This is a genomic window from Chromobacterium vaccinii (assembly GCF_001855275.1).
GTDB lineage: Bacteria > Pseudomonadota > Gammaproteobacteria > Burkholderiales > Chromobacteriaceae > Chromobacterium > Chromobacterium vaccinii.
In genome coordinates, this window is the sequence record NZ_CP017707.1 from 1,740,438 (window position 1) to 1,795,105 (window position 54,668).

A 54,668-nucleotide genomic window follows, 5' to 3' on the forward strand; every position below is an offset into this window, starting at 1 on the left:
CTCAACACCACGATCAGCTCCTTCTCCCATGCCGTGACCGTTCTGGGTTACCAAAAACTCTACCGCTGGCTGACCCTGCTGCTGGTGACCGCATCCGACGACAACAACGCCCCGCCAGCCCTGCAAAAGACCGCCATCACCCGCGGCCGCTTCATGGAGCTGCTGGGCGCGGAGCTGGGCGAGCGCCACGACGTCAACGACAATCTATTCATCGTCGGCCTGTTCAGCCTGCTGGACGTGCTGTTCGACATGCCGATGGACAAGATCATCGAACACCTGCAGCTTCCGCCTCAAGTCATGGACGCCCTGCTTCACGAGCGCGGCGCGATCAGCCTCTACCTGAAGCTGGCCCGCGCCTGCGAGGACGGGGAAATGGACGGGGTGCCGCAATTGTGCGACCAATTGGGCCTGTCCAGCGAACAACTGAACCAGGCGCACATCTCCGCGCTCGCCTGGGTCGAGGAACTGGGCTTATAATTCCCAGCCTTGCAAGGTCGCATCAAGCCCAATGAAACTGTTAGCCCTAGACACCTCCACCACCTATCTTTCCTTGGCGCTGAGCCTGGAAACGGAAACGCTGGTCTTCCATGAATGCGTCGCGCAAAAGCACGCCGAGCGCACGCTGCCGGAGGTGTCGCGCCTGCTCGCAGAAGCCGGCATCGCGTTGTCGTCGCTGGACGGCATCGTATTCGGACAGGGTCCGGGCTCGTTCACCGGCCTGCGCATCGCCTGCGGCGTCGCCCAGGGCCTGGCCTACTCCGCCGACCTGCCCGTCACCGCCATCCCCACGCTGGACAACCTGGCCTGGCAGGCCGGCGATGGACTGGTTCAGGTCTGTTTCGACGCCCGCATGCAGCAAGTCTACAGCGCGCTATACCGCGTCGGACCTGACTGGGAAAGGCTTAGCCCGATCGCGGTCGTCTCACCTGAAGAGGTGTCGCTGCCAGAAGCCGCCACCATGCTTGCCGGCGACGGCTTCGACAGCTACCCCCAGCTGCTGGCCGACGCCCGGGAACGCCTGCCGCTGTCGCTCCACCCCCGCCCTCATGCCGCCGCCTATATCCGGCTAGCGGAAAGCGGCCGCTATCCCGCGCGCCATCCGCGCGAGGCGGAGCTGCTCTACGTGCGCAACAAGGTGGCGCTGACCTCGATTGAACAACAGCAGGCGCGCAGCCGATGAGCTCGGTCCGCCTCTTCCACCCCACCGATCCGCAGCAACTGGCCAGCCTGGAACAACAGGCGACGCAACATCCCTGGCGAGTCGGGCAGTACCGTGACAGCCTGGCCGCCGGCTATCCCTGCTACGGCCTGTTCGGCGACGACGGCTCGCTGATGGGCTTCGCGCTGATCATGCGCGTGCTGGACGAGGCGGAAATTCTCAATATCGTCATCGCCAAAGAACATCAAAGCCAAGGTTTCGGGCTGCAGCTGATGCAATCCATGCTGCATAACCTACGCGACGATTGCTGCCACAGACTGTTTCTGGAAGTGCGGGAAAGCAATGCGCCGGCCCGCAAGCTCTACCAGCGCTGCGGCTTCCGCCAGTGCGGGCTGCGCAAGAACTACTACCCCGTCAGCGGCGGCCGCGAGCACGCGATCCTGATGGAGGCGTCGCTATGAGCCGCGCCAGCCTGCGGCAACAGGAAATGGGCCTGGGCCCGGCCTGGCAACCCCGCGCCGGTTGGTTCGAGCAGCACCCGGCGCAACTGCTGCGCCAGTCGCCGCAAACAGACGCAGCATTCACTGAGCTGCCCGCCTTGGCCATCTCACCCCCCCCGTCCGAATCCCTTTTCGTCCATGACGCAAAACTGACCGCGCCGCCGGAAGCGCAACAGATCGCAGCGCAGGCTCCCGAGCCGGCGCCCATCACCCCGGAACCCGTCGAGCCAACGCCAACGGCAGAGCCGCTGCGCGCCGAGGTTGGCGCCGAGCTCGCCCCGGTAGACTGGCCTCTGCTGCAACGCAAGGTGGCCGATTGCCACGACTGCCGCCTGTGCGAAACCCGCACCCAGACGGTATTCGGCCGCGGCAATCCCCAGGCGCGCTGGATGCTGATAGGCGAAGCGCCGGGTGAAAACGAAGATCGGCAAGGCCAGCCCTTTGTCGGCCGCGCCGGCCAGCTGCTGGACAATATGCTGTCCGCCGCCGGGCTGGAGCGGGATCAGGACGTCTATATCGCCAACGTGCTCAAGTGCCGCCCGCCGGGCAATCGCAATCCGGCCCCGGACGAAATCGCCGCCTGCAACGGCTACCTGCTGCAACAGATTCGCCATATCCAGCCGACCCTGATCATCGCGCTGGGCCGCTTCGCCGCCCAGACGCTGCTGGAAACCGAAGACTCCATCGGCCGGCTGCGCGGCAAGGTGCATCGCTACCAGGGCGTGCCGCTGGTGGTCAGCTACCACCCCGCCTACCTGCTCCGCAACCAGCCGGACAAGGCCAAGGCCTGGCAGGACCTGCTGCTGGCGAGGAAAATCTTCCGTCAGGCCGAATCCTGACAAAACCCGCTGCCCAATGAAAAAAGCCAGTCGCATGACTGGCTTTTTTTTCGCGCACTGCCGGCAAAACCGCCGGCCGGACAAACAAAAACCCTTCTCCGTGCACCAGAGAAGGGCTCTTTACCAACCAGAAAACCAGCTTATTTCAGCTTGGTTTCCTTGTACAGAACGTGCTTGCGGGCAACGGGATCAAACTTCTTGATCTCCATCTTTTCCGGCATGGTGCGCTTGTTCTTGGTGGTGGTGTAGAAGTGGCCGGTACCAGCAGTGGATTCCAGCTTGATCTTATCGCGCATGATGTATACCTCAGTGCTTTATCTGGTTGACCGCTTAGATCTCGCCGCGAGCGCGCAGATCAGCCAGCACTACATCAATGCCCACCTTGTCGATGGTACGCAGTGCAGCGTTGGATACGCGCAGGCGCACCCAGCGGTTTTCGCTTTCCACCCAGAACTTGCGATATTGCAGGTTCGGCAGGAAACGACGTTTAGTCTTGTTATTGGCGTGGGAAACATTGTTCCCGGTCATCGGACGCTTGCCGGTGACTTTGCAAACACGCGCCATGGTTAAACTCCCAAAACCGGTAAAAGCTGGCTTTATAACATATAAAAAGCCAGTAATTCAAGCGGAACGAGCACCCGACGCATTGACGGGCGCTCTCTCAATTAATGAAACAGTCGGCGGGCATTGTAACGGATTCGCCACAGCCACGCGAGCTTTATCGCCGGGTGTCTATAGTGAGTGTTGCATTCTGCGCCGGCCAAGGGTGGCAACAAGATGCAGCAAGTGATTCAACTTCGTTCGATTTCAGGGTAAAATCCCGGATTCCCACAGAGCCGTAATCTCATGACCAAGTACATCTTCGTAACCGGTGGCGTGGTGTCCTCCCTGGGCAAGGGCATTGCCGCTGCGTCCATCGCCGCGATCCTCGAATCCCGCGGGCTGAAAGTCACCATGCTGAAGCTCGACCCCTACATCAATGTCGACCCGGGCACCATGAGCCCCTTCCAGCACGGCGAAGTGTTCGTCACCGAAGACGGCGCGGAAACCGACCTCGACCTCGGCCACTACGAACGCTTCATCCACGCCAAGATGAAGAAGAGCAACAACTTCACCACCGGCCAGGTGTACGAATCGGTCATTACCAAGGAACGCCGCGGCGACTACCTGGGCGGCACAGTCCAGGTGATCCCGCACATCACCGACGAAATCAAGCTGAAGATGGGCGAAGGCGCGGCTGACGCCGACGTCGCCATCGTCGAGATCGGCGGCACCGTGGGCGATATCGAATCGCTGCCCTTCCTGGAAGCCATCCGCCAGATGCGCTCCAACCACGGCCGCAAGAACACGCTGTACGTGCACCTGTCCTACGTGCCCTACATCGCCACCGCCGGCGAGATCAAGACCAAACCGACCCAGCACTCGGTGAAGGAGCTGCGCGAGATCGGCATTCAGCCGGACATCCTGCTGTGCCGGATGGACCGCGAGCTGCCGGAAGACGAAAAGCGCAAGATCGCGCTGTTCTGCAACGTCGAAGAGAACGCGGTGATCGGCTGCTACGATTCCGACTCCATCTACAAGGTGCCGGGCATGCTGCACGCCCAGGGCATCGACGACATCATCGCCGAACAGCTGCAACTGGACCTGCCCAAGGCCGACCTGTCCGCCTGGAACGACATCATCGACGCGATCGAGAAGCCGGACCACGCGATCAAGATCGCGATGGTGGGCAAGTACGTCGATCTGACCGAGTCGTACAAGTCGCTGACCGAAGCGCTGAAGCACGCCGGCATCCACACTCGCACCAAGGTCGACATCATCTACGTCGACTCGGAAGAGATCGAGCGCGACGGCGCCGAATCGCTGCGCGACATGGACGCCATCCTGGTGCCGGGAGGCTTCGGCAAGCGCGGCGTGGAAGGCAAGATCAAGGCGGTGAAATTCGCCCGCGAGAACGACATCCCCTACCTCGGCATCTGCCTGGGCATGCAGATCGCGCTGATTGAATACGCGCGCGACGTGGCCGGCATGGCCGGCGCCAACTCCACCGAGTTCGACCTCGACACCAACTTCCCGGTGGTGGCGCTGATCGACGAGTGGGTGAACCACGACGGCAAGATCGAAAAACGCGACGAGAACTCCAATATGGGCGGCACCATGCGCCTGGGCGGCCAGCAATGCGATCTGGTTCCCGGCTCGCTGGCCGCGCGCGTGTACGGCGACGCCGAGATCACCGAGCGCCACCGCCATCGCTACGAAGTCAACAACTACTACATCCAGCGCCTGGAACAGGCTGGCCTGACCATCAGCGGCCGCTCCGCCGGCCATGAAAAGCTGGTCGAGACCATCGAGCTGGCGGGTCACCGCTGGTTCTTCGCCTGTCAGTTCCACCCGGAATTCACCTCCACTCCGCGTGACGGCCACCCGCTGTTCATCGCCTACGTGAAGGCCGCGCTGGCGCACCAGGCCGACAAGCAAGCCAGCTGATCGGCGATTGCTGACCACGCTCAATGCGCAGGACGAGCGTGCGCGGCACAATCCCAAGCTGAGCGCTCGCTGTAATACACAGCTGGTAATGTCCGCCCGATCCGTCGGGCGGGCCGCCCTCTGCAAGTTCAACTGAAAGCTATGAAGGGAAAGACAATGAGTTCGATCGTTGACGTGGTAGCTCGCGAAATCCTGGACTCCCGCGGCAATCCGACCGTGGAAGCGGACGTGCTGCTGGAATCCGGCGTCATGGGCCGCGCGGCGGTGCCGTCCGGCGCCTCCACCGGCACCCGGGAAGCCCTGGAACTGCGCGATGGCGACAAAAGCCGCTACCTGGGCAAGGGCGTGCTGAAGGCCGTTGACAACATCAACACCGAGATTTGCGAAGCCATCATCGGCCTGGACGCCTCCGACCAGACCTTCATCGACAAAACCCTGATCGAACTCGACGGCACCGAGACCAAGTCCCGCCTCGGCGCAAACGCCATGCTGGCCGTCTCGATGGCCGTGGCCCGCGCCGCCGCCGAAGACGCCGGCCTGCCGCTGTACCGCTACCTGGGCGGCGCCGGCCCGATGGCGCTGCCGGTGCCGATGATGAATGTCATCAACGGCGGCGAACACGCCAACAACACCCTGGATATCCAGGAATTCATGATCATTCCGGTCGGCGCGCAAACCTTCCGCGAAGCGCTGCGCATGGGCGCCGAGATCTTCCATCACCTGAAGAAGATCTGCGACCGCCACGGCTACGCCACCACCGTGGGCGACGAAGGCGGCTTCGCGCCCAACCTGGAAAGCCACGAAGACGCGATCAAGCTGATCCTGGAAGCCGTCGACGCGGCAGGCTACGTGGCCGGCCAGGACGTGATGATCGCGCTGGACTGCGCCGCTTCGGAATTCTTCCGCGACGGCAAGTACCACCTGACCGCCGAAAAACTGTCGCTGAGCTCGGAAGAGTTCGCCGACTACCTGGAAAACCTGGCCGACAAGTACCCGATCATCTCGATCGAAGACGGCATGGCGGAACAGGACTGGGCAGGCTGGAAGCTGCTGACCGAACGCTTGGGCCAGACAGTGCAGATCGTCGGCGACGACGTATTCGTCACCAATCCCAAAATCCTGGCAGACGGCATCGCCAAGGGCGTAGCCAACTCGCTGCTGGTGAAGGTCAACCAGATCGGCACATTGTCGGAAACCCTGAAAGCAGTTGATCTGGCCAAGCGTTCCCGCTATACCTGCGTTATGAGCCACCGCTCCGGCGAAACCGAGGACAGCACCATTGCCGACCTCGCGGTCGCCACCAACTGCATGCAGATCAAGACCGGCTCGCTGTCGCGCTCGGACCGCATGGCCAAGTACAACCAACTGCTGCGCATCGAGGAAGAACTGGGCGACGCCGCCCACTACCCCGGCCGTGCCGCTTTCTACCATTTGAAGTAATTGCATGCGCTGGCTGACCGTGACCCTGGTAACCGTGATCCTCGCCCTGCAATGGCCGCTCTGGTTCGGCAAGGGCAGTTGGCTCAGGGTCTGGCAGCTGGACAAGCAGCTGCAGGAACAGCGGGCGACCACCCAAAAGCTGGTCGCCCGCAACGCCGCCCTGGATGCAGAAGTGCGCGATCTGAAACAAGGCAGTGACGCGATCGAAGAAAGAGCTAGGAACGAACTTGGCATGATTCGCAACGGCGAGGTGTTTTTCCAGTTGCTGGATCCCAGCAAGTCCTCCTCTGCGGCGAACCGTCGATAACGCACACCCACCCACTGACGACCGATGATGGCAGGCCGCCTTAAAAGCACCAAGGTTTGGGCAATGACGACACAGAATCCCATCGAAGTGGCAAGAGAAACCCTGAAGCAGCTGTCCATGCGCAAGCTGCTTCCGACACCTGAAAACTTCGAGCGGGTCTACCATGAGTTGACGCAAACCCCTATCGGGCGCGACAACAAACTGGCGGTGCTGCTGTTGCGGGCCCTGGAAACGCTGCCCCAGGACAATGTCCAGGCCAAGGTCACCATGACCCGCTTGCGCCAGGTGCTGGATGAAAACCGCTGGGAGCAAGCCCCCCAGCTGATCATCGACTTCCTGCGCGGCATTTTCTCGGCCCAGCAACTGACGCAAAGCTGGGGCCAACTGATCCAGACCCTGGTAAAGAGCTGGGATCTGCGCCAGCCCGACCTCCCGCAGCATCACAAACAAAGCACGCTGGAGCGGGTGCTGATCAATTACGGCAACCAGCCCGAAGAGCTCAACCAGAAGCTGGTCGCCCTGCTGCAAAACTGGAACGCGGCGCCGTCCAGCCGCACCCTCCCCCCTCCCGATCCTCTGCCCGCGCTGGACGCCGACGACCAGCAGTCCGCCGAGACGGCAAGCAGCTGGCAGGCATGGCAGCGCACGCTGTCCTTCGCGCTCAAGCATGGCCTGGAGCCGCGGCTGGCCGATTACCCCGACCTGGTGGACGGCCTGGAAGCGCTGCTGCAGGAACTGGACGGCATCGCCGACGATGCCAGCTTGAACGTGTTCATGCCCAAGCTCAGGGCGTTCATGATCAAGCTGGAGCTCCAATCCCAGCAGGAGGGGCGCCTGGCCACCGGCCTCGCCAATCTGCTCAAGCTGATGCTGGACAATGTCGCCGAGCTGAACCGCTCCGACGAGTACCTGCTCGGCCAAGTCAGCTCGCTGCAGGAAATCCTGTCTCACGAGCCGCTGTCGATGCAGCAGATCTACCAGCTGGAAACCAGCTTGAAAGAGGTGATCCGCAAGCAGGGCATGCTGAAGACCTCGCTGGACGAAGCCGCCAGCTCGCTGCGCGCGCTTCTGGACCGCTTCGTCAGCCGGCTGGCGATGATGACCGACAGCACCGACGAATTCCACGGCAAGATCCAGGCGCACAGCGAAAAGTTGAAGCAGATGCCTGGCGTCGACGAGTTGAGCGGCATCATAGGCTCGCTGATGGAAGACACCTCCATCATGCAGCTGGACCTGACCCGCTCCCGCGACGAGCTGGTTTCCGCCAAAGAACAGGTGGAAGCGGCCGAGCAACGCATCAGCGAGCTGGAAACCGCGCTGGAAGCCGCCAGCGCCAAAGTGAAGGAAGACCAGCTGACCGGTGCCTACAACCGCCGAGGCCTGGCCGAATACTTCCAGCGCGAGATCGGCCGCGCCGAACGCACTGCCGCGCCGCTGTCGGTCGCGCTGATCGACGTCGACAACTTCAAGCAGTTGAACGACCGCTACGGCCACCTGGCCGGCGACGACGCGCTGAAATACCTGGTGGACACGATCAAGCTCACCTTGCGCCCGGCCGACATCGTCGCCCGCTTCGGCGGCGAGGAGTTCGTGATCCTGATGCCGGACACACCGGAAACCGAAGCGGTGCAAGCCGTGCAACGGCTGCAGCGCGAGCTGACCAAAACCTTCTTTCTGGCCAACAACGACAAGCTCTTGATCACCTTCAGCGCCGGCGTCGCGCGCTGGCATCTGGGCGAGCAGGAAGCCGACGTGCTGGAGCGCGCCGACCACGCGATGTACCAGGCCAAGATCAACGGCAAGAACCGCGTCTGCTCAGCCGAAGACATGCCAGGCTGAGCCGCGCTTCCTCAATAAAAAAGGATGGCCTCCAGGCCATCCTTTTTTTGCTCCCATCCGCCAGGCTCAACCGCCCTTCTTCATCGTCTTGCCCGCCTCGGCGCGCCGCCTGCGCACTTCCTTGGGATCGGCCTGCAACGGTCGGTAGACCTCCACCCGGTCATGATCGCGCAGAAGCGCGTCCGACTTGACCGCCTTGCCGAACACGCCCAGCTTCAAAGCCGCCTCGTCCAGCTCCGGGCACGACGCCAGAATGCCGGATGCGCGCACCGCGTCCAGCGCGGCAGCTCCGGCCGGCAGGCTCACCTCGACCAGCCACTGCCGATCCAGCCTGGCATAGGCCACCTCCACGCTCAACCCCTCAGTCATCGCCGTATTTCCTGTCCGCTTCCTTGATGAAAGCATCCACCAGCGAGCCGGAAATGTGGCCAAACACCGGCCCGATCAACTTTTCCAGAATGCGGCTGGAGAATTGGTAACGCAGGCTGAATTCTATCTTGCAGCCGAAATCGCCCAGCGGCTTGAAATGCCACAAGCCCTCCAGCAACTCGAACGGCCCCTCCACCAATTCCATCCGGATCGATTCGTTCTCCACGTTGTGGTTGCGAGTGGTGAAATGTTGGCGCACCTTCACATAATCGATGTGCAGGCTGGCCACCACCTGGCCGCCGTCGCGCGACAGCACCTCGGTCTTGCCGCACCAGGGCAGGAAGCGGCTGTAGTGTTCGATATCGTCCACCAGCGCGTACATCTGCGCCGGCGTATGCGCCACCAGGACGCTCTTTTCGACAAGCTGCATCGGCAAAAACCCGGCGCGGCCGGGGTCTCGAAACTGACAATCAAGCCGCAATTCTAGCAAAAAGCGCCTGCCGCCGCCCGTCCGGGCTTCACGGCGCGCCCGCGGCCAAGTCCTTTCACATCAAGCCACTGAAAAGACACGATTTTGGTTGCGGCCCGGCTTCTGATACAATGCCGGATTCAAAGGAACCCGCCACACATGAGCATCATCCAGAACCGCAAGGCTTTCCACGACTACTTCATCGAGGAAAAACTCGAGGCCGGGCTTGTGCTGGAAGGGTGGGAAGTCAAGGCCATCCGCGCCGGCCGCGTCCAGTTGAAGGAAAGCTACGTCGACTGGAAAAACGGCGCCTTCTGGCTGATCGGCTGCCACATCACTCCGCTGCAATCCGCCTCCACCCACGTCAACCCGGACCCGGTGCGTCCGCGCAAGCTGCTGATGTCGCAAGAACAGATCAACCGCTTCATCGGCAAGGTGGAACGCGCCGGCTACACCATGATGGCGCTGGATCTGCACTACGCCAAAGGCAATGTGAAGGCCGAAGTCGGCCTCGCCAAGGGCAAGAAGCTGCACGACAAGCGCGACACCGAAAAAGACCGCGAATGGCAGCGCGAAAAACAGCGCGTGATGAAGAACCAGCGAGGCGCGGCATGATGAAGCGCGGCGCCGCCCTGCCCATCGCCCTGATCTGCGTCGGCAGCGTATGGCTGCTGAAAAGCACCGCCCTGCTGCCCAACACCTCCACCCTGCTCGCCCTGCTGCTGTTCGCGGCGGGCGTGTTGCTGTTCGCGCTTGACGGCTTCAACAAGTCCACGCTGGTCACCAGCCCGATGCTGGCCTACGCCGGCGCCAGCGTCTACGCGATAGACCAGCTTGGCCTGCGCGCCACCCACTTCGTGGCGCTGGGCATGGTGCTGATGGGCGTGTTGCTGCTGGCCGCCCGCAGCGACCGCGTGCCGGAGCGCTCGGAACCGCCGCGCCGGCTGCCTCCCAGCGAAGACTGAAACCACGGAATTATTTTTAGCATTGACGATAATGGCCTTAACGGCCTGCATTACTTTTCAAGGATAGGCATGGACAAGATCCTCATTCTCGACTTCGGCTCCCAGGTCACCCAGTTGATCGCCCGCCGCGTACGCGAAGCTCACGTTTACTGTGAGCTTCATTCTTTCGACATGCCCATCGAAGAGATCAAGGCCTTCGCGCCCAAGGCCATCATCCTGTCCGGCGGCCCGAACTCGGTGTACGAGTCCGACTACCAGGCCGATCCCAAATTGTTCGAGCTGGGCGTGCCGGTGCTGGGCATCTGTTACGGCATGCAGTTCATGGCCCAGACCCTGGGCGGCAAGGTGGAAAGCGGCGACAAGCGCGAGTTCGGCTACGCCCAGATCAAGGCGCGCCACCACTCCAAGCTGCTGGAAGGCCTGCAGGACCAGATCGACGACGCCGGCAACGGCTTCCTCGACGTGTGGATGAGCCACGGCGACAAGGTGACCGCGCTGCCGGCCGGCTTCCAGGTGATCGCCGAAACCCCGTCCTGCCCGTACGCGGCGATGGCGGATGAGACCCGCGGCTTCTACGGCGTGCAGTTCCACCCGGAAGTCACCCACACCAAGCGCGGCACCGAGATGATCCACCGCTTCGTGCTGCATGTGGCCGGCTGCAAACCCAGCTGGACCATGCCCAACTACATCGATGAAGCGGTGAAGAAGATTCGCGAGCAAGTCGGCGACGAAGAAGTGATCCTCGGCCTGTCCGGCGGCGTGGACTCCTCCGTGGCCGCCGCGCTGATCCACCGCGCCATCGGCGACCAGCTGACCTGCGTCTTCGTCGACCACGGCCTGCTGCGCCTGAACGAAGGCAAGATGGTGATGGAAATGTTCGCCCAGAACCTGGGCGTCAAAGTGGTGCACGTGCAGGCCGAAGCCGACTTCATGGCCAAGCTGGCCGGCGAGTCCGACCCGGAGAAGAAGCGCAAGATCATCGGCGCCGAATTCATCGAAGTCTTCGACCGCGAATCCGGCAAGCTGACCAACGCCAAGTGGCTGGCCCAGGGCACCATCTACCCGGACGTGATCGAATCGGCCGGCGCCAAGACCAAAAAGGCGCACACCATCAAGAGCCACCACAATGTGGGCGGCCTGCCGGAAGACATGAACCTCAAGCTGCTGGAGCCGCTGCGCGAGCTGTTCAAGGACGAAGTTCGCCAGCTGGGCGTGGCGCTCGGCCTGCCGCACGACATGGTCTACCGCCACCCGTTCCCGGGTCCGGGCCTGGGCGTGCGCATCCTTGGCGAAGTGAAGAAGGAATACGCCGACCTGCTGCGCCAGGCCGACGCCATATTCATCGAAGAGCTGCGCAACACCGTGGACGAGAAGACCGGCAAGAACTGGTACGAGCTGACCAGCCAGGCCTTCGCCGTGTTCCTGCCGGTGAAGTCCGTCGGCGTGATGGGCGACGGCCGCACTTACGATTACGTCGTCGCGCTGCGCGCCGTGGTGACCAGCGACTTCATGACCGCCCACTGGGCCGAGCTGCCGTACAGCCTGCTGGGCCGCGCGTCCAACCGCATCATCAACGAAGTGCGCGGCATCAACCGCGTGGTCTACGATGTGAGCGGCAAGCCGCCGGCGACCATTGAGTGGGAATGATCTGACGTCTGGCTCCTACAGGCGCCAAAAAACACACAAGCCCGCATGATTGCGGGCTTTTTTGCTTTTCCGTTTGGCAACATCTGAATCGTCCCCACTTCTCCAGACACGCTTGAGTCGGGGGTGGACTGCGACTTGCTCATGACGGCTCCTTGCAGGGCCTGGCGCAAGGCTCTTGAGGTATCTAGGAAAGGACAAACGATTCAGTTATTCTGCATCACCAATGGCATTGCGTGCCTGTGGGGTTGCCGAGCGATTACGGCCAAGCCGGCTACTGAAACATCAAACCAAGGAAACGAGTCATGTGGAAATCGACGGCCGCCGCCCTTGCCCTGCTGATCCTCGCTGGCGCGGCCACTGCCGGCACGCAGCGTTCCTGCGAACGCCTGCTCCGGAAATTGGACTCGCAACTCGCCGACGCCAGTTGCATCGAAAGCCCCGATCTTACAACCCGCAACCCCAACACCACGCCGGCCGATGACTCGCTGCCTGGCCTGCCCCATTTGGCGTTCATGCCGCAGGCCGACCGCGCCATACTCGTGGCGGATGCCGCCAGCAGGCCGCCAATCAAGAAGGTAGTCCCCGGCCTGCAGATTCAGGCCCGCTTCGCCAAGGATCCGCTGGGGCAGGCGCGCTTCCTGCTGCGCCTGCCCCAGAACTGGAACGGCCGCCTCGTCGTTGCCGGCGCTTCCGGCGCCCGCAGCGAATTCAACGGCGACTTCGTCTGGAGCGATTACGTGCTGCAGAAAGGCTATGCCTATGCGTCGCAAAACAAGGGCGTGCTCAGCGCGCGCGAGAGCACGGCGGCAGATCCGCTGGCCTGCCGAACCGGGTCTCCGGACAAGCCAAGCTATGTCCATTACTACGATGACGATCCTGGCCAGGCTTTCACCCGCTGGCGCGACTTCATGGTGATGGCCTCTGACCTGGCGCGCCGCGGCGTAGAGGCCCAGTATGGCCGCAAGCCGCGCTATACCTATGCAGTCGGCACCTCGAACGGCGGCTATCAGGTGCGCCGCGCGATCGAAACCGCGCCGGAATACTTCGACGGCGGTGTGGATTGGGCAGGCACTTTCGCCGATTCCCGCGGGCCGAACCTGCTGACTGGCTTGCCCCCGGCGATCCTCAACTACCCCGACTATCTCGCCTCCGGCCGCTCGCCGACGAGCACCGCCGCGTTGAACATCATGGCGGCCGGCTATCCGCCCGATCTCCTCGCCGACACAGAAAACGGCCCGGTCTCGCTATGGGGCATGCACGCTGACTCATTCTGGGAGCCCACGCAGTGCCAATGGCAAAAGCGCTTGGATCCTAGCTACAACACCTATGGCGCCGGGCCCGGCCGGTACAACTACTTGGCGCGACTGTCCGCCTCTACAGTTGGCTCCAATGTGGCGGCCATCGCCACCAACGGCAAGATCAAGCGCCCGCTGATCACGGTCGCCGGCACGATGGATGCGCTGCTGCCCATCGACCACCATGCGCGAGCCTATGCGCGGCAGGTTGCCGCGGAAAGCGGCGAGCACGCCCAAGCCTATCGCCTCTACGAGATCCAAAACGGCAATCACGTCGAGCGCTACGCCAACATATTCCCACAGCTTGAACTGATCGAGCCGCACGCGCAGCGCGCTTTCGACCTGCTTGTCCGCTTTGTCGAACAGAAAGCGCCGCTACCGCCCGACCAATGCGTCGCTCGCGGCGGCACGATCAGCGCTGCGCCAGCGCAGCTGGGGCACTGCCCAAATTTGCTGGCGCCTTGAGGAACTCCTCATCAGAACTTACGGTGGATGTCGCGGCTGGCCAGGGACAATAGGCGCGATCGCTAGTGTATTTAAAGGAATATGGAAATGTTGAAAGCCATCGCCGGGAAGATGCGAGCCGCTTCTTTCTGGACGTTCATTGGCGCAGGAATGGCCTTGGGCCACCTGATGATGAGCGCCAACGCTCGGGCCGACGACAACACCATCAGATGGCAAATGCCGGGCAATCCACCCGTCACCATAACCGACGGCCCCGACAAGGGCCAAGGGTACGCTGACGTGTTTCTGCGATATTTCATTGAGCGCACGCCCGAGTACAACAGCGTGATCGAACGCGCCAGCCTGGCGCGCGTCTCCGGCCTGATGAAACAGGGCCAGCACGTTTGCCAGCCTAGCCTGCTCAAGACGAGCGAGCGCGAAGCCTATATGGAATTCAGCAACCCGGTCGAATTCGTGCTGCCGTATTACATCGTCGTGCGATCCGATCGGGCGGCCCGCCTGACAGCCTACCGCAATGCTGACGGCGCCATGGACATCGCCCGGCTGATGCATGACCTGTCGCTGACCACCGTCCGCCAAGAGATGCGGGGATACCCGCCCATCATTCTTTCGGCTTTCACGACGGCGGCTGGACAAAAGAACATCCTCCGGACAAGTGCCGACGACGTGGCGCCTTTCAGCCAGTTGGCCAGCGGGTGGGTGGACTACATCATCGCCTATCCGGACGAGGTCTATTGGTTCGCCAGGCATTTGAAGCTGCCTAACTCAATCAATTTTATTTACCTTCCCATCGCCGGCCACCCCCAATACACGCTCGGGTATGCGGCTTGCACCAAGGGGCCGTGGGGACGAAAGATCGTCAAGCGGGTCAATGAGATCGTTGCCAAGGCTGGCAGGCGTCCACCGTGGATCGAAGCGGAAGCCCGCTTGCTTGATCCGGAAGCCGCCAAACGCTACGAGGAAGTCTACGCCCGCTATTCGCCGTTCCGCAGGCAGGCCAAGTAAGCATGGATGCGAATCGCCAGGCAAGGGATAGCGCCCGATTGCGCGATTTCCTGTTGATTTTCCTTGCGCCGCGTGGACTTGCGCGACGCATGCTGGTCTGGATCATCGGCATCAGCACGACCGCGGCGCTGATCGCGACCTCGGTACAGTTGTTCTTCGATTACCGACACGATGTGTCCGAACTCGAGCAGGGCATGCGCTACATCGAACAGAGCCAGTTGCCAGGCCTTGCCGATGCGGCCTGGAACTTCAACCTCGCCGGCATGCAGGTGCAGCTCGATGGCATCGGTCATTCCCCTTGGGTCGCTGGCGCCACGATCCACTACGGCCCCAGCCAGTCGGCCACGCTGACAACCGGGCAGGTTGATGCTGACGCGGAGAGGCGCTTCGAGTACGTCTTGCAGCGCAACGGGGTGGTCGTTGGCAAGATCTTCATTGCGCCCAATCTGCACACCCTCTATAGCCGCACCCTTGATCGCATTGGCATCGTGCTGGCGACGCAGAGCGGCAAGTCGCTGGTGACTTCGATCAGCATCCTCTTGCTGATTTCATGGATGATCACGCGACATTTGACGCAGATGGCGGAGTTCGCCAAGTCCTTCGAGCCCGGGAAGCGCTTCACGCCCTTTGTGCTGCGCCGGGGCCCGCGGGGGCCGTACGATGAACTGAGCGTGCTGGTCGATAGGCTCAACGATGCCTATGGCCGGCTCCAAGCGGCGCACGAATTCCAGGTTCGCCACAACGAGATCCTGAGCCAGGAGGTCGCGCAGCGAACGGCCGAGCTGCTCGAAGCTCATCGGCAGTTAGCCCAGCTGGCCATAACCGACAAGCTGACCGGCGCGGTCAACCGACGAGGCCTGGACGAGGCTTTCAAGAGCGCCATCGCGCTGGCCGATCCTGACAGCCGCCCGCTTGCGGTGATCCTGACCGACATCGACAAATTCAAGTCCGTCAACGACAGCCGCGGACATCTGGTTGGAGACATCCTGCTTCGGGAATTCACCGGCATCTTGAGACGCGCGGCGCGGGCGACCGACACCGTGGGTCGCTGGGGTGGCGAAGAGTTCCTGATTCTTTGTCCTCAGACCACTCTGGAACAGGCGTTGCGCCTGGCCGAGCACTTGCGCGCCAGCGTGCAAGCGCATGCCTTTGCCGAGATTGGCAGCAAGACCAGCAGCTTCGGCGTTGCGGTTCTGCGCAAGGGAGAAACAGCGGACGATCTGGTGAAGCGGGCAGATGAAGCCCTGTATCAGGCCAAGGAAGGGGGACGCAACAAAGTCTGCCCGGAAGCGCCGGATATCGTGAGCTGAGCTTGAAGGAAATTCGGATTCGCATGCAAGCAAGAGCGTCGCGCTCCTCGCTCCCAAGCAGCCCTCACTTGAGATGCGTCTCAATAGACATGCACGGCGCCGAAGCCTCAACCTCATGCATGCGATCTTCATGGCGCCGCCTGAATTCAAATAAATAATCCAAATTAAAATCAAATCGTTGCACGCAAAGCTGACCATCAAGCGGAGCAAGCCTCTTCGGCCCACCATCTCGACGCCCCACTCATGCGGGGCGTTTTTCATTGCCCCCGTCAGGCCAAGCCTGCCTCACCCTTGCTGCGCCCCAGCAAAACCAGCGCCATCAACGCCGACGACAGCGTCAAGGCGATCAACAGATACAGCAATCGCTGAAAAGCCCAGTCATAGGCGTGAATCAACCGCCCGATGTCCGCCATCGGCAATAGCGCATGGGCCTGGGACAAATTGCCCGACGCCAGCCGCTGTACTGCGGCGGCCGGCGCGTTCAGGCCGGCATCGGCCAGCGCTCTGCCGGTGAGGCCTGCCATCAAGGCACCTACTACGGCCAGCGCCATGCCCTCGCCCGCCACCCGGGTGGTGCTGAAGATGCCGCTGGCCATGCCGGCGCGTTCCTTCGGCACCACGCTGACCGACAAGCCATCCATCAGCCCCCAAGGCAATCCGCTGCCGCCGCCGATCAATAGCAGCGCCAGCGCCATGGCGGGCGAGCCCGCCTGAGCCTGGCTGAGGCCGGCCAGCCCCAGCGCAGCCATCAGCAAGCCCGCCGCGGAAATGAAGCCGGCGGAACGCCAGCGCGTCAGCCATACCGCCAGCGACGGCATCGCCAGCATCGGCGCCGACAGCGCCAGCATCCACAGTCCCGCCTCGGCCTCTCCCCGCCCATCGACGCCGATGAAGCGCAAGGGCAGCAGCACCAGCAAGGCGACATAGCAATAGCTGGTGGCCAGCGGCAGGCATTGCACGCCGACAAAGGCCGGGTAGCGGAACAAGGACAAATCCAGCATCGGCCGCGCCGCCCGCCGCTCCAGCCAGATGAAGGCCAGCAGCAAGGCCAGCGATCCCGCCAGCAGCGCCAGCACCGGCAGGCTGCGCCATCCCTGCTGCGGCCCCTGCAGCAGCGCGGTCGTGAACAAGGCCAGCATCGAGGTGAAACTGAGCGCGCCCGGCCAATCCAGCCCCACTGCGTCCGGATCGCGCGATTCGCGCATGCGCGGCAGCGCCAGCAGCAACGCAACCACGCCGATCGCCGCGCCGCAGGCGAAGATGGCGCGCCAGCCCAGCCATTGGATCAGGCCGCCGGACAACAGCGGGCCAAAGGCTAACCCCAGGCCGAAAGTCGTGCCCAACAGACTGAAGGCGCGCGTCCTCGCCTCTCCTTCATATTCCTGCGCCAACGCGGCCGAACCGCCGGCCATCGCGGCGGCGGCGGCCAGCCCCTGCGCGGCCCGCAATCCATTCAGCCACCACAAATCCGGCGCCAGGCTGATGGCCAGCGACGACGCCGCGAACAAGCCGATGCCGATGCCGAACAGGCGTTTGCGGCCATACTGATCGGCCAGCGCGCCGGCGGCCATCAGGCAGCTGCCGAAACTCAGCATGAAGGCGCTGGTCACCCAACCCAGCGCCTGCGGGCTGCCGCCCAGTTCCCGCCCAATGGCCGGCGTCGCCACCGCGCCGCCGACAAAGCTCCACGGCAGCGCCAGCGCGGCCAGGCAGACCGCCGCCAGCACCGACCATTTCTCGCCATGCCGTTCCATTTGCATCCTTTGCATTCGCCTCTCCTTTCATCCAGCGCGTGGCCATCGCCAAGCGCGGTTTTTGATGCGGCAAATGATAGGCAGGGCAATTGCAGGGAAAAACAGGCACAATGTCATCTAATTAATGAAATTTTGTCAGCAAAGGAGACGCGGCATGAACGGCATGGACAGCTTGAGCGGCCTGCTCGCCTTTGTCCGCGCGGCGGAGCTGGGCAGCTTCGTCGCCGCCGGCGAGCGCTTGGGAATATCGGCCTCGGCCGTCAGCAAGAGCGTCAGCCGGCTGGAGGACAAGCTCGCGGCGCGGCTGTTTCACCGCAGCACCCGCCGCATCCACCTGACCCAGGAAGGGCTGCTGCTGTTCGAACGCAGCCGCCGCATCCTGGCGGAACTGGACGAGGCCTCGGCGGAACTGGCGCACAGCGCCGCCGCGCCGCGCGGCCGCCTGAAAGTCAGCTTGCCGCTGATCGGCCACCGTATGCTGTCGCCGCTGCTGCCCGAATTCCACGCCCATTACCCGGAAATCTCGCTGGAACTGGACTTCAGCGACCGCATGGTGGATCTGGTGGCGGAAGGCGTCGACGTGGCGGTACGCAGCGGCGAACTGGGCGACTCCAGGCTGCAGGCGCGGCTGCTGGGGCCGTTCCGCTTCGCGTTGGTCGGCTCGCCCGACTATTTCCGCCGCCGCGGCGAACCGCAGCGGCCCGATGATTTGCAGGCCCATGCCTGCCTGCGCTACCGCTTTCCCTACAACGGCCAATTGCAGCCATGGGCGCTGCGCGTCCCGGCCGGCTCGCCGCCGCAACCGAACGCCTTTCTCAGCTGCAACAGCATAGAAGCGCTGGCCGCCGCCGCCAGCGACGGCCTGGGCATCGCCTGGCTGCCGGACTTCGCGGTCCGCCGCGAGCTGGCCGACGGCCGCCTGCGGCCGGTGCTGGAGGATTGCGCGGCCGAACCCGGAAAGTTCTCCGCCGTCTGGCCCGCCAGCCGCCATCTGCCGCCCAAACAGCGGGTGTTCATCGACTTTCTCGCGGAACACCTGCTGCCCACCCGATAAGGCGGACCTGATTTCATTCGGACGGAAAATGCAAACAGAATATGATTATTCCCGCAGGATGCGATTCCCGCGCTAAACTGGCGGCCATGCGCGAACGAGCCACCGGCCAAGGCCTGGCTCGCTCTTTACCATAGCGATGCCGCAGACAGGCATCCCAGCACTCCGTGATTGATCCATGACTGACTCCCGCTCCACCCCGCTCACCCGCGCCGACTACCAGACCCTGGGCCTGGCCGCGCTGGGCGGCGCGCTGGAAATCTACGATTTCATCATCTTCGCCTTCTTCGCCACCACGCTGAGCAAGCTGTTCTTCCCGCCCGACATGCCCGAGTGGCTGCGCCTGCTGCAAACCTTCGGCATCTTCGCCACCGGTTATCTGGCTCGGCCGCTGGGCGGCATCCTCATGGCCCACTTCGCCGACCGCCTGGGCCGCAAGCGCGTGTTCAGCCTCACCATCCTGATGATGGCCGGCCCCTGTCTGCTGATCGGCCTGATGCCCATTTACGCCGACATCGGCATCCTGGCGCCGCTATTGTTGCTGTCGCTGCGCATCCTGCAGGGCGCGGCGGTGGGCGGCGAGGTGCCCAGCGCCTGGTCCTTCGTCGCAGAGCACGCGCCGCGAGGCCGCCGCGGCTACGCGCTGGGCGTGTTGCAGGCCGGCCTGACCTTCGGCTATCTCTTGGGCGCGCTGACCGCCACGCTGCTGGCGCGCGTGTTCACGCCGCAGGAGATGCTGGACTACGGCTGGCGCATTCCCTTCCTGCTGGGCGGGCCGTTCGGCCTGCTCGGCGTCTGGCTGCGGCGCTGGCTGAGCGAGACGCCGGTGTTCCTGGCGATGCGCGAACGCCAGGACGAGCGCGCCACGTATCCGCTGGTCGACGTGCTGCGCCGGCACAAACACACGCTGCTGCCGGCGGCGGCGCTGACCTGCGTGCTGACCTCGGCGGTGGTGGTGCTGGTGGTGGTGACGCCCACCTTGCTGCAGCAACGCTTCGGCATGCACGCCGACCGCGCGTTCGCGCTCAGCAGCGTGGGCATCGTGTTTCTCAACATCGGCTGCGTGATCGCCGGCCACGTCTGCGACCGCATCGGCCAGCGTCGCAGCCTGATCCTCTACAGCCTGCTGCTGCCGGTCGGCATCGCCGCGCTGTACGCCGACCTGATCGCCGGCTGGGGCTGGCCCGGCCTCGCCTACGCCTTCGCCGGCCTGTGCTGCGGCATCGTCGGCGTGGTGCCGTCCATCATGGTGGCCATGTTTCCGGCCGAGGTCCGCGTGTCCGGCATCTCCTTCACCTATAACATCGCCTACTCGGCGTGGGCCAGCGTCACCCCGCTGCTATTGATCGCCGCCATGCCCTGGAGCCCCTGGGTCTGCGTGCTCTATTGCGCGCTGATGGCGCTGGTCGGATTTTTCTGCGCCAGCAGCGCGCACCCGGCCAGGGAACCTTTGCTGGACGAGGCGCTCTACCAACGCGGATGAAACGTTTGACCGCATGGTTTGACGCGGCCGCGCCAGGCTGTTAGCGTGAATTGGCGCAGGCTATGCTTTGCGCCGTGCCATGTCTGCGTTTCGAGTCGGTTTCGTTCACCACTGCCAGGAGGTTGCCATGTCCAATGCCACCATCGCCAAGGAAAAAGAACAGCTGCTGGATGACGTCCGCCAAGTTTTGGCCAGCACCGAAGAGTTGATTAACGCGACCGTCGACGATGGCAGCGCGAACAGCAAAGAGCTGCGCAAGCGTCTGGCCGAGAACCTCGGCGCGGCCAAAACCAAGCTGCGCGACGCCGAGCAGATCGTCGTGGGCAAGGCCAAGGAAGCGGTCAAAGTCACAGACGATTACGTGCACGAAAACCCATGGAAGTCCGTCGGCATCGCTGCCGGCGTTGCCTTCCTGCTGGGCATGCTGGTCTCCCGTCGCTGAGCCCCATGTCCGATACCGCCCAAGCCCCCCGCCCCGGCACCCTGCGCTCGTTCGCGGGCGGCTTGGCGTCGCTGTTCCTGACCCGCGCCGAGCTGCTGACGCTGGAAGCCCAGGAATTGAAGGACGAGATCGTCGGCAATCTGCTGCAGGGCATGCTGGGCCTGGTTCTGCTGGGCTGCGGCCTGATCGCCGCCGTGCTCGCCCTATGGGCGCTGACGCCGCAGGAGTGGCGGATCGCCGTCATGGCCGGCCTCGCCCTGCTGCTGTGTGGCGGCGGCATTGCGCTGCTGCTGGGCCTGCGCAGGCGCCTGAGGCGGCAACCCGCGCCATTCTCAACCACCCTCGAGGAAATCCGGAAAGACTGGACAGCCTTGGGCCCTGGCGGGGAGCGCGTGTGACGCCGCAGGACCGGGAACTGAAGAAACAGCTGTTGGTGATGAAGGGCGAAGCCCTGCGCATCAAACTGAAGCTGGAGAAGGAAAGACTGCTCCAGCCGATGCGGCTGGCCGGCTCAGGCTTCTCGCTGTGGCGCGAAGGCTGGTTCGGTTCGGCGCTGGAAACGCTGGGCAAATTGTTGCCGAATCCGCGCCTGCGCCGCTGGCTTCAGGGCGGCGCCCGGCTATGGGTAGTCTGGCGGCTTGTCCGGCGAGCCTTCGCGCGCTAAAGTCCGCCGCGTCCGAGGCTCAGGCGGTCACATTGATGTTGCTTGCGACATCGCTGATGTTGACGTTCATCTGCTCCCCCATCGCCTCCTCCGCCTCAGGCCCACCCTTGAGCATCTTGTCGACATCGCCCAGCGCCTTTTCCGCGCTCTGCAAATCATCCTGCGCTTCCCGTTTGTCCTTCATCTGCTGCATCTGCTGCTTGATGAACTCCTTGACCATTTTCAGCGTCATTTGCATTTCCAGAATGTCAGAATCCCCCGCCACCGGATTGCCCTTGCCGCTGGACAACATGCCATGCAATGCGGCGCGCGGATCGACGGGCTGCGCCTGGCTATCCCCAGCCGGTTGAGCGCTTCCGCTCTGCTCCTTGACGCCCTCGCTTGCCTGGCTGTCGCTCGCGGCGCCCTGCCCAGCGCCGGCTTGCTGCGCCGCCGCAGTCGCGCCGCCAGCCTCCGACGCAGCCGCCGCGGCCTCAGCCCCGGATCCGGCTCCGCTCCCAGCCTCCGGCGACGATGCCGCATCGGCAGGGGCTGACGCTGCGCTGCCCGCGCCGCCTTGCTGCGACGCCGCGCCTCCCGCTCCCTGATCGCCGCCGACATTCACCGCCATCTGGCTATCGGCCGCATTCTGAGTCATGCTCGTCACCAAGTCCTTCAGCTCCCTGGCCAGCCTGGCAAGCTCGGAAGCCAGCGCGCGCAGGCTGCCCTTGTCGTGCGACATCATCATCATCCGGCGCAGCCCCTCCACCCGCTGCTTGAGGACGGCTTTCTGCATGGCGTCGGCCTCGCTGCTCTGACGCTTCGCCGGGCGGTTCAGATCCACTTTCAGCTTCTGCATATAGTCCTGCAAACCCTGGCTCAGCGATTTTTGCAGCTCGCTGCGCGGATCCGGCAGCTTGGGCTGCAATGGACTCTGCGCATCGGCGTCGCCATTGACTGCGGAAGACGCGGGGGAAGAAGGCTGGCTAGCTCCATTGGGCAGCGCTGACGGGAAAAGGCTTTGCCGCCAGATGCTGGGGCCTGACGGAGATGAGATCACGGACATGGGCGGACTTTCTGGTGTTTTCCAATCATATCGTCAACATCCGCGATTTCTTTATGCCAATATCAGCCGCAGACGCATAAAAAATTCTTCACGGCATGATTGGCATAGAATCACCCTCAGCGTCATTCCCCGGGTTTGGTCCGCGGCGGGAAACACGCGATAATGACGGTATCGCCGCAACCCTCGCTTCGCCCGACTCCGTGACGCTCACCTCCCCTCCGCTGCCTCCCGCCGCCATCGCCTGGCTGGCCGAGCTGGACATCCACACCCGTCAGCAACTGCTCGCTCGCGGCGTCGTTACCGCCTTCCTGCTGCTGAAAGCCGCCGGCCACACCGCGACCCGCCGCTTGCTGTTCGCGCTGGAAGCCGCGGCGCGCGGCATCCACTGGCAGCAACTTGGTGACGCCGACAAGGAGGCGCTGCTGCGGCGGCTGTCCGACCACCCCCCGGTGGCCCTGCCCCCGAACAAGGAAGAACGCCGGCGCTACATGGGCGTGGCCAGAACGCTGGCCGAACAAGCATCCGCCGAAGGCGAGGTGCCGGTGGGGGCGCTGGTGGTAAAAGACGGAGAGATCATAGGCCGCGGCTACAATCAGCCGATAGGCCGGCACGATCCGTCGGCGCATGCCGAAATGCAGGCGCTGCGCGACGCCGCCGCGCGCCTGGGCAACTACCGGCTGGACGGCTGCGACCTGTACGTGACGCTGGAGCCCTGCCCGATGTGCAGCGGCGCCATCCTGCACGCGCGCATCGCGCGCGTGATCTACGGCGCCGCCGATGCCAAAACCGGCGCGGCCGGCAGCACGGTCGACCTGTTCGCCGACGCGCGGCTCAACCACCATGCGGCGGTGTTCGGCGGCGTGGAGGCGGAAGCCTGCGCGGAACAGTTGTCCGCCTTCTTCCGCCAGCGGCGCCGATCCGCCGGGGAGGAGTGAAATGCGCGCGAGACTCACCATCCTGCTGGCTTGCCTGGCACAGCCCTGTTTGGCAGCCGACGACGCGGCGCTCATCCTGCAGGCGCAAACCGATGGCCCGCTGCAAGCCACCTATCCCAACGCCCGCCATTACGGCTCGCCCTGGATCTGGGTGGGCGTCAAGTCTCAGACGCTGCGCCTGCTCGACGATTGGGGGCGGATCCAGAAGGAATACGTGGTGTCGACAGCGAAGAACGGCGTCGGCGAAACCAGCGGCAGCTACCAGACCCCGCGCGGCTGGCACGCCGTGTGCGAAAAGCTGGGCGACGGCGCGGAAGCGAACACCATCATCTTCCGCCGCCAGGTCACGCCGTGGAAGTACACCCCCGAGCTGCACGCGCAATACCCGAACAAGGACTGGATCCTCACCCGCATCCTGTGGCTGTGCGGCCAGGAGCCAGGCCTCAACCAGGGCGGCAATGTCGACAGCTACGAGCGCGCCATCTACATCCACGGCGCCGGCGATCATGTACCATGGGGCCGGCCCAGCTCGCTGGGCTGCGTCCGCATGAAAAACCGCGATGTGATTGAACTGTTCGATGCCGCGCCCAACGGCACCGACGTATGGATAGACGAGAACTCCTGATGCACTCCGCTCTGAACCTGGCCACCCCGGCCCTGCTGTTCCCCGCCGTCTCGCTGCTGCTGCTGGCCTATACCAACCGCTTTCTCGGCCTGGCAGGCATCATCCGCAACCTGTACGAGGAATACCGCGACAGCCAGGACCCGAAAATCCTGCGCCAGATCGGCAACCTGCGCACCCGGATCACGCTGATCAAGTGGATGCAGTTCATGGGCATCGCCAGCCTGTTCCTGTGCACGGTGGCGATGTTCCAGATCTATACCGGCTGGCAGGCGACCGGAGAAGTCACCTTCGGCGCCAGCCTGCTGTGCATGATCGCCTCGCTGGCGGTGTCGCTGCTGGAGCTGGTGCGCTCGTCGGACGCGCTCAACATCCTGCTGTCCGACCTGCAGGCGGAATACGACCGCCGCCACTGACCCCCAGCCGCAAACGACAAAGCGCCCGCGATCGGGCGCTTTTTTACGTCCATTGAACTCTCTCAGCCGATGAGGCCAGCCGCGCCATCCTTGCGCGCCACCATCAAGTGCAGCGGCAGATCGACGCGCCGCACCTGGCTCCGCGGCCCCCAGGCCCGGGTGATGCGCTGACAGGAATCGTCCAGGATGCTCTCACCCAGGGCCTGCTTGCACAACTTGCTGGCCGAGGTGGTGTTGAGAAAGCCCAGGAAATGATCCAGGGTCCAGTCGCTGCTGATGGTGAAGCTGGGCGCTTTCAGCAACGGCAACGGGCAGCCGCTGCCGCGGAAGTCGTCCCACAGCAGCTGACAGCGGCTGGACCAGAACGGCTCGACGATGGACCACAGCACGCTGCAGGCGCGGTCGATCTCCGGCGACACCACGCAATGGTGGTAGCCCCATGCGGCGAAAACGCCGCCCGGCTTCAGCACCCTCTGCATCTCCGGCCAGAACGACGGCAGATGGAACCAGTGCAGCGCCTGCGACACGCAGATCAGGTCGAAACAGTCGTCGTCGAACGGCGTGACCTCGGCCGGGCACTCGCGGTAATACACCTGATTGTGCGGCTCGGCCGCCGACAGCTGCGACGAGCTGATGTCGGTGGCGTCGACGCGCGCGAAACTCTCCCCCAGCCTCACCGCGGTCTGGCCGCTGCCAGTCGCGCAGTCCCAGGCGCGTCCGCGTCCCGGACACAGTTGCAGCAGCCAATCGTACAGCTCCTCCGGATACGATGGGCGAAAGCGCGCATACAGGTCCGGGTACAGATTGAAGGTGGCGACGGAACCGAGTTCCATATTCATTACTCGCTAGGTAGAAACACTAAAACAATGCCGTGAACATTTTCAGTATTTATGCCGTAAGTCAAAGATTTGCAAGATAAAAAACGAAAATATGCTGCAGATTACCGGTCTGTGCCGCTAGTCTGCAACAGACCATTGCTTCGAAACCCCCAGCGCAGCGGATGCGCCATAAAAAATGCCGCTCCTATCGGAACGGCATTCCTCGCTCAAAGGGACAGGCTCAGCCCGCACTCACCGGAATCTTGCCGATCTTCACCCGCCATTCCGCCGGGCCGGTGTTGTGCACCGAGGTGCCACAGGAATCCACCGCCACCGTCACCGGCATGTCCTTGACCTCGAATTCGTAGATCGCTTCCATGCCCAGGTCGGCGAAGCCCACCACCTTGGACGCCTTGATCGCCTTGGATACCAAATAAGCCGAACCGCCGACGGCCATCAGGTAAACGGCCTTGTTGTCCCGGATCGCCTCGATCGCCGCCGGGCCGCGCTCGGCCTTGCCTATCATGCCCAGCAAGCCGGTCTGCTCCAGCATCTGTCGGGTGAATTTGTCCATCCGCGTGGCCGTTGTCGGGCCGGCCGGGCCGACGACTTCCTCGCGCACCGGATCGACCGGGCCTACGTAATAGATGAAGCGGTTGGTGAAGTCCACCGGCAGCGTCTCGCCCTTGTTCAGCATGTCCACCATGCGCTTGTGGGCGGCGTCGCGGCCGGTCAGTATCTTGCCGTTCAGCAACAGCACATCGCCCGGCTGCCAGCTGGCCACTTCTTCCTTGGTGATCTTGTCCAGATCCACACGCTTGCCGTTGGACGGGTCATAGGTGATGTCCGGCCAGTCTTCCAGGCTAGGCGTTTCCAGATGCGCCGGGCCGTTGCCGTCCAGGTGGAAATGGATGTGGCGGGTGGCGGCGCAGTTCGGGATCATCGCCACCGGCAAGGATGCCGCGTGAGTCGGATAATCCAGAATCTTGACGTCCAGCACCGTGGTCAGGCCGCCCAGGCCCTGCGCGCCGATGCCCAGCGCGTTGACCTTGTCGAACAACTCAAGGCGCAGCGCCTCGACGCGGGACAGCTCGGAGCCGGTCGCGGCCTTGGCCTTCAGTTCGTGGATGTCGACATGATCCATCAGCGACTCTTTCGCCAGCAGCATCGCTTTCTCCGGCGTGCCGCCGATGCCCAGGCCCAGAATGCCCGGCGGACACCAGCCGGCGCCCATGGTCGGAACAGTTTTCAGCACCCAGTCGACGATGGAGTCGGACGGATTCAGCATCACCATCTTGGACTTGTTCTCAGAACCGCCGCCCTTGGCCGCGCAGATCACGTCCACCTGGTCGCCTTCGACGATCTCGAAGTGCACCACGGCCGGGGTATTGTCCTTGGAGTTCTGGCGCTTGCCGGCCGGATCCAGCAGCACCGAGGCGCGCAGCTTGTTGTCCGGATGGTTGTAAGCGCGGCGCACGCCTTCGTTGACCATCTCCTGCACGCTGAGCTGGGCGTCCCACTGCACTTTCATGCCCACTTTGAGGAACACCACGGCGATGCCGGTATCCTGGCAGATCGGGCGCTGTCCTTCGGCGCACATGCGGCTGTTGACCAGGATCTGCGCCATCGCGTCCTTCGCGGCGGCGCTCTCCTCGTTCAGGTAGGCCTGGTACAGCGCGTCGATATAATCTTTAGGGTGGTAGCAACTGATGTACTGGAAGGCATCGGCAATGCTCTGAATGAAGTCTTCCTGGCGGATGATGGTCATAAGGCTGTCTCGAGAAACCGGGCGCCGGTGGGGCCGCCCGTGGATTACCCCGCCGCCGGCGCCTTATTCTGGCTACGCCCTGCGGCAACTAAAAACCTAATGTTGATTGTAACACCGTCTGTCATGAACTTTGCCCCCGGACAAGGCGCGCGGCCGGCTATCCCGCCCGGCATCGGATAGGAAAAGCCGCCGGGCTCTCGCCGCGGCGGCTTCAGGTTCGAGCAAGCAGACGCTCACTCGCTGGTGCTGGTGTTCCAGTAAGCCTGGCTGATGTACGGCTTGGCCGCCAACTCGGCAGCGATGCGGTCCAGCTCGTCCGAATCCACCGAGGTGGCCAGCAGCGTGGCGGTCATCTCCACCTCGTCGTCGCCGAAGGCTTCGACATCCAGATCCCCCACCGGGTAATTGGCCTTTTCCAGCAGTTGGCCCACCTGGGCCAGCGCCTGCTTCTGCTCCTCGCGGGTGGCGATCACGCATAGCTGGTAAGTGACTTCGCTGGCGTCGTCGTCTATCGGGCGGCGGTTGATGGAATTGACCACCGGCCGCAGCAGCGTGTTCACCGCCAGCACGAACACCGTGGTCAGGATGGCCTGGCCCAGCATGCCGGCGCCGGCGCAAGCGCCGGTGGCGGCCGAGCCCCACAGCGTGGCGGCGGTGTTCAGGCCGCGCACGTTCAAGCCCTCTTTCATGATGGTCCCGGCACCGAGGAAACCGACGCCCGAAACCACATAAGCCACCACCCGCGACGCGCTGCCCGAGCCATCCAGTTGCAAGGCCATATTGACGAAGGCCGCGGCGCTGACCGCCACCAGCGCGTTGGTGCGCAAGCCGGCGGTGCGCTGGCGGTATTGACGCTCCAGGCCGATCACGGTGCCGCAGACGAAGGCCATCGCCAGGCAGATCAGCGAGTGCAGCAGGCCGAACCAGTCCAGCTCGAACATATTGTGCAGGTTGTAATGCATGCGTCCTCCTTGTTATCCGGTTTCTTATAAGGAACATGCATGGTGGTTTTCCGTGAAAGCCACCATGCACCGCTCCCTAACATGACAAAAAGCCGGCGCCGCTTTTACGCGGCACCGGCCCCACCTTAACCCGCCGCTTACTGGCCGAGCAAGGCGACCTGCGTCACCTTGTACACCACCATGATGACAGCCACCACCAGATAGCCGCGCAACACGGCCATCCACATGCGGTTGCTGCGGGACAGCGCCATCGGCTTCAGCTGGGCCAGCGGCGGCATGCGCCAGGTTTGCATGTACAGCTTGCTCGGCTTCGCCTCTTCCGCCAGATCGGCGCCGGTTTCGGCATCGCGGCGCAGCTTGACGACATGCGCGGCGATCACCACGATGCCGCCGACGATGCCGCCGCCGACCAGCACGTTGACGATGGTCTGGCTGGAGATGTCCGGCCACAGCACCGAGGCGGTCAGGATCACCGACAAAAGTACCAGCACCGCCGCCACCAGGCCGGTGAACAGGTTGGTCCAACGGCCGTTCACCCACGGACCCAGCACGTCCTTGTCATTGCACAGCAGCAGCAGGAATACCGAGGCGGACGGCAGCAGCACGCCGGCCAGCGTCTGCACCGCGTTGGTCAGCAGGCCCAGCGGCACGCCTGGAATCAGCACCAGCGCGGCGGCGCCGGCGATCAGCAGGAAATACACCAGGTAGAAGGCGCGGGCGTCGGACGGCTTGCGGTGCAGCGAGTGCTTCATGTTCAGCACGTCGGCCAGCGCGTAAGCGGTGGACAGCGACACCGCGCTGGCGCCAATCAGGCTGGCGTCAATCAGCGCGACCGCGAACAGCACGCCTGCCAGGTGGCTGTGGTATTTGGAGAGGCCGGCGGCGACGGCGCCCGCGTCCTGGAAATTGCCGAATTCCGGCTTGCCGGCGAACAGCGCGGCGGCCATGCCGATGATGGCGACGGCGCCGATCAGCACCAGCACGATGCCCAGCCACAGGTCGGCGCGCTCGTACTTGATGAAGCGCGGCGTGATGCGCTTGTCTATCACATAGCTTTGCTGGAAGAACAGCTGCCACGGCGCCACCGTGGTGCCGACAATGCCGATGATCAGCAGCATCACGTCGGACAGCTTGCCGCCGGCCGGCATGCCCGGCACGAACAGGTCATGGCCGATCTGCGACATCGGCGGATGCACCATCATGAACACCGGCACCAAGAGCAGGCTGAACACCACCAGGATCATCGAGAAGCGCTCGAAACGGCGGAAATCGCCGGTGCTGGCCGCGGCCATCACCAGGCCGGCGGCGGCGATCACCCCCCACTCCTTGGGCAGGCCAAGATACTGCAGGCCCAGCGTGATGCCGATGAATTCGGTGACGATGGTCAGCGCGTTCAGCAGGAACAGGTCGATGGCGCTGAAGGCGCCCCAGAATTTGCCGAAGCGCTCCAGAATCAGCCGGGCATGGCCGACGCCGGTGACGGCGCCCAAGCGCAGCACCATTTCCTGGTTCACGTACAGCACCGGGATCAGCAGGATCAGCGTCCACAGCAGCGAGGTGCCGTAGTTCTGGCCGGCCTGGGCGTAGGTGCTGAAGGCGCCGGCGTCGTTGTCGCCGACCATCACGATCAGGCCGGGCCCCAGAATGGCCAGCAGCGTGCGCAGCCGCTGCCAGACGCTGTTGCGGGCGGCCACGTCGCCGTGGCGGATGGTGCCGAAAGCGCCGCGGATGTCTCCGACGTGGGCGCTGTCGAGTACAGCTTCGTTCTTGACGTTATTCGTCATTGTCATCGTCTCCGAACAGGCGGCGCAAGCGGGGACCGCCCGTCGTTTTTCAAGCAAACGAAGGCATGCGGGCATGAGCGCGGCTGCGCCGGCCGGGCGGACAAACGCCGGGCGCACGCAAACGCGAAGATGCGCAAACCTGATTTAGGCGTCCGACAGGGTTCGGTACGCGGTCATCAGCAGTAACGGTATTGGGGTAAGCGCGCGGCCGCGGCGAAATGGCCGAGCCTGGGATGCGCACTGTCTAGCCTCGCGGCAGGACAGCGGCCAATGAAATGGTGACGATGCCTTTGCCGGTCAGCACGACCCGGTGGATAACCAACTACTACTGCAACTTTCCAAGGCATCAGCCCCCAGTTATGAAAACGCCGCGATGGTAATCCTGGCGCGAAATAAACGTCAACACCCAGATGGCAATGGGTTTTTGCACCGCAACGCGGCCATCCGCAGCAATCTGCCACGACATGGCCGCGCATCGATTCCACGCGCGGCTTTACCTTCGCTCTCGCACTATAAGCGCAATAAAGCGCCATAACGTTCAGGTAAATTTTTGTTAATGGATTGTGTTATTTATTTACAAAAGCCATTTTTTTGGCGCTGCCCAGCGTCAGCAGGCCCTGCCCCAGCGCCACGCCCAGCAGGATCAAACCGCCGCCCAGCCAGTGGTAGTGATGGATGGTTTCCCCCAGCAAGGCGCTGGCCAGCACCGCGGTGAACAGCGGCAGCAGGTTCATGAAAATGGCGGTGCGCTCGCTGCCCAGCTTCTGGATGCCGCGCATCCACAGATAAGCCGCCAACAGCGAAGAGCCGATGCCGGCGAACAGCACCAGGCCGATGCCTTTGGCCGGAATGGCCATGCTCTGCGCGGTCAGCGTCAACGGCAGCAGCAGCAATACCGCCAGGCTGGCTTGCAGATACAGATTCAGCCAGGCGCCGAACGGCGGCGCCCAGCGCCGCAGCAGAATGCCGTACAGCGCGTAGGACGCGGCGCCGGCGAGGATCAGCGCGTCGCCGGTATTCACGCCGTTGGCCAGCAGGCTCGTCGGATCGCCCTTGCCCAGCAGGTAAACCACGCCTGACAACGACACCGCCACGCCCAGCCAGGCCAGGCCGCCCACCTTCTGGCGGAATACCGCGGCGTTCAGCAACAGGCCCAGCAAGGGCACCAGCGCGGTGATCACGCCCATATTGGTGGCGCTGGTGCTGTGCGCCGCGTAATAAGCCAGGCACTGGAACATCACCATGCCCAGCATCGCCAGAACCAGCAGCTTGCCCAGCCAGGGCTTCAGCTCGCCGGCGCGGCGGCGCAAGACCGGCAGGCAGAACGGCGTCAGCACCAGCGCCGCCAGCAGCCAGCGGTAAATGGAAATCGCAGCCGGGTCCAGCACCTGGGCGGCGGCCTTGGAAACAATGGTATTGGCGGCCCAGATCAGCACCGCCAGCAGGGGAAACAGCATGGCCATCACAGCCTCCTTCGACTTTACCCCATCCATTTTAGGTTCGTCCGTTATGGAGCATATAATTCAAAACGGACAAATCACTGGGGCAAACCGGACAATATGGACGTCGACAACCACGACGGCTACTTCGCCAGCGATCAGAGCCTGCTGGAGCCGGCGCCGCTGATATTCCGCTACCACCGTTTCACGCCGAAGAGCGAGTTCGCCCGCCATCGCCACCGCTGGGGCCAGCTCAGCCGCATCAATCTGGGCATGATGGAACTGCTGCTGGACGACAGGCGCGTGGTGGCCACCGCGCAATACCTGCTATGGACGCCGCCAGCCGAGCCGCACGCCGCCTACATCCACCAGGCGATGCACTACACCTCGATCTACGTCGAAGACGGGGTGGCCGCGCAGTTGCCGCCCTCCACCTGCCTGCTGGAGCAGATGCCGCTGGTGCGAGCGCTGCTGGACGATTTCGGCCAGCGCCAGATCACCGTGCCGACCGAGCCATGGGACATCCGCCAGGCCGAGCTGCTGTGCCAGCGCATCCTGCGATCCGGCCGCGAAGCCAGCTACCTGCCCGACAGCCGGCAACGGCTGCTGCAGCCGATACTGGACGCGATCCGCCAGGACCCGGCCGACGCCACCCCGCTGAAACAATGGGCGGAACGCGTGTTCAGCACCGAACGCACGCTGGCGCGGCTGTTCCAGCGCGAGCTGGGCATGAGCTTCGGCCAATGGCGCGGCCGGGCGCGCCTGCTGGAAGCGCTGTCGCGGCTGAAGCAAGGCGACAGCGTGCAGGCCATCTCGGCGCGGCTGGGCTACGCCACGCCGTCGGCCTTCATCGCGATGTTCCAGAAACAGCTGGGCGACTCGCCGGAGCGCTACCGCCGCCAGTTGCTGGAAAGCGGCGGCTGGCCGGACGAATTCAACGCTTGAACAAGGCCAGCGCCAATTCGCGCTGAACCGCGTGGTCGACCGCCGGCAGCGGGTAGTCGCGTCCCAGCCATACGCCGGCGTCCGCCAGTTGCTCCGGCTTGGCCAGCCACGGCGCGTGGATCAGCTTGTCCGGCAGCCGCGCCAGCTCCGGCACGTAGCGGCGGATGAAGCGGCCGTCCGGATCGAACTTCTCGCTCTGGCTGACCGGATTGAAAATGCGGAAGTAAGGCTGGGCGTCGCAGCCGGTGCTGGCCGCCCACTGCCAGCCGCCGTTGTTGGCGGCCAGATCGAAATCCAGCAGTTTCTCGGCGAAGTACTGCTCTCCCCAGCGCCAGTCGATCAGCAGATCCTTGACCAGGAAGCTGGCCGCCACCATGCGCAAGCGGTTGTGCATGTAGCCGCTGCGGTTCAGCTGGCGCATCGCCGCGTCCACCAGCGGATAGCCGGTGCGGCCCTCGCGCCAGGCATCGAACCATTCAGAGTCATTGGGGAAAGGCAGCGCGTCGTACTCCGGCTTGAACGCGTGCGCCACCACGTCCGGCCGGTGCCACAGCACTTGCTGGTAGAAATCGCGCCAGATCAGCTCGCTCAGCCAGGTCATCGCTCCCTCGCCGCCGTCGTGCCAGGCATAGGCGGCCAACTGGCGGATGGAAATGGTGCCGAAGCGCAGATGGACGCTGAGATAGGACACGCCCTTGACGCCGGGAAAGTCGCGCTGCGTCTTGTAGCGCTCGATGCGGCCGGCGAAATCGGCGAACAGCGCCTCGGCCCCGGCCGCGCCGGCCTTGACCGGCAACGAAGCCAGATCGCTGGGCATGAAACCGATATCGGCCAGGCTGGGCATGGGTTCCGCTTCGCGCGGCATCAGCGCGTCCAGATAGCGCCGCACGGGATAGGCCTGCAGGTGGAACGGCGTCAGTTTCTTCAGCCAGGCGTTCTTGTACGGCGTGAACACCGCGAACGGCTTGCCGGCGCCGGTCAGGACTTCGTCGGTCTCGAAAATCACCTGATCTTTGCTGTCATGGAAGGCGATGCCGCGCTCGGCCAGCCGCCCCGCCACTTCGGCGTCGCGCTCGCGGGCGGCCGGTTCGTAATCGCGGTTGCAGAACACCGCGTCGGCGCCCAGCTCCGCCGCCAGCCGCGGAATCTCGTCGACAGGCAGCCCATGGCGGACCAGCAGATCGCCGCCCAACGCGTTCAAATCCGCCTTCAAGGCCGCGACGCTTTGATGGATGAAATCGATGCGGCGGTCATCGCGCGGCAGCGCGTCCAGAATGGCGGCGTCGAACACGAACACAGGCAGCACCGCCTCGCCATGCTTCAACGCGTGGTAGAAGGCGGCGTGGTCGTCCAGCCGCAGATCGCGGCGCAGCCAGACCAGCGCCGTCCGGTAGCGTTTGCTCATTGTCGCTCCCAATTCTTGGTCGACAGCACCGATGGGGGCAGGCCGCTATCCCACAACGGCGTCTCGCCGCCCAGTTTTTCTTCGAGGAAATCGATGAAGGCGCGCGCCTTGGCCGGCAGCCGCCGCTGCGGAGACACCGCGTGGACGGCATGCGGCGGCAGCGGGTAGTCGGTCAGCACCGCCGCCAAACGGCCGGCGGCCAGGTCCGGCCCGACGATGAAGGTGGGCATCTCGCAAATGCCCAGGCCGGCCAGCAGCGCGTCGCGCCGCGCCTCGCTGTTGTTGACCTGGTAATTGCCGCGCGGCTGCACGCGGATTTCGCCATCCGGCCCCAGAAAGGTCCAGTAGGCGCCGCCGCGGTAATAGGAGTAATGGATGCAGTTGTGCCGCGCCAGCTCGGCCGGATGCGCCGGCTCGCCGTGCGCGGCCAGATAGCCCGGCGACGCGCACACCACCACCCGGCAAGGCGCGAGGCGGCGCGCCACCATGCGGTTGTCCGGCAGATTGCCGATGCGCACCGCCAGGTCGTAGCCGCCCTCCACCAAGTCCACCATCCGGTCGTCCATCGCCATGTCCAGCTGGATGTCCGGATAGCGGCGTAGGAATTCCGCCGCCAGCGGCGACAGGTGCAGCCGGCCGAAAGCCATCGGCGCCGCCACCCGGAGCAGGCCCTGCGGCCTGCCCTGCAAACCGGCGGCCACCTCCTCCGCCTCGCTGGCCAGCGCCAGCGCGCCGCGGGCGCGGTCGTAATAACGCTCGCCGGCCTCGGTCAGGCTCAGGCTGCGCGTGGTCCGTTGCAGCAAGCGCACGTTCAGCCCGGCCTCCAGTTGCTGCACGCGCTTGCTGACCGCGGATTTGGTCAGCCCCAGCCGTTCGGCGGCGGCGGAGAAACTGCCGGCCTCGACCACGGCGACAAAGATCGGTATCGCGGCGAAATGCTCCATCTTATTGTCCACTTTTCATCCGCAATCAGTTTCCAAAAATATGGATTATCAGTCAATAAGACACAATGTACAGTTCTGGCATCCGGCCTCGCCGCGTTCGTTCAAGACCTGAAGGATTTCCATGCATACCCATCATTCCGCCGCCCAGCCGCTCACGGAGTACGGACTGAGCGCGCTGGCGCTGCTTGCCGGCGCGCTGCTCGCGCTGATGATCCATTGCAACAGCCGGCTCGCCGCTTACGGCAACCCGCTGACCGCGTCGTGGCTGGCCCACGCGATAGGCATGCTGGCCGCCCTGCTGCTTTGGAAGGCGCAGCGCCAGACAAGGCCCCCTGCCGGCCGGCCGCCCCGTTGGGCCTACTTGGGCGGCGTGCCCGGCGCCTTGACGGTGGCGCTGGCCGCCATCGCCGTCAACAGCCCGCTGGCGCTGTCCGGCACCCTGGCGCTGGGCATGGTCGGACAAGTGCTGTTCGGCCTGCTGTCCGACCGCTTCGGCCTGTTCGGCATGCCGCGCCGCCCGCTTCGCCTGAACGACGCCCTGGCGCTGCCGCTGGTGCTGTCCGGCTGCGCGATCCTGATTTTCGGAGCTTGAACATGTTGCTGTTCATGACCTTGGCCATCGTTAACGGGCTGTGCATAGGCGGCAGCCGCTCCCTCAACGGCAAGCTGGCGCAACACGACGGCGCCCTGGCTGCGTCGTTCTGGAACCATCTGGGCGGCTTTCTGTTTTTGAGCCTGTTGCTGGCCTGCGGCGTGGCGGCGCTTGACCTGCCGCTGAACGCCCCCTGGACCGCCTGGTGCGGCGGCCTCATCGGCGCGGCATTCGTCGCCCTCAATGGCTTCGCGCTGCCGCGGCTGGGCACGATGAAAACCGCGCTGCTGGTGATCGCCGGCCAGATGGTGGCCGGCGTGCTGATCGACCGCCTGGCGGGAAGCGGCGGCAAATCCGCGCTGGCTCAAGCGGCCGGCGTCGCGCTGATCACCGCTGGCCTCCATGTGTCCAGACGCGACCATGCCAAACCGGCGGCGGCGCGTGCGATGCCTTGATCCTTTGCCCCCTACCCGCGCGGCGCCAGCATGATCACCGCCATGCCGGCCAGCGCCAGCGCGCAGCCGATCGCGTCCCAGCGGTCCGGCCGCACGCCGTCCACCAGCCACAACCAGCCTATCGCCACCGTCACGTAGACGCCGCCGTAAGCGGCGTAAGTGCGGCCGGCCGCCGCCGGATGCAGGGTCAGCAGCCAGGCGAACAGCGCCAGCGACAACGCGGCCGGAACCAGCAGCCACCAGGATTTCCCCTCGCGCAACACCAGCCACGGCAGATAACAGCCGACGATCTCGGCCAACGCGGTCAACACGAACAGGCCCGCCATGCGCGACAGGCCGGACAACCATTCCATACACCCTCTCCTGCATCCCGCGCCAGTCCTGGCGCTATGGATGTCATCTAAAATAACAATTTAACAATCAAATATCATTTAAATATCATATAGAAATCAGCACCACCTACAGGAGAAAACCATGGCCCCATTCGCTATCTTAGGGCTCGATCACATCGTGTTGCGCGTCGCCGATCCCGCCCGCTCCGAGCGTTTCTATCTGGAAGCGCTGGGCTGCCGAGTGGTGAAGAGACAGGAAAAACTGGGATTGGTGCATCTGGACGCGGGCAGCGCGCTGATCGACCTGCTGCCCGGCGGCGAAACGGCCGGCAACAATGTCGACCACTTCTGTCTGCGGGTGGAGCCATTCGATGAAGACGCGATCCGCGCCCATTTGATCCAGCTGGGCATCGCCGTCGAGCCGGCCAAGCAGCGCTTCGGCGCCGAAGGCACCGGCCCGTCGATCTACCTGCGCGACCCGGACGGCAACGGCGTCGAGCTGAAAGGTCCGGCGGCGGCCTAAGCGCCAAGGCCGCCGACGGGGGGCCTCGCAGAGCACGGCAAGGAAGCAACTCAAACACTAGAGCCGCTGATAACGCCCTGAGTCAAGGCGCGCCGACGCAGACAGTACACATGGTACGGCAAGAAAGCGCAACGCAGGATCAGGGCGCTATCAGCTGCTCAGACGATGCAGACGGATGATGGCTTCGCCGGTTGGACTGGCCACGATGTCGCGCAGCGTATAGCCGTCCAGCGTCAGGAAAAAGGCCGCCAGCGCCTCGTCCAGCGCGCCTTTCAGCAAACAGCCGCGGCTCAGCGCGCACGGAGGTTCGGCGCAGTCTATCAACTGAGGCTTGCCTTCCAGCGTGCGCACCACCTCGCCCAACCGGTAGTGTTCGGGCTGCCGCGCCAACGCCATGCCCCCGCCCTTGCCCCGGGTGGTGGCCAGCCAGCCCTGCTGCGCCATGAAGTGCACCACCTTGACCAGGTGGTTGCGCGACACCTCGAACCGCTCGGCGATCTCCGGAATGGTGGCCAGCTGGCCGGGCTGCTGCCCGGTCAGGTACATCAGCACGCGCAGTCCTAGGTCGGTGAATCGGGTCAGTTGCATGTCTATCTTCGGTGCGGGGAGTCGGCGGCAGCATACCGCGTCTGGCCGATGGCCTCAATCGTCGCCGGGGTGGGAGCCGAACACTTCGTAATGGATGCGGTCGGCCGCCACGCCCAGGCCGCGCAGGCTGTCGCGCTGCGCGCGCATGAAGCCCAGCGGGCCGCACAGGTAATAGTCGGCATCCGGCAGCAGCGCCAGGCTCTTGATCTCGTGCAGGCTCAGGCGGCCGGCCGCGTGGTAATCGGCGCCGATCACATCCTGCGCGCGCGGCGTCTCGTAACAAACATGAATCCGCAACTGCGGATGGCGTTCGGCCAACTGTCGCACTTTCGCGCCCATCGCGTGCGCGCCGCCGTGCCGGGCAGCGTGCAGGAAACGCACCTCGCGGCCGCCGCGCTTGAGAAGCTGGCCCAGCATCGCCTGCATCGGCGTCTGGCCGACGCCGGCGCTGATCAGCACTGCCGGGCCGTTCCGTTCCTCATGCAGGAAGAAGTCGCCCTGCGGCGCGCTCAGCTCCAGCACGTCGCCAACCTGGACCTCGCGATGCAGCAGATTGGACATGCGGCCGGCCGGCTTGCCTTCTCCCGCGTCTTCGCGCTTGACCGAGATGCGCAGGTGCTCGCCGTTGGGCGCGTCGGACAGGCTGTACTGGCGCGGCTGGCTCAGCCCCCACTCGACGACGAAACGCTTCACCGACACGTACTGGCCGGGCTTGAACGGCGGCAGCGCGCCGCCGTCGCAGGGCTCCAGATAGAACGACGCGATCTCCTCGCTCTCCGTTTCCCTTTTCGCCACCCGGAACGGCCGCCAGCCGCTCCAGCCGCCATCGGCGTTGGTGGTTTCGCGGTACATGCCGTTTTCGATGCCGATCAGCGTGTCCGCCAGCAAGCCGTAGGCCTCGGCCCAGGCCTGGATCAGATCGTCGCCGGCCGCCTCGCCCAGCACCTCGCGGATGGAGGCCAGCAGATGCTTGCCGACGATGGGATAGTGCTCGGCGCGTATGCCCAGGCTGACATGCTTGTGCGCGACGCGGGTCAACACCGGCAGCAGCGGCGACGGATCGTCGATATGCTGGGCGTAGGCCAGCACCGCCATCGCCAATGCCTGCTGCTGCTGGCCGGAATGCTGATGGCCCTGGTTGAACACGTTCTTCAGTTCCGGATTGTGTTCGAACATGCGGCGGTAGAAATGGCTGGTCAGCGCCACGCCGTGCTGCTGCAGCACCGGCACGGTGGCTTTGACCAGGGATCGGGTTTGTTCGCTCAGCATGTCAGCTCCTTAAGATATTCAAAAAATACATCTTCACTGCCGAAAAAAATCCCCTGACCGCCGGGGACCCTTAAAAGATGTTTAAATAATACATGTTTATTTGATCTGCGTCACAAAACTACAGCTGCAACGCCGCGCGCGCGTCACGAGAAATTGAAATCGATCACCTGGTAGAAGGCGTTGCCGGTGTCCGCCACTTCCCATACCGCCAGCACCACGTGATAACCGCGGCGTTCCGGCAGACGGACTTGATGGATGGTCGGCTGCGGCGGGGTCAGCTCCGCCTGGTGCTCCCAGAACGGCTGGGCGGTCAGCTCTGCCTTGTAGAACGGCTCCGCCTCGAACTGGGCGCGCGTCAGCGGCCGGTTCGGGTCCCAATCCGCCTTGGTGATGAAGTAGTTCCAACGTCGCGTCGGATGGACGGCGTGGTAGCTCCACTTGAACTCCTGAATCTGGCCGGATTTCACCGGATGCTTGTGCCAGCGGTCGGCGCTCTGCTCGTCCAGCACCGCCGAGTGCTCCTGCCCGGCGCTGGCTATCCTGCCGTCGACCGGCGGCTTGGCGTTGACGGCGTCGGACGGCGCCAGCGGATCATGCAGGCTGGCCTCCATCGCCGGGAAGAATTTGCCGCTCTCCAGGCCGTTGACATGCCAGCTCTGCAGCGGACATTGCGCGTTGACGCCGTCGACGCACAGCTGGCCGCGCGAGGCAGGCGCGAAAACTTGGCCGTGGCGAGGCTGGGCGACGGATTGGGACTCCACCTTGGTCTGGCTCATTGCATCCCCTTGTATCGGTATGGGTTGGAAAGCCGGACAGTTTGCCCGGCTGTTGGCAGCGTAAGCGCCACCCTACCCGTCTTGCCCCATCCTTTGTACCGGCAGACCGGCTCGGCGCATGACCCCCCATCCAAATGGCCTGGCGGCGCTTGCGTTTCGCCGCGGCCTGTACTCCCGAGCACCCGCGTGGGCGCGCGCCGCCGCCATCTCATTTATTTGGTATATTGCGTAACAAAATTACAATGACATTGAGCCAAAAGGCTTCGTCAACGCCAGCAAAACCAAGAGGAGACAATAACCATGCCCCATCCGTCCCTGACCCGCCCCGCGCTTTTGGGCGTCCTGATCGCCGCCCTGTTCTCACCCACCATCCAGGCCGCGGAGGCTTTCGGCGCGCCCGGCGCCGCGCCGGTCCGCGGCCCGGCTTCCAAGTCCTTCGTCGGCACCGCGGTCAACAGCCCTTCCCGCGTCTACTTCACTGGCTATCGCGGCATCGTGTCCGAGGTGTATTACCCGGCGCTGGACACGCCGGAATCGGTGGATCTGCAGTTTCTGGTCGGCGACGCCGGCAAGACCTTCGTCGACGAGGAGAAACGCCAGGCCTACTCCGCCGGCCAGAGCGACAAACGCACGATGAGCTGGATCGCCAGCACCGGCAATGATGGCCACAATTGGCGGATCAGCAAACGCATCTTCGCCGACCCCAACCGCGACGCGCTGGTGCAGCGCGTGACCTTCACCGCGCTGAACGGCCATACAGTCGGCGACTTCAATCTATACGTGCTGTTCAAGCCCTATCTCGACAACTCCGGCAGCGGCAACAGCGCCCAGACCGTGGCCGCAGCCGGCGGCTACGCGCTGGCGGCCAGCCGCAACAGCCGCGCCTCGGCGCTGATGGCCAGCCTGCCATGGAAGACCGTCAACGGCCAGGCCATGCTGTCCAACGGCTTCGTCGGCCAGAGCGACGGCTGGACCGATCTGATAGGCAGCGGCGACAACACGATGAATTGGACCTACGGCTCGGCCACCAACGGCAACGTCGCCCAGACCGGCTGGCTGGACCTGGGCGATCCGGCCGCGGCCAGCGTGTCTTTCGACATGGCGCTGGGCTTCGGCAAAAGCCAGGGCGACGCCGTCAACGCCGCCGCCGCGTCCTTGGGCAGCGATCTTTCAGCCGCGCAACAGCAGTACGACAACGCCTGGCACGCCTACGCCGCCGGCCTGTCCACCCAGGGCGGCCTGGCCGACGACCGCTACTACCTGGCGGCGATGACGCTGAAGACGATGCAGGACAAGAGCAACGGCGCGATGATCGCCGGCATCGGCACGCCATGGGGCGAGACCCAGGGCGACGCCAATCAGGGCGGCTACCACCTGGTATGGCCGCGCGACCTGTTCAAGTTCGCCAACGCCCTCTATACCGCCGGCGACGCCGCCACGGCGTCCACGGTGGTGGGCTACCTTTTCAACACGCTGCAGCAGGGCAGCGACTGCGGCGCGGCGGAATACAACGCGCCAGGCTGCGCCGCCGGCTTCAGCCGTGTCGGCCGCTTCCCGCAGAACGCCTGGATCAGCGGCTGGCCGTACTGGCAGGGCACGCAGATGGACGAGCAGGCGATGCCCATCCTGCTGGCCTGGCGGCTGGGGCCGTCCGTTTCCAATCCGCTGTGGCCCAAGATCAAGCTGACCGCCGACTACATCGTCGCCACCGGCCCGTGGAGCTACCAGGAGCGCTGGGAGGAGAACTCCGGCTACTCGCCGTCGACCCTCGCCGCCGAGATCGCCGGCCTGGTGGCCGCCGCCGACATCGCCCGCGCCAACGGCGACGACGCCAGCGCCGGCCGCTACCTGTCCGCCGCCGACTACTGGCAGCAGAACGTCGCCGCCTGGACCTATACCACCAGCGGCGGCTTCGGCAACGGCAGCTACTACATCCGGATCAATCCGGCCAATCGCGCGGGAAGCGGCGCCGACCGCGCCAGCTTCAATCCGTCCGCCGGGCCGGATACGCCTCAGACGCTGACGGTGAAGAACGGCGGCGGCAGCCATGACGCGCGCCGCGTGGTGGACGGCGGCTTTCTGGAGTTGGTGCGGATGGGCGTCAAACGCGCCGACGACCCCACCATCGTCAACACCATGTCGGTATTCGACAGCGTGCTCGGCCAATACCTGGCGCTGCCCGGCGCGCCCAAGCTGCCGGCTAACGCCTGGTTCCGCTACAACTTCGACGGCTACGGCGAGCACAACGACGGCGGCGACTTCGATGGCGCGGGCGTCGGCCGGCTGTGGCCGATCTTCACCGCCGAGCGCGGCATGTACGAAATCGCCCGCCAGGGGGCGGGCAGCGCCGGCCAACCGTACTTCTCCACGCTGAAGCTGCTGGCCACGCCGGAAGGCATGCTGCCGGAGCAGGTATGGTCGAACAGCGCCACGCTGCCGGACGGCTGGGCGGTGACCACGCCGCCCGGCTACCAGCCGGGCAGCGCCACCAACTCAATGGGGCCGCTGAACTGGGCGATGGGCGAATACATCAGCCTGCTGGCCTCGATCAACGCCGGCCGCATCGTCGATGTTCCGCAAGCGGTCTGCGCCCGCTACAACAACTGCCGCGCCGCGCCCAAGGCCGGCGAGGTGGCGGTGGCCATCAACGCCAGCGCCGGCACGCAGTGGGGCCAGCAGGTCTACATCACCGGCAATGCCCGCGCGCTGGGCAACTGGAACACCGACCTCGGCATCCCGCTGGACGCGGCCGCCTATCCTTCGTGGCGAAACGGCGTCAACTTGCCGGCCGGCCAACAGATCGCCTACAAGTACTACCGCAAGAACGCCGACGGCAGCGTGAGCTGGGAGAACCGGTCCGGCAACCGCAGCCTGCAGACGCCAGCTAGCGGCAGCCTCAACCTGAACGACCAGGTGAGCTGGTGATCCCTCGCCGCGCCGGACTCCTCATCCTGATAGGCCTGGCGGCGGCTGGCGGCGCGGCCTGGCGGCTGCGGCAAGCGGAGCCCCCTTCTCCTCCGCAGGCCACCGCCAAACCGGCCGCCGCGCCGCCGGTCCAACCCATCGTCCATCAAGCCACGCCCGCCACGCAGTGGCGGCCGCCAGCCCGTCCGGCGCTGCCGCCGATGAAAAAGGGCGGCGACAGCTGGCGGCCGGATGCCGCGCCGGTGGTGGCCAAAGTGGAAATCCAGCGCGGCGCGCCGGATATTCCCGACGCGCAGCCGCTGCCCAGGCCGCCCGATCCCTGATCCGGCTGCGGTGTCTTGCCGCGTAGATGACGAAGGCCCGGTCTGCCGGGCCTTTTTCTTGCTTCACAATCAAGCCCGCATATCCAGAAACAAAAAACAGGAGACTCAAGATGGCGCAGCTGGAAATCATCGCGCTCGACGCCGCGCAAACCCAAGCCCGCGTGCCGCAACTGGCCGAACTCTTGCACGCCTGCGTGCATGACGGCGCCAGCATCCATTTCGTGCAGCCCTTCCCCATTGAACAAGCCGCCGCGTTCTGGCGCGACAAGACCTTGCCCGGCGTCGCCGGCGGCGGCCGCGTGCTGCTGGCGGCGCTGGCGGACGGCGAACTGGCCGGCAGCGCGCAGCTGGACTGCGACACCCCGCCCAACCAGCCGCACCGCGCCGAGGTCTGCAAGCTGATGGTGCATCCGCGCCACCGCCGCCTGGGGCTGGCCCGCGCGCTGATGGCGGAATTGGAGCTCCAGGCGCGGCAACGCGGCCGCAGCCTGTTGACGCTGGACACCGCCAGCGGCGACAAGGCCGAGCCGCTGTACCTGTCGCTGGGCTATCTGGCAGCCGGCCGGATCCCCGGCTACGCCTGGGACGGCCGCGGCGAAAAACTGCAAGCCACCACGCTGATGTACAAGGTGTTGTAGGCGCGGAAAAGCTGGGCAAGCCCGGCCTCATCCGATTTTGGTATTCCTGCGTGGAAGATGGGCCAACAAGAAGCATCCACGCTTCCGCAGCGCCCGCTCCCTTCAAGCCTGCCGCCGGGCGGCAGGCCCGAGGTTTTAAGCGGCTGCCTGTCCGAGCCCCGCGACGTTAGCGCGGGGCGAGTTCAGCCGCGCCTCGGGCCTGACTCTGCTCGGCGGGAAGCCGCAGGCCAGGCTTGCAGGGTGGCTTTTAGGGGTGGAGGGGATATTTGGCCACACAAATATCCCTTCCCTGCTCGCCGGGCAGCCCCGGCATTCAAAACCATCATCCGCGCAGCGGATTCAATATAAAGGGAGCCCAAAACGGGCTCCCAGACAATGGCTCACGCCCGTTGCGCCGCAGCAGCCTTCCTGCCGCCCCAGCCCAGCAGCTTCAAGGCGAAGCGGCCCAGATACAGCACGCCCAGCGCGAACACGATGTCGCCCGGCACCCGCAGCCACACCAGATTCTGCATCAGCGCCGAGTGCACCACCTCCGGCGAGCGCGCATACCACAAACCATGCTCGATGCTGGCCCAGGCCTGGTAGATGCCGGAGGGCAGGATGGACATGAACACCATCATGAACAGGCCGATGTTGAGCATCCAGAAGGTCGGCTTCAACAGGCCGTCATCCCATTGCTCCGCCTCCGACACGCCGCGCAGGCAGAACAGCATCAAGCCTATGCCCAGCATGCCGTAGACGCCGAACAGCGCCGCGTGGCCGTGGGCCGGCGTCATGTTCAGCCCCTGCACGTAGTACAGCGAGATCGGCGGGTTGATGGCGAAGCCCAGCAGGCCGGCGCCCACGGTATTCCACAAGCCGACCGCGACGAAGCACAGGATGGCCCACTTGTAGCGCGCCACCCACGGCGCGGCGCCGCCGCGGCGGTAAGTCTGCCAGCCCTCGAAGCCCACCAGCGCCAGCGGCACCACTTCGAACGCCGAGAACACCGCGCCGATCGAGATCACCGCGGTGGACGCGCCGGTGAAGTACAGATGGTGCAGCGTGCCCAGGATGCCGCCGAACAGGAAGACAATGGTTTCCAGCACGATGGCGCGGTTGGCGCTGGCCATGCGGATCAGGCCCAGCCGCGCGAAGATCAGCGCGATCACCGCGGTGGCGAACACTTCGAAGAAGCCTTCCACCCACAGGTGTACCAGCCACCAGCGCCAGTACTCGATCATCGAGTAATGGGTATGCTGGCCCCAGGCCAGCGAGGTGGCGTAGAACAGGCCGATGCAGGCCGCGGACAGCAGCAGCATCGCGATCAGGCTGCGGCCCTCGGTCTCCGGATTGCGCAGCGCCGGCAGCAACGCGCGCGCCACCAGGAACAGCCAGAACAACAGGCCGATGAACAGCAAGATCTGCCACACCCGGCCCATGCTGGTGTAGGCGAGGCCCTGGTTGCCGATCCAGAAGCTGAAGTCGGTGCCCAGCCGCTGCAGCGTGCCCAGCCAGCCGCAGACGGTGGAGCCGACCACGATGAAGATCAGCGCCCAGAACAACACGTCCACGCCCAGTTTCTGATGCTTGGGCTCATGGCCGGACAGCAACGGCGCGATATACAGGCCGGTGGCCAGCCAGGCGGTGGCGATCCACAACACGCCGAACTGGGTGTGAATGGTGCGGCTCACCACCCAGGGCAGCACCTCGGCCAGCGGCAGGCCGAAGAAGCTGTGGCCCTCCACCGCGTAGTGGGCGGTGATGGCGCCCATGCCCACCTGGGTCAGCAACAGGCCGATCACCACATAGAAATACTTGCGGGTGGCGCGCATCGACGGCGTGGCCTTGAGCCGGCCCAGCGGGTCGGCATCCGGCACCTGAGCGGGCTCCTCGCCTTCGCCGGCGGCCATGTGATACCACACCATGGCGGCGATGCCGGCCAGCATCAGGATCACGCTGGCGATAGACCACATGCCGTTGGCCGCGGTGGGCGCGTTGCCGACCAGCGGCTCATGCGGCCAGTTGTTGGTGTAGGACACGCCGGTCTCGCCCGGCCGGTCGGCGGCTGCGGACCAGGCCGACCAGAAGAAGAACGCCGACACCGCCAGACGATCTTCGGCCGACGGCAGCGCGTTGGCGGTCATCGCGTACTGCTCGCGCAATTTGTCGAAAGCCGTATCTGCGCCGTACAGGCCCTGATAATGAGCGGCCACCTCGCGCGCGGCGGCGGCGCGGGCCGCGCTCAGCGTCAGCGTGTCGCTGGCCGCGTCATAGCCGTTGGCGCGCATCTCGCGGCGCAGCTCGGCGTCCAGCATGCCCTGATGGCCGACATCCAGCTGCGCGTAAGGCTTGCCGAAGCGCTGCTTGGCCCACTCCTCGCGCAGCGCCAGCGCCTCGCGGTGCAGCCAGTCGGCCGACCAGTCCGGCGCCACGTAGCTGCCGTGCCCCCACACCGTGCCCAGCTGCTGGCCGCCAGACGCCAGCCAGGCCTGCTGGCCGCGGCGTATCTGCTCGCCGGTGAACAGCGTCTTGCCGTCGGCGCCCTGCACCGCCGTCGGTATCGGCGGCGCCGCCTGATAGATTTCCTTGCCCATATAGAGCAGGACCGAGAATGACAGCAGGCAGATCACCGCCAGCCATCCCCATAGTCTTCGCGTGTTTTTCATATGCGCTCCCTTCGCGGGCCTCCCAAGTAACTGACTCAATCCGCAGCCTACATGCCGGAAATAAAGATGTATATATTGCACATCTTTAAGCATGATGCAGATCAAGTCCGCGGAATCCATCCCTTGAAAACGCATGAAAAAAGGCGGCCCCGCATGGGAGCCGCCTGGCAGGAACAAGCAGCCGTTCAGGCCAGGTGCGACCAGCCGGACCAGCCCAGATACAGCCCCACCAGCATGATCAGCGCGCCGGAGACATACGGCGCTCTCCTCACCCATGCGCCGAAACCGCTCCAGCGGCGCGACACATGCTTGACGCTCAACGCCGCCAGCACGCCGGACGCCACCATGGTCAAGGCCAGGCCTATGCTGAAGCACAACACCAGCGTCGCGCCCAGCGCCGCCTGCTTCAGCTGCAGGCACAGCAGCAGCACGGTGATGGAGGCCGGGCACGGCACCAGGCCGCCGGTCAGGCCGAACAGCACGATCTGGCCGGTGGTGACGTCGCGGCCGGCGAAGCGGCGGCGGATGTCGTTGGCGTGCGCCCTCTCGTGCGGGTCCTGATAGCCGGACGCGGACACATCCAGGCCCTCGTCCCGAACCTCCGCATGATGACCATGCTCGGCGAATTCGATGTCGTAGTCATGGCTGTGATGGCCGTGCCCCAGCTTCAGGCGCGCGACGAAGGCGTGCGGCTCGGGAATGTCTTCCACCGACTCCAGGAAAGCGCCGACGTCGCGGAAAGCGAAAACCTGGCGGCCGCCGTCGGCGCGCTCCGTTTCCAGCACAACTTGATCGGCCCGCCACGCCAGCCGATGGCCATCCGCCGCGGCCAGGCGGAAGCGCGGCGGCATGCCGGCCTCGGCAATCTCCAGCGCCACCACGCCGTGGCCGGTGTCGATCTCCCTGGCCTCGCCATCATGGTGATGGTGATCGTGGCCATGCCGGCTATGGCGCCAGGTGCGCCACATCATCCACGCGGCCACCATGATCACCAGCGCCGCCGATGCGATCTGAAAATACGGCTCCGCGGTTTCGGCATTCCAGCTGCGGCCGAAATGCAAACCTGCCAGCGCCACCAGCCACACCACCGCGGTGTGGGACACGGTGGCGGCCAGGCCAAGCAGCACGGCCTGGCGCACCGTGCCGCGGATGGCGACGATGAAGGCGGCCATCATGGTCTTGGAGTGGCCCGGCTCCAGGCCGTGCAAGGCGCCCAGCGCGATGGCGCTGGGCATGAACAGCCAGGCGTTGCCCTGCTGCAGCAGGGCGGAGAACGAAGTCATGGCGATTTCCGGGTAGGAGGTAGGTGCGCCGCATTATACTCACCCCCAGTATCAATATACTAGCCCCCAGTATATGCCATGCTAAGATCAGGTGATCGAGAACGGAGAACCACACGATGTCGCACACGGTACGGGACAAGGCCAAACTGCTGGCGCGGGTGCGCCGCCTGAAGGGCCAGGCCGCCGCGCTGGAAAAACAACTGGAGAGCGATGGCGACTGTTCGGCCATCCTGCAGCAGATCGCCGCGATACGCGGCGCGGTCAACGGGCTGATGCTAGCGGTGATGGAAGGCCATCTGACCGACCACGTGGTCAAGGAGCCGGAGCTGGAGCAGCGCCAGCACGACCTGGACGCCGTGCTGCAAGTGCTCCGCTCCTATCTGAAATAGCCGGAAACCGCCACCGGTTCAGGGCTTGCGCACATGCACCACGCCGGTCATGTACGGGTGCACCGCGCAGAAGTAGGCATAGTCGCCTTCCTTGTCGAACACATGCTCGTAGTGATCGTCGGTGTCCAGCGCCTTGGAGACGAAGGACTTGTCGCGGCCCGACACCGTATGCGGGACTTCATCATGGTTGACCCACGTCACCTTGGCGCCCGGCGCCACCGTGACCTCCTTCGGCGTGAACGCGAACTTGCTGATGTCCACCTGCTGCGGTCCGGCCCAGGCCATGCCGGCGGCCAGCCAGGCGCCCAGCGCCGCTCCCGGTTTCCAAGCGCTCATGCCATCCCCCTCTCTCAATGATCCAGCGGCGTGTCGACCATCGCCAGCTGGCCGCTGCCCGGAACGATGGTCAGCTGCCGGGTGCCCAGCAGCTTGCCCAACTCCCCGGCCGGCACCTTGACCGGCGCCGGCTCGCCGAAACCAGCCTGGCCCGGCGTCGGCAGCGGATAGGCCAGCGAGCGCGCGGTGTGGAAGGCGACATGCCCCTCCACTTTCTGCATCACCTGATGAATATGGCCGTTCAACACCGTCACCGAGCCGAACGGCCGCAGCAACGCCATCACCCGGTCGGCGTCGGCGGTGCCCCAGCCCCACGGCTCGTACACCGTCCACAAGGGAATATGGGCCAGCACGATGATGGGCGTGGAACGGGACAGCCCGGCCAGATCGCGCTTCAGCCAGGCCAGTTGCTCGTCGCCCAGCGCCGCCAGCCGGCCGGTGGAGAAGTTCAGTACATTGTTGAGCGCGACGAAGTGGACGCCGCCCTGGTCGAAGCTGTACCAGGCCTTGCCCTTGCCGTCGTGGTCGAAGAACTTCAGATAGCCGGACACGCCGTCGTCCAGCGCGTCATGCTCGCCGGGAATGGTGTGGACGCGGTCGACGCGGATCTCCTTGAACATCTGCCGGCCCAGGTCGAACTCCTCCGGCTTGGACAGGTGGCTGACGTCGCCGGTGTGCACGGCGAAGGCCGGCGCCCGCTGCAAGGCATTGATGTCGGCGATCGCGCGGCGCAGGCTGCCCTGCACGTCGGGATTGGCCTCGCGGTGGAAGCCGAGGTGGGTGTCGCTGATCTGCACGAAACTCAAGCCGCTCTCGCCGGCGCCCATCTCTTCGGCGGCCTGCGCCCGCGGCACGCCGCCCGCCATGGTCCACACCAGCGCCGCGCCGGACCAGGCGGCCAGACAGCCCAAGGCCTCGCGGCGGCCTGCATCCGGCGCGCCTTCTTGATCCGTTGCATTCTTTTCGTCCATCGCCCGCTCCTTTCGCAATGCGCCTCCGCCCGGTCGTCCGACCGGATCGGCCGCTTGGCGGCGACGCGCTGAGCTGGTTGTAGGATGGGCATCCGGCTCAGTCAAGCCGCGCCGCTGTGGAATGAAAACGACAACGGTTTGAGAGGCTGCGGATAATTTTCTTGAAACTAGACGACTGGTCTAGTAGTATTCAGCGCATGTCACGAGCCAATCATTCAGCCGACACCCGCGAGCACCTGCTGGCCACCGGCGAGGAAATCATCCTCGGCAAAGGCTTCGCAGCCGTCGGGCTGGCGGAGATCCTCTCCACCGCCGGCGTGCCCAAGGGGTCGTTCTACCATTACTTTCCGTCCAAGGAAGGCTACGGCGTCGAAATGCTGCGCCGCTACTTCCTGAGTTACGACGAAAGACTGGTGGTGCTGCTGCGGCCCGAGTCCGGCAACGCCCGCGACTGCCTGATCCGCTATTTCCAGGGCTGGCTGGACACCCACCGCTGCACCGAACAGAGCCATACCTGCCTGGCGGTGAAACTGGCGGCGGAAGTGTCCGACCTGTCCGAGCCGATGCGCGAAATGCTGGCCGAAGGCATGGGCCGGCTGATTTCCCGCCTGGCCGACGCCATACGCCGCGGCCAGGCCGAAGGCAGCCTGTGCACCTATCTGGAAGCCGACGAGTTGGCCGCCAGCCTGTACAGCCTGTGGGTGGGCAGCGCGCTGCTGTACAAGGTGCAGCGCTCCGACCAGCCCATGCACAACGCCTACCGCTTGACGGAAACCATGCTGCCGCAGCCTGACAACGCCAGCTGTAAACGATAAAGAGAGCCCCCCGCCGCAGCCGGCGGGTTTTCTTGAAACCAATACTAGACGACTGGTCTACTCATTTAATTGAAATGGAGCGAATCATGAACGAAACCTTGCAACTGATGCACAGCCATCGCAGCGTGCGCAGCTATCAGGACAAGCCCGTCGCCCCGGAACTGCTGGACGCCGTGCTGGACGCCGCCTGGAAAGGCCCCACCTCGATCAACGGCCAGCAGGTCTCGCTGGTGGTGGTGCAGGACGCCGAACGCCGCCGGCGCATCGCCGAAATCGCCGGCGGACAACCGTGGATCGCGCAGGCGCCGGTGTTCGTCGCTGTGGTGATGGACTTCCACAAAACCCATCTCGGCGTGGAGATGGCCGGCGAAAAGCAGGTGATACACGACAGCGTGGAAGCCTTCGCCGTCGGCTCGGTGGATGCCGGCATCGCGCTGGGCAACATGATCACCGCCTCGCACGCCGCCGGTCTGGGCGTGGTGCCGATCGGCGGCATCCGCCGCGATCCGCAGGCGATGATAGACCTGCTGGATCTGCCGGAACTGACCTTCCCGCTGGTTGGCCTGGTGATAGGCCACGTTCAGGATGACGCCGAACAGAAACCCCGCCTGCCGCGCTCGAGCTTCGTCCATCGCGAAAGCTACCAGGCCGCTGAGCTGGCCGGCCACATCGCCGCCTACGACGACACCCTGCGCCGCCACTGGCAGGACATCGGCCGCGCCGACGGCGAGCCCTGGACCGCCAACACCGCGCGCTACTACCGCCAGGTTTACTTCCCCAAGGTCGCGCCCGTCGCGCGCGCCCAGGGTTTTGGCTTCGAGCAGTAACTCCGACCACTCCTCCAAGGAAACCGATATGCACGCCGACAAACTGCTGACCCCGCTGCAAATGGGCGCCGTCGCCCTGGCCAACCGCGTGGCGATGGCCCCGCTGACCCGCCTGCGCAACATCGAACCGGGCGACGTGCCCGGCCCGCTGGCCAAGGAATACTATCGCCAGCGCGCCAGCGCCGGCCTGATCGTGGCCGAGGGCACCCACATCTCGCCCACCGCCAAGGGCTATGCCGGCGCGCCCGGCATCTACAGCGAGGAACAGGTCCGCGCCTGGAGCGAAGTGACCGACGCCGTGCATCAGGACGGCGGCAAGATCGCGCTGCAACTGTGGCACACCGGCCGCATCTCGCACCGCTCGCTGCAGCCTAACGGCGACGCGCCGGTCGGCCCCTCCGCCATCCAGGCCGACAGCCGCACCAATATCCGCGCCGCCGACGGCAGCTTGGTGCGCGAGCAATGCGACACCCCGCGCGCGCTGGAAATCGAGGAAATCGAGGACATCATCGAGGACTACCGCCGCGCCACAGACAACGCGCGCCGCGCCGGCTTCGACCTGGTGGAAATCCACGGCGCCCACGGCTATCTGATCGACCAGTTCCTGTCGCCGCAAGCCAACGTCCGCGCCGACCAGTACGGCGGCAGCGTGGAAAACCGCGCCCGCTTCCTGCTGGAAGTGGTGGACGCGGTGGTGGCCGAGTGGGACGCCGATCACGTCGGCATCCGCATCTCGCCGCTGGGCATCTTCAACGGCGTCACCAACACCGACCAGCTGGAGATGGCGCTGTACCTGGCCGAGCAGCTGGCCAAGCGCAAGCTGGCTTTCCTGCACATCTCCGAGCCCGACTGGGCCGGCGGCCCGGTGTTGGACGACGGCTTCCGCGCCGAGCTGCGCCAGCGCTATCCGGGGGTGATAATCGGCGCCGGCGGCTACACCGCGGAAAAGGCCGAAACGCTGCTGAGGAAAGGCTATATCGACGCCGCCGCCTTCGGCCGCAGCTATATCGCCAACCCGGACCTGGTGGAGCGGCTGAAGCGCAACGCCCCGCTGAATCCGCCCAAGCCGGACAGCTTCTACGGCGGCGGCGCGGAAGGCTATACCGACTACCCGGCGCTGTAAGCTCCCGGCCAAGCCCCGCCCGCCGCGGGGCTTTTTCACGGCGGCTCAGCCGGTCGACGCCTTCGCCTGCCGTTCGACAATGGCGCTGGCGATCCGCAGCGCGAGCGTGCCGGCATCAACGATGGACTGGTTCTGCGCGGCGACCTGCGCGCCCTCGAACACCAGCATCAGTTCGCTCGCCGTATCCTCGGGCGACGCGAGGCCGGCGGCCCGGCACAAGCCCGCCAGCCGCCGCCACTGGCCTTGCTTGTATTCCGCTATCAGTTTGCGGCCGACGTGCTCTCTGTCCGGCAGCTCCGCGATCGAATTGATGAACGGACAGCCGCGGTGCGACCAGGCGCCGGCGTCGTCGGCGAAGAAAGCCGCCCACCCCAGAATCTGCGCGCGCGGATCCCCGGCATGCTCGGCCGCTATGGCGTCGAACGTGCGCCAGTAGCTGGCGATCACCTGGCGCAGCCATTCCGCCAACAGCGCGTCTTTCGACTGGAAATGGCGGTACAGCGCCATCTTGGTGGTATTCGCCCGGGCGGCGATCGCCTCGACGCCGGTCGCCCGGATGCCATCGTTGTAAAACAGTTCGCCTGCCGCCTCGAGGAGGCGCTCCCGCGGCGCGGCCGAAGACTCGCCCGCTTTTCGCTTGTTCATTTTTCCATCCGTCTTGACGACGATACCGATCGGTATCATCATGCCCATGCAATGATACCGAACGGTATCACCAATCTCCGGCTCATGTCGAGCCGGGGCATCCTCCATGGGAATCAGCGATGAAGCTTTCGGAATATGCGCAATATGACGCGGTGGGACTGGGCAATCTGGTCGCGCGGGGCGAAGTCAGCCCGCAGGAGCTCGCCGATGCGGCGCTGCGGGCGTGCGCGGCGGTCAACCCTCAAATCAACGCGGTCATCGAAACCTGGCAACCCGAACTGTCGGGCATCGCCCCGGCGCTGGAGCGCGGCTCGCCGCTCGCCGGCGTGCCCTTCCTGATCAAGGATGTCGGCGTGACCATGGCTGGCAGGAAGATAGAATTCGGCAGCCGGCTGGCGCAAGGCTTCACCGCCGCGGCCGACTCCATCCTGATGCGGCGCTTCCGCGAAGCGGGACTGGCGACGCTGGGACGAACCACCACGCCCGAGTTCGCCTGGAGCGGCACCACCGAATCCGCGCTCTGCGGCCCGACCCGCAATCCCTGGAATCCGGCTCGCGGCGCGGGCGGCTCCAGCGGCGGCGCGGCGGCAGCGGTAGCCGCCGGCATCGTGCCGATGGCCCATGCGACCGACGCGGCCGGCTCCATCCGCATCCCGTCCGCCGCCTCCGGCGCATTCGGACTGAAGCCGACGCGCGGCCGCGTATCCAACGGCCCGATTCTCGACGAGGCCATCCACGGCCTGGCCGCGCAACTGGGCGTCAGCCGTTCGGTGCGCGACAGCGCCGCGCTGCTCGACGCCGCGCGCGGCGCGGACGCCGGCCAGCCCTTTTGCATAGAGGAACCAGACGGCAGCTATCTTGCGCAGGTCGGCATAGAACCCGGCAGGCTGAAGATAGGCGTGATGCCGCAAGCCTGGGGCGGCCAGCGCACGGCGACGGCCATCGTCGGGCATCTGGAAGCCGCCATGCGGCTATGCGAGTCGCTAGGCCATGTCGTGGAAGAGGCGGAACTTCCCTTGGGCTGCAGCTGGGACGCCTTCGTCCGCGCCAGCTCGGTGCTGTGGGCCGCCAACATCGCCGCCTGGATCGACGACATGGCGGCAGCCACCGGGCGCAAGATCGATCTGTCCACGCTGGAGCCGCAGACGCTCGCCGTCTACCGGACCGGACACGGGATACGCGGCATCGAGATCGTGCGGGCGCTGGATCTGCGCAACGTCGTCACCCGCAGCGTCGCCGCCTTCTTCTCGCGCTACGATCTGCTGCTGACGCCGACCCTGCCCGATCTGGCGCCGCCCATCGGCAGCTATGCGGCCGGCGCGGAAACGATGGACGGCCACCAGTGGACCGAGCGCGTGATGGGCGGCTCGCCGTTCACCCCGGTCTTCAACGCCGCCGGCGCGCCGGCCATGTCGGTGCCGCTGTTCCAGGATGCGGCGTCCGGCTTGCCGGTCGGCATGCAGTTCGTCGCGCCGGCCGGACGGGAGGACGCGCTGTTCCGGATGGCAGGCCAGCTGGAGCGCGGCCTGCCATGGGCAGGCCGCAGGCCGACGATATGGGCGGGAAAAGCCTGAAACCCGCGGCAGCCGAACCCAGACGCCTCAATCAGAAAGGGAAACCGGCGTCCCGCGCCGATGACAAAAGGATTTGAAACGCGATACAGTCTGGAACTGGCCGCCGCCCGACCGGCGCGCCGCGACAACAGGGCGCCCTGCACGCCAACCGCGCCGGCGGCAAGGGCTCCGCACTTAGGAGAACATCATGAAGACCAGACTGCTCGCGTCCGCGGCTCTGCTGTTGGCGGCGCAGGGCCATGCCGCCGCGCAGGACCCCTACCTGTGGCTGGAAAACATCCAGGGCAAGGATGCGCTGCAATGGGTGCATCAGCAGAACGCGCTCACCGTCAAGGAAACCGAGGGCTGGAAAAGCTTCCCGCAGTTGAAGCGGGACATTCTGGCCGTCCTCGACTCCAGCGCGCGCATTCCCTCCATCGAAAAGATAGGCGACCGCTACTACAACTTCTGGCGCGATGCCCAGCACCCGCGAGGCCTGTGGCGCAGCGCCACGCTGGACGAATACCGCAAGGCCGATCCGGCCTGGGAGATGGTGCTGGACCTGGACAAGCTGGCGAAGGATGAAAAGGAAAACTGGGTGTGGCAAGGCGCGGACTGCGTCAAGCCCAAGCAGGACCGCTGCCTGATCCGGCTGAGCCGCGGCGGCGGCGACGCCGCGGTGGTGCGCGAATTCGACCTGCCGGCCAAACGCTTCCTCGCCGACGGCTTCGTGGTGCCGGAAGCCAAGAGCGAGGTCAACTGGGCCGACCGCGACACGCTGTACGTCGCCACCGACTTCGGCAAAGGCTCGCTGACCGATTCCGGCTATCCCCGCATCGTCAAGGAATGGAAGCGCGGCCAGCCGCTGGCCGCCGCCGCGACGCTGTTCGAGGGCAAGCAGACCGACATCTCGGTCAACGCCGACGGCATCGACACCGCCGGCCATCATTATGACGTGATCAGCCAAGGCACCAGCTTCTTCTCCAGCGACACCTACCTGAAACAGGACGGCAAGTGGCTGAAGCTGGACAAGCCCGGCCACGTCGAAGCGTCCTTCCATGGCCCCTGGCTGCTGCTGCGGCCG

Annotated in this window: 57 protein-coding genes (2 of these 57 cut by a window edge); 35 read left to right on the forward strand and 22 right to left on the reverse strand. The window is 65.0% G+C overall.

Annotation, left to right across the window (positions count from 1 at the left end):
• The 4 genes in view from BKX93_RS07990 to BKX93_RS08005 are tightly spaced (at most 31 nt apart) and all read left to right on the forward strand, a layout consistent with a single transcriptional unit that may run on beyond the window.
• Positions 1-477: the end of an EAL and HDOD domain-containing protein gene (locus BKX93_RS07990; protein WP_046157155.1), read on the forward strand. 747 nt of this gene lie to the left of the window's left edge; only the last 477 of its 1,224 coding nucleotides appear in the window; its start codon lies beyond the left edge, outside the window; its stop codon occupies positions 475-477.
• Between the two features lie 31 nt (positions 478-508).
• Positions 509-1,180 (forward strand): tRNA (adenosine(37)-N6)-threonylcarbamoyltransferase complex dimerization subunit type 1 TsaB, encoded by a 672-nt coding sequence (gene tsaB, locus BKX93_RS07995; RefSeq protein WP_046157156.1) that lies wholly within the window; start codon positions 509-511, stop codon positions 1,178-1,180.
• Positions 1,177-1,620: a ribosomal protein S18-alanine N-acetyltransferase gene (rimI, locus tag BKX93_RS08000; RefSeq protein WP_046157157.1), complete on the forward strand. Its 444-nt coding sequence runs from the start codon at positions 1,177-1,179 to the stop codon at positions 1,618-1,620. Before tsaB ends, rimI begins: the two co-directional genes overlap by 4 nt.
• Positions 1,617-2,498, forward strand: coding sequence for a uracil-DNA glycosylase (locus BKX93_RS08005; protein ID WP_046157158.1), 882 nt, complete (start codon positions 1,617-1,619; stop codon positions 2,496-2,498). The genes rimI and BKX93_RS08005 overlap by 4 nt, the downstream gene beginning before the upstream one ends.
• A 140-nt stretch (positions 2,499-2,638) precedes the next feature.
• On the opposite strand, the gene rpmG is transcribed toward BKX93_RS08005, so the two are convergent.
• Complete coding sequence (gene rpmG, locus BKX93_RS08010; RefSeq protein ID WP_017506994.1) at positions 2,639-2,794, reverse strand: 50S ribosomal protein L33; 156 nt, start codon at positions 2,792-2,794, stop codon at positions 2,639-2,641.
• Between the two features lie 34 nt (positions 2,795-2,828).
• Positions 2,829-3,062: a 50S ribosomal protein L28 gene (gene rpmB, locus BKX93_RS08015; protein ID WP_011137003.1), complete on the reverse strand. Its 234-nt coding sequence runs from the start codon at positions 3,060-3,062 to the stop codon at positions 2,829-2,831.
• Positions 3,063-3,344: 282 nt separating this feature from the next.
• Here rpmB and BKX93_RS08020 point away from each other — a divergent pair, with 282 nt between their 5' ends.
• The 4 genes from BKX93_RS08020 (at position 3,345) to BKX93_RS08035 (ending at position 8,571) form a co-directional block, all read left to right on the forward strand.
• A complete protein-coding gene (locus tag BKX93_RS08020) occupies positions 3,345-4,985 on the forward strand; it encodes a CTP synthase (protein ID WP_046157159.1) in 1,641 nt (546 codons plus the stop codon).
• 156 nt (positions 4,986-5,141) lie between these two features.
• Positions 5,142-6,425, forward strand: coding sequence for a phosphopyruvate hydratase (gene eno, locus BKX93_RS08025; protein WP_021477761.1), 1,284 nt, complete (start codon positions 5,142-5,144; stop codon positions 6,423-6,425).
• Positions 6,426-6,429: 4 nt separating this feature from the next.
• A complete protein-coding gene (gene ftsB, locus BKX93_RS08030) occupies positions 6,430-6,732 on the forward strand; it encodes a cell division protein FtsB (protein WP_046157160.1) in 303 nt (100 codons plus the stop codon).
• A gap of 63 nt (positions 6,733-6,795) precedes the next feature.
• Positions 6,796-8,571: a GGDEF domain-containing protein gene (locus BKX93_RS08035; protein ID WP_046157161.1), complete on the forward strand. Its 1,776-nt coding sequence runs from the start codon at positions 6,796-6,798 to the stop codon at positions 8,569-8,571.
• A 66-nt stretch (positions 8,572-8,637) separates the two neighbouring features.
• On the opposite strand, the gene BKX93_RS08040 is transcribed toward BKX93_RS08035, so the two are convergent.
• Both BKX93_RS08040 and BKX93_RS08045 read right to left on the reverse strand, forming a co-directional pair.
• Entirely contained in the window at positions 8,638-8,940 is a 303-nt protein-coding gene (locus BKX93_RS08040) for an RnfH family protein (RefSeq protein ID WP_046167435.1), read from the reverse strand.
• Complete coding sequence (locus BKX93_RS08045; RefSeq protein ID WP_070981737.1) at positions 8,933-9,370, reverse strand: type II toxin-antitoxin system RatA family toxin; 438 nt, start codon at positions 9,368-9,370, stop codon at positions 8,933-8,935. Before BKX93_RS08045 ends, BKX93_RS08040 begins: the two co-directional genes overlap by 8 nt.
• A gap of 177 nt (positions 9,371-9,547) precedes the next feature.
• On the opposite strand from BKX93_RS08045, the gene smpB reads away from it, so the two are divergent.
• The 6 genes from smpB (at position 9,548) to BKX93_RS08075 (ending at position 16,096) form a co-directional block, all read left to right on the forward strand.
• Positions 9,548-10,024, forward strand: coding sequence for an SsrA-binding protein SmpB (gene smpB, locus BKX93_RS08050; RefSeq protein WP_268750400.1), 477 nt, complete (start codon positions 9,548-9,550; stop codon positions 10,022-10,024).
• A complete protein-coding gene (locus BKX93_RS08055; protein ID WP_046157163.1) occupies positions 10,021-10,374 on the forward strand; it encodes a hypothetical protein in 354 nt (117 codons plus the stop codon). The genes smpB and BKX93_RS08055 overlap by 4 nt, the downstream gene beginning before the upstream one ends.
• A gap of 63 nt (positions 10,375-10,437) precedes the next feature.
• On the forward strand, positions 10,438-12,021 hold the full coding sequence (gene guaA / locus BKX93_RS08060; protein WP_144408783.1) for a glutamine-hydrolyzing GMP synthase: 1,584 nt from the start codon (positions 10,438-10,440) through the stop codon (positions 12,019-12,021).
• A 302-nt stretch (positions 12,022-12,323) separates the two neighbouring features.
• Positions 12,324-13,781: a 3-hydroxybutyrate oligomer hydrolase family protein gene (locus BKX93_RS08065; RefSeq protein WP_046157165.1), complete on the forward strand. Its 1,458-nt coding sequence runs from the start codon at positions 12,324-12,326 to the stop codon at positions 13,779-13,781.
• Positions 13,782-13,868: 87 nt separating this feature from the next.
• Positions 13,869-14,786 carry a TIGR02285 family protein gene (locus BKX93_RS08070; RefSeq protein WP_046157166.1) on the forward strand — a complete coding sequence of 306 codons (918 nt, stop codon included), beginning with the start codon at positions 13,869-13,871 and terminating at the stop codon, positions 14,784-14,786.
• Between the two features lie 2 nt (positions 14,787-14,788).
• A complete protein-coding gene (locus BKX93_RS08075; protein ID WP_083340476.1) occupies positions 14,789-16,096 on the forward strand; it encodes a sensor domain-containing diguanylate cyclase in 1,308 nt (435 codons plus the stop codon).
• A gap of 269 nt (positions 16,097-16,365) precedes the next feature.
• Here BKX93_RS08075 and BKX93_RS08080 read toward each other — a convergent pair whose 3' ends face one another.
• Entirely contained in the window at positions 16,366-17,865 is a 1,500-nt protein-coding gene (locus BKX93_RS08080; RefSeq protein WP_070979446.1) for an MFS transporter, read from the reverse strand.
• Positions 17,866-18,004: 139 nt separating this feature from the next.
• Here BKX93_RS08080 and BKX93_RS08085 point away from each other — a divergent pair, with 139 nt between their 5' ends.
• The 5 genes from BKX93_RS08085 to BKX93_RS08105 all read left to right on the forward strand — a co-directional run bounded on the left by BKX93_RS08085 (position 18,005) and on the right by BKX93_RS08105 (position 21,490).
• Positions 18,005-18,904, forward strand: coding sequence for a LysR family transcriptional regulator (locus BKX93_RS08085; protein ID WP_235429444.1), 900 nt, complete (start codon positions 18,005-18,007; stop codon positions 18,902-18,904).
• A 175-nt stretch (positions 18,905-19,079) separates the two neighbouring features.
• Positions 19,080-20,384: an MFS transporter gene (locus BKX93_RS08090; RefSeq protein ID WP_070979448.1), complete on the forward strand. Its 1,305-nt coding sequence runs from the start codon at positions 19,080-19,082 to the stop codon at positions 20,382-20,384.
• 127 nt (positions 20,385-20,511) lie between these two features.
• On the forward strand, positions 20,512-20,826 hold the full coding sequence (locus BKX93_RS08095; protein WP_046167431.1) for an ElaB/YgaM/YqjD family protein: 315 nt from the start codon (positions 20,512-20,514) through the stop codon (positions 20,824-20,826).
• Between the two features lie 5 nt (positions 20,827-20,831).
• Positions 20,832-21,224 carry a phage holin family protein gene (locus BKX93_RS08100; protein ID WP_046167430.1) on the forward strand — a complete coding sequence of 131 codons (393 nt, stop codon included), beginning with the start codon at positions 20,832-20,834 and terminating at the stop codon, positions 21,222-21,224.
• Positions 21,221-21,490: a hypothetical protein gene (locus BKX93_RS08105; protein ID WP_046167429.1), complete on the forward strand. Its 270-nt coding sequence runs from the start codon at positions 21,221-21,223 to the stop codon at positions 21,488-21,490. Before BKX93_RS08100 ends, BKX93_RS08105 begins: the two co-directional genes overlap by 4 nt.
• 19 nt (positions 21,491-21,509) lie before the next feature.
• Here the strand turns inward: BKX93_RS08105 and BKX93_RS08110 are convergent, their stop codons facing one another.
• Positions 21,510-22,535 (reverse strand): hypothetical protein, encoded by a 1,026-nt coding sequence (locus BKX93_RS08110; protein WP_144408781.1) that lies wholly within the window; start codon positions 22,533-22,535, stop codon positions 21,510-21,512.
• Between the two features lie 200 nt (positions 22,536-22,735).
• On the opposite strand from BKX93_RS08110, the gene tadA reads away from it, so the two are divergent.
• Genes tadA through BKX93_RS08125 form a run of 3 tightly spaced genes read left to right on the forward strand, consistent with a single transcriptional unit; the run spans position 22,736 to position 24,508 of the window.
• Entirely contained in the window at positions 22,736-23,470 is a 735-nt protein-coding gene (gene tadA, locus BKX93_RS08115) for a tRNA adenosine(34) deaminase TadA (protein ID WP_070979450.1), read from the forward strand.
• Position 23,471: 1 nt separating this feature from the next.
• Positions 23,472-24,095 carry a L,D-transpeptidase gene (locus BKX93_RS08120; protein ID WP_070979451.1) on the forward strand — a complete coding sequence of 208 codons (624 nt, stop codon included), beginning with the start codon at positions 23,472-23,474 and terminating at the stop codon, positions 24,093-24,095.
• Positions 24,095-24,508, forward strand: coding sequence for a DUF2721 domain-containing protein (locus tag BKX93_RS08125; protein ID WP_046157175.1), 414 nt, complete (start codon positions 24,095-24,097; stop codon positions 24,506-24,508). The genes BKX93_RS08120 and BKX93_RS08125 overlap by 1 nt, the downstream gene beginning before the upstream one ends.
• 62 nt (positions 24,509-24,570) lie before the next feature.
• Here BKX93_RS08125 and BKX93_RS08130 read toward each other — a convergent pair whose 3' ends face one another.
• From BKX93_RS08130 to BKX93_RS08150, 5 genes are all read right to left on the reverse strand, one after another.
• A complete protein-coding gene (locus BKX93_RS08130; protein WP_046157176.1) occupies positions 24,571-25,341 on the reverse strand; it encodes a class I SAM-dependent methyltransferase in 771 nt (256 codons plus the stop codon).
• Between the two features lie 226 nt (positions 25,342-25,567).
• A complete protein-coding gene (locus BKX93_RS08135; protein WP_070979453.1) occupies positions 25,568-27,094 on the reverse strand; it encodes a fumarate hydratase in 1,527 nt (508 codons plus the stop codon).
• Positions 27,095-27,327: 233 nt separating this feature from the next.
• Positions 27,328-28,056 (reverse strand): MgtC/SapB family protein, encoded by a 729-nt coding sequence (locus BKX93_RS08140; protein WP_021477736.1) that lies wholly within the window; start codon positions 28,054-28,056, stop codon positions 27,328-27,330.
• Between the two features lie 137 nt (positions 28,057-28,193).
• Positions 28,194-29,840 (reverse strand): Nramp family divalent metal transporter, encoded by a 1,647-nt coding sequence (locus BKX93_RS08145; protein ID WP_115617915.1) that lies wholly within the window; start codon positions 29,838-29,840, stop codon positions 28,194-28,196.
• A gap of 566 nt (positions 29,841-30,406) precedes the next feature.
• Positions 30,407-31,303, reverse strand: a complete 897-nt coding sequence (locus BKX93_RS08150) for a DMT family transporter (RefSeq protein ID WP_070979455.1) — start codon at positions 31,301-31,303, stop codon at positions 30,407-30,409.
• A gap of 96 nt (positions 31,304-31,399) precedes the next feature.
• Between BKX93_RS08150 and BKX93_RS08155 the strand changes: the two genes are divergently transcribed.
• Positions 31,400-32,224: an AraC family transcriptional regulator gene (locus BKX93_RS08155; RefSeq protein WP_070979456.1), complete on the forward strand. Its 825-nt coding sequence runs from the start codon at positions 31,400-31,402 to the stop codon at positions 32,222-32,224.
• Here BKX93_RS08155 and BKX93_RS08160 read toward each other — a convergent pair.
• Positions 32,214-33,629, reverse strand: coding sequence for a cryptochrome/photolyase family protein (locus BKX93_RS08160; protein ID WP_070979458.1), 1,416 nt, complete (start codon positions 33,627-33,629; stop codon positions 32,214-32,216). The genes BKX93_RS08155 and BKX93_RS08160 overlap by 11 nt on opposite strands.
• A complete protein-coding gene (locus BKX93_RS08165; protein ID WP_046157182.1) occupies positions 33,626-34,573 on the reverse strand; it encodes a LysR family transcriptional regulator in 948 nt (315 codons plus the stop codon). Before BKX93_RS08165 ends, BKX93_RS08160 begins: the two co-directional genes overlap by 4 nt.
• Positions 34,574-34,694: 121 nt before the next feature.
• Here BKX93_RS08165 and BKX93_RS08170 point away from each other — a divergent pair, with 121 nt between their 5' ends.
• Together BKX93_RS08170 and BKX93_RS08175 are read left to right on the forward strand one after the other, a co-directional pair.
• Positions 34,695-35,165 (forward strand): DMT family transporter, encoded by a 471-nt coding sequence (locus tag BKX93_RS08170; protein ID WP_070979460.1) that lies wholly within the window; start codon positions 34,695-34,697, stop codon positions 35,163-35,165.
• Positions 35,166-35,167: 2 nt separating this feature from the next.
• Positions 35,168-35,620: a DMT family transporter gene (locus BKX93_RS08175; protein ID WP_070979462.1), complete on the forward strand. Its 453-nt coding sequence runs from the start codon at positions 35,168-35,170 to the stop codon at positions 35,618-35,620.
• 11 nt (positions 35,621-35,631) lie between these two features.
• Here the strand turns inward: BKX93_RS08175 and BKX93_RS08180 are convergent, their stop codons facing one another.
• Complete coding sequence (locus BKX93_RS08180) at positions 35,632-35,973, reverse strand: YnfA family protein (RefSeq protein ID WP_070979464.1); 342 nt, start codon at positions 35,971-35,973, stop codon at positions 35,632-35,634.
• A 121-nt stretch (positions 35,974-36,094) separates the two neighbouring features.
• On the opposite strand from BKX93_RS08180, the gene BKX93_RS08185 reads away from it, so the two are divergent.
• A complete protein-coding gene (locus BKX93_RS08185) occupies positions 36,095-36,475 on the forward strand; it encodes a VOC family protein (RefSeq protein WP_070979466.1) in 381 nt (126 codons plus the stop codon).
• Between the two features lie 150 nt (positions 36,476-36,625).
• Here BKX93_RS08185 and BKX93_RS08190 read toward each other — a convergent pair whose 3' ends face one another.
• The 3 genes from BKX93_RS08190 to BKX93_RS08200 form a co-directional block, all read right to left on the reverse strand.
• Entirely contained in the window at positions 36,626-37,063 is a 438-nt protein-coding gene (locus BKX93_RS08190) for an RrF2 family transcriptional regulator (protein ID WP_046157187.1), read from the reverse strand.
• Positions 37,064-37,117: 54 nt separating this feature from the next.
• Positions 37,118-38,332 (reverse strand): NO-inducible flavohemoprotein, encoded by a 1,215-nt coding sequence (gene hmpA, locus BKX93_RS08195; RefSeq protein WP_070979468.1) that lies wholly within the window; start codon positions 38,330-38,332, stop codon positions 37,118-37,120.
• Between the two features lie 143 nt (positions 38,333-38,475).
• Positions 38,476-39,108: a lytic polysaccharide monooxygenase auxiliary activity family 9 protein gene (locus tag BKX93_RS08200; RefSeq protein WP_070979469.1), complete on the reverse strand. Its 633-nt coding sequence runs from the start codon at positions 39,106-39,108 to the stop codon at positions 38,476-38,478.
• Positions 39,109-39,408: 300 nt separating this feature from the next.
• Between BKX93_RS08200 and BKX93_RS08205 the strand changes: the two genes are divergently transcribed.
• From BKX93_RS08205 to BKX93_RS08215, 3 genes are all read left to right on the forward strand, one after another.
• Positions 39,409-42,033, forward strand: coding sequence for a glycoside hydrolase family 15 protein (locus BKX93_RS08205; RefSeq protein ID WP_083340477.1), 2,625 nt, complete (start codon positions 39,409-39,411; stop codon positions 42,031-42,033).
• Positions 42,030-42,356 (forward strand): hypothetical protein, encoded by a 327-nt coding sequence (locus BKX93_RS08210; protein ID WP_222103296.1) that lies wholly within the window; start codon positions 42,030-42,032, stop codon positions 42,354-42,356. The genes BKX93_RS08205 and BKX93_RS08210 overlap by 4 nt, the downstream gene beginning before the upstream one ends.
• A gap of 110 nt (positions 42,357-42,466) precedes the next feature.
• Positions 42,467-42,994, forward strand: a complete 528-nt coding sequence (locus tag BKX93_RS08215; RefSeq protein ID WP_070979473.1) for a GNAT family N-acetyltransferase — start codon at positions 42,467-42,469, stop codon at positions 42,992-42,994.
• 380 nt (positions 42,995-43,374) lie between these two features.
• Here the strand turns inward: BKX93_RS08215 and BKX93_RS08220 are convergent, their stop codons facing one another.
• Together BKX93_RS08220 and BKX93_RS08225 are read right to left on the reverse strand one after the other, a co-directional pair.
• The gene (locus BKX93_RS08220) at positions 43,375-45,642 is read right to left on the reverse strand and encodes a nitric-oxide reductase large subunit (RefSeq protein WP_070979475.1); all 2,268 of its coding nucleotides are present in this window, start codon (positions 45,640-45,642) and stop codon (positions 43,375-43,377) included.
• Positions 45,643-45,827: 185 nt separating this feature from the next.
• Positions 45,828-46,925: a nickel/cobalt efflux transporter gene (locus BKX93_RS08225; RefSeq protein WP_070979477.1), complete on the reverse strand. Its 1,098-nt coding sequence runs from the start codon at positions 46,923-46,925 to the stop codon at positions 45,828-45,830.
• Between the two features lie 116 nt (positions 46,926-47,041).
• Here BKX93_RS08225 and BKX93_RS08230 point away from each other — a divergent pair, with 116 nt between their 5' ends.
• The gene (locus BKX93_RS08230) at positions 47,042-47,314 is read left to right on the forward strand and encodes a metal/formaldehyde-sensitive transcriptional repressor (protein ID WP_046157194.1); all 273 of its coding nucleotides are present in this window, start codon (positions 47,042-47,044) and stop codon (positions 47,312-47,314) included.
• Positions 47,315-47,332: 18 nt separating this feature from the next.
• Here the strand turns inward: BKX93_RS08230 and BKX93_RS08235 are convergent, their stop codons facing one another.
• Positions 47,333-47,650 carry a cupredoxin domain-containing protein gene (locus BKX93_RS08235; protein WP_070979479.1) on the reverse strand — a complete coding sequence of 106 codons (318 nt, stop codon included), beginning with the start codon at positions 47,648-47,650 and terminating at the stop codon, positions 47,333-47,335.
• Between the two features lie 14 nt (positions 47,651-47,664).
• A complete protein-coding gene (locus BKX93_RS08240) occupies positions 47,665-48,621 on the reverse strand; it encodes a metallophosphoesterase family protein (RefSeq protein WP_046157196.1) in 957 nt (318 codons plus the stop codon).
• 197 nt (positions 48,622-48,818) lie between these two features.
• On the opposite strand from BKX93_RS08240, the gene BKX93_RS08245 reads away from it, so the two are divergent.
• From BKX93_RS08245 to nemA, 3 genes are all read left to right on the forward strand, one after another.
• Positions 48,819-49,436 (forward strand): TetR/AcrR family transcriptional regulator, encoded by a 618-nt coding sequence (locus tag BKX93_RS08245; RefSeq protein WP_021477715.1) that lies wholly within the window; start codon positions 48,819-48,821, stop codon positions 49,434-49,436.
• Positions 49,437-49,522: 86 nt separating this feature from the next.
• Positions 49,523-50,263: an NADPH-dependent oxidoreductase gene (locus BKX93_RS08250; RefSeq protein WP_070979480.1), complete on the forward strand. Its 741-nt coding sequence runs from the start codon at positions 49,523-49,525 to the stop codon at positions 50,261-50,263.
• A 28-nt stretch (positions 50,264-50,291) separates the two neighbouring features.
• Positions 50,292-51,386 (forward strand): alkene reductase, encoded by a 1,095-nt coding sequence (gene nemA / locus BKX93_RS08255; protein WP_046167414.1) that lies wholly within the window; start codon positions 50,292-50,294, stop codon positions 51,384-51,386.
• A gap of 45 nt (positions 51,387-51,431) precedes the next feature.
• Here the strand turns inward: nemA and BKX93_RS08260 are convergent, their stop codons facing one another.
• Complete coding sequence (locus BKX93_RS08260; protein WP_222103297.1) at positions 51,432-52,079, reverse strand: TetR/AcrR family transcriptional regulator; 648 nt, start codon at positions 52,077-52,079, stop codon at positions 51,432-51,434.
• Positions 52,080-52,150: 71 nt separating this feature from the next.
• On the opposite strand from BKX93_RS08260, the gene BKX93_RS08265 reads away from it, so the two are divergent.
• Positions 52,151-53,605 carry an amidase gene (locus BKX93_RS08265; protein WP_070979482.1) on the forward strand — a complete coding sequence of 485 codons (1,455 nt, stop codon included), beginning with the start codon at positions 52,151-52,153 and terminating at the stop codon, positions 53,603-53,605.
• 187 nt (positions 53,606-53,792) lie between these two features.
• A protein-coding gene (locus BKX93_RS08270; protein ID WP_070979484.1) for a prolyl oligopeptidase family serine peptidase crosses the window boundary here: on the forward strand, positions 53,793-54,668 show its 5' end (the start). The gene runs 1,197 nt beyond the window's last position; the window shows 876 of its 2,073 coding nt (coding positions 1-876); the start codon lies at positions 53,793-53,795; the stop codon falls past the right edge of the window.

Excerpts from the sequence above, each read along its gene's own strand:
- tsaB (WP_046157156.1), top strand. The coding sequence starts at position 509 with ATGAAACTGTTAGCCCTAGACACCTCCACCACCTATCTTTCCTTGGCG.
- rimI (WP_046157157.1), top strand. The coding sequence starts at position 1,177 with ATGAGCTCGGTCCGCCTCTTCCACCCCACCGATCCGCAGCAACTGGCC.
- BKX93_RS08005 (WP_046157158.1), top strand. The coding sequence starts at position 1,617 with ATGAGCCGCGCCAGCCTGCGGCAACAGGAAATGGGCCTGGGCCCGGCC.
- rpmG (WP_017506994.1), bottom strand. The coding sequence starts at position 2,794 with ATGCGCGATAAGATCAAGCTGGAATCCACTGCTGGTACCGGCCACTTC.
- rpmB (WP_011137003.1), bottom strand. The coding sequence starts at position 3,062 with ATGGCGCGTGTTTGCAAAGTCACCGGCAAGCGTCCGATGACCGGGAAC.
- BKX93_RS08020 (WP_046157159.1), top strand. The coding sequence starts at position 3,345 with ATGACCAAGTACATCTTCGTAACCGGTGGCGTGGTGTCCTCCCTGGGC.
- eno (WP_021477761.1), top strand. The coding sequence starts at position 5,142 with ATGAGTTCGATCGTTGACGTGGTAGCTCGCGAAATCCTGGACTCCCGC.
- ftsB (WP_046157160.1), top strand. The coding sequence starts at position 6,430 with ATGCGCTGGCTGACCGTGACCCTGGTAACCGTGATCCTCGCCCTGCAA.
- BKX93_RS08035 (WP_046157161.1), top strand. The coding sequence starts at position 6,796 with ATGACGACACAGAATCCCATCGAAGTGGCAAGAGAAACCCTGAAGCAG.
- BKX93_RS08040 (WP_046167435.1), bottom strand. The coding sequence starts at position 8,940 with ATGACTGAGGGGTTGAGCGTGGAGGTGGCCTATGCCAGGCTGGATCGG.
- BKX93_RS08045 (WP_070981737.1), bottom strand. The coding sequence starts at position 9,370 with ATGCAGCTTGTCGAAAAGAGCGTCCTGGTGGCGCATACGCCGGCGCAG.
- BKX93_RS08055 (WP_046157163.1), top strand. The coding sequence starts at position 10,021 with ATGATGAAGCGCGGCGCCGCCCTGCCCATCGCCCTGATCTGCGTCGGC.
- BKX93_RS08065 (WP_046157165.1), top strand. The coding sequence starts at position 12,324 with ATGTGGAAATCGACGGCCGCCGCCCTTGCCCTGCTGATCCTCGCTGGC.
- BKX93_RS08070 (WP_046157166.1), top strand. The coding sequence starts at position 13,869 with ATGTTGAAAGCCATCGCCGGGAAGATGCGAGCCGCTTCTTTCTGGACG.
- BKX93_RS08075 (WP_083340476.1), top strand. The coding sequence starts at position 14,789 with ATGGATGCGAATCGCCAGGCAAGGGATAGCGCCCGATTGCGCGATTTC.
- BKX93_RS08080 (WP_070979446.1), bottom strand. The coding sequence starts at position 17,865 with ATGCAAAGGATGCAAATGGAACGGCATGGCGAGAAATGGTCGGTGCTG.
- BKX93_RS08085 (WP_235429444.1), top strand. The coding sequence starts at position 18,005 with ATGAACGGCATGGACAGCTTGAGCGGCCTGCTCGCCTTTGTCCGCGCG.
- BKX93_RS08090 (WP_070979448.1), top strand. The coding sequence starts at position 19,080 with ATGACTGACTCCCGCTCCACCCCGCTCACCCGCGCCGACTACCAGACC.
- BKX93_RS08095 (WP_046167431.1), top strand. The coding sequence starts at position 20,512 with ATGTCCAATGCCACCATCGCCAAGGAAAAAGAACAGCTGCTGGATGAC.
- BKX93_RS08100 (WP_046167430.1), top strand. The coding sequence starts at position 20,832 with ATGTCCGATACCGCCCAAGCCCCCCGCCCCGGCACCCTGCGCTCGTTC.
- BKX93_RS08110 (WP_144408781.1), bottom strand. The coding sequence starts at position 22,535 with ATGTCCGTGATCTCATCTCCGTCAGGCCCCAGCATCTGGCGGCAAAGC.
- BKX93_RS08120 (WP_070979451.1), top strand. The coding sequence starts at position 23,472 with ATGCGCGCGAGACTCACCATCCTGCTGGCTTGCCTGGCACAGCCCTGT.
- BKX93_RS08125 (WP_046157175.1), top strand. The coding sequence starts at position 24,095 with ATGCACTCCGCTCTGAACCTGGCCACCCCGGCCCTGCTGTTCCCCGCC.
- BKX93_RS08130 (WP_046157176.1), bottom strand. The coding sequence starts at position 25,341 with ATGGAACTCGGTTCCGTCGCCACCTTCAATCTGTACCCGGACCTGTAT.
- BKX93_RS08135 (WP_070979453.1), bottom strand. The coding sequence starts at position 27,094 with ATGACCATCATCCGCCAGGAAGACTTCATTCAGAGCATTGCCGATGCC.
- BKX93_RS08140 (WP_021477736.1), bottom strand. The coding sequence starts at position 28,056 with ATGCATTACAACCTGCACAATATGTTCGAGCTGGACTGGTTCGGCCTG.
- BKX93_RS08145 (WP_115617915.1), bottom strand. The coding sequence starts at position 29,840 with ATGACGAATAACGTCAAGAACGAAGCTGTACTCGACAGCGCCCACGTC.
- BKX93_RS08150 (WP_070979455.1), bottom strand. The coding sequence starts at position 31,303 with ATGGCCATGCTGTTTCCCCTGCTGGCGGTGCTGATCTGGGCCGCCAAT.
- BKX93_RS08155 (WP_070979456.1), top strand. The coding sequence starts at position 31,400 with ATGGACGTCGACAACCACGACGGCTACTTCGCCAGCGATCAGAGCCTG.
- BKX93_RS08160 (WP_070979458.1), bottom strand. The coding sequence starts at position 33,629 with ATGAGCAAACGCTACCGGACGGCGCTGGTCTGGCTGCGCCGCGATCTG.
- BKX93_RS08165 (WP_046157182.1), bottom strand. The coding sequence starts at position 34,573 with ATGGAGCATTTCGCCGCGATACCGATCTTTGTCGCCGTGGTCGAGGCC.
- BKX93_RS08170 (WP_070979460.1), top strand. The coding sequence starts at position 34,695 with ATGCATACCCATCATTCCGCCGCCCAGCCGCTCACGGAGTACGGACTG.
- BKX93_RS08175 (WP_070979462.1), top strand. The coding sequence starts at position 35,168 with ATGTTGCTGTTCATGACCTTGGCCATCGTTAACGGGCTGTGCATAGGC.
- BKX93_RS08180 (WP_070979464.1), bottom strand. The coding sequence starts at position 35,973 with ATGGAATGGTTGTCCGGCCTGTCGCGCATGGCGGGCCTGTTCGTGTTG.
- BKX93_RS08185 (WP_070979466.1), top strand. The coding sequence starts at position 36,095 with ATGGCCCCATTCGCTATCTTAGGGCTCGATCACATCGTGTTGCGCGTC.
- BKX93_RS08190 (WP_046157187.1), bottom strand. The coding sequence starts at position 37,063 with ATGCAACTGACCCGATTCACCGACCTAGGACTGCGCGTGCTGATGTAC.
- hmpA (WP_070979468.1), bottom strand. The coding sequence starts at position 38,332 with ATGCTGAGCGAACAAACCCGATCCCTGGTCAAAGCCACCGTGCCGGTG.
- BKX93_RS08200 (WP_070979469.1), bottom strand. The coding sequence starts at position 39,108 with ATGAGCCAGACCAAGGTGGAGTCCCAATCCGTCGCCCAGCCTCGCCAC.
- BKX93_RS08205 (WP_083340477.1), top strand. The coding sequence starts at position 39,409 with ATGCCCCATCCGTCCCTGACCCGCCCCGCGCTTTTGGGCGTCCTGATC.
- BKX93_RS08215 (WP_070979473.1), top strand. The coding sequence starts at position 42,467 with ATGGCGCAGCTGGAAATCATCGCGCTCGACGCCGCGCAAACCCAAGCC.
- BKX93_RS08220 (WP_070979475.1), bottom strand. The coding sequence starts at position 45,642 with ATGAAAAACACGCGAAGACTATGGGGATGGCTGGCGGTGATCTGCCTG.
- BKX93_RS08225 (WP_070979477.1), bottom strand. The coding sequence starts at position 46,925 with ATGACTTCGTTCTCCGCCCTGCTGCAGCAGGGCAACGCCTGGCTGTTC.
- BKX93_RS08230 (WP_046157194.1), top strand. The coding sequence starts at position 47,042 with ATGTCGCACACGGTACGGGACAAGGCCAAACTGCTGGCGCGGGTGCGC.
- BKX93_RS08235 (WP_070979479.1), bottom strand. The coding sequence starts at position 47,650 with ATGAGCGCTTGGAAACCGGGAGCGGCGCTGGGCGCCTGGCTGGCCGCC.
- BKX93_RS08240 (WP_046157196.1), bottom strand. The coding sequence starts at position 48,621 with ATGGACGAAAAGAATGCAACGGATCAAGAAGGCGCGCCGGATGCAGGC.
- BKX93_RS08245 (WP_021477715.1), top strand. The coding sequence starts at position 48,819 with ATGTCACGAGCCAATCATTCAGCCGACACCCGCGAGCACCTGCTGGCC.
- BKX93_RS08250 (WP_070979480.1), top strand. The coding sequence starts at position 49,523 with ATGAACGAAACCTTGCAACTGATGCACAGCCATCGCAGCGTGCGCAGC.
- nemA (WP_046167414.1), top strand. The coding sequence starts at position 50,292 with ATGCACGCCGACAAACTGCTGACCCCGCTGCAAATGGGCGCCGTCGCC.
- BKX93_RS08260 (WP_222103297.1), bottom strand. The coding sequence starts at position 52,079 with ATGGGCATGATGATACCGATCGGTATCGTCGTCAAGACGGATGGAAAA.
- BKX93_RS08265 (WP_070979482.1), top strand. The coding sequence starts at position 52,151 with ATGAAGCTTTCGGAATATGCGCAATATGACGCGGTGGGACTGGGCAAT.